The sequence below is a fragment of the Thermococcus paralvinellae genome (assembly GCF_000517445.1).
Taxonomy (GTDB): domain Archaea; phylum Methanobacteriota_B; class Thermococci; order Thermococcales; family Thermococcaceae; genus Thermococcus_B; species Thermococcus_B paralvinellae.
Genome location: NZ_CP006965.1, coordinates 1010639 through 1064850 on the forward strand (window position 1 = coordinate 1010639; position 54212 = coordinate 1064850).

A 54212-nucleotide genomic window follows, 5' to 3' on the forward strand; every position below is an offset into this window, starting at 1 on the left:
TTTTGTCTAAACGCTATTATGGGGTGAACATGATGAAAGTACTGTTTTTGAGTGCGGACGATTTTGAGGACATTGAGCTGATTTATCCTTTCCACCGTATAAAGGAGGAAGGCCATAAAGTGTTTATAGCAAGCAACAAGAAGGATTACATAACTGGAAAGCACGGCTACAAAGTTAAGGTTGATTTAACTTTTGATGAAGTTAGCCCAGACGAATTCGATGCTCTTGTTCTCCCAGGAGGAAAAGCACCAGAGAGAGTCAGGATTAATGAAAAAGCTGTGGCAATAGCAAGAAAGATGTTCAATGATGGAAAGCCAGTGGCGACAATCTGTCATGGGCCCCAAATTTTAATATCAGCTGGTGTTCTAAAAGGAAGAAAGGGAACATGCGTAATAACAATTAAAGACGATTTGATAAACGCAGGTGCAGAGTTTATCGACAAGGAAGTCGTCGTCGATGGAAATTGGGTAAGCTCAAGGCATCCTGGTGACCTATACGCCTGGATGAGAGAGTTTGTTAAGCTGCTGAAGTGATACTCTTTATAACTTTTTTTAATGGTAATTTTTATATACTTTTCTTGAGATTCTGTGACTAAGAATAACCACTGTTTATATAAACTATGATCACTAGACTTGCATGATGGAGGTGTAAAAATGGAAAAGAAAAGGCTTTGTCGTGCAAAGGATGAGAGAGTATTTTTGGGTGTTTTGGGAGGAATAGCAAAGTATCTTGATGTCGATCCTACAGTTGTAAGGATAATCTATATTGTTCTACTGTTTCTAGCCCCTGTAACGGCAATACTGCTCTACTTCGTTCTAGCCATCATAATGCCAGAAGAACCTGAGGAAGAGATATCTCTCGACAAGTTGCCTGAAAAAGCGGAAAAAATTGCAAAAGAAATTGATAAAACACTAACACAAGCATTTAGCTCTAAAAAGCCAGCCCCAACAGTTAAAGATCACAACAATGAAAAGCTCCTTGCAATAATTTTAATTATTCTCGGCGGGGTTTTGATTTTAAGAAAGATAACTCCCTTCATGTGGTATCTCCAAGGAGACGTTCTTTTAGCAACACTGTTGATTCTATTTGGAATATACTTGCTGATGAGGGGGTGAAAACATGGGAAGAACACTCGGACTTTTCCTTTTGTTTCTTGGAGCATTAATACTCCTTAAAAAGCTCTACCCCGAGACACTAACATATTTAGCTCCCTATGCTCATTACATAAAGGCATCATTTTGGGGTGTTGCTCTCGTTTGCTTTGGTTTATACTTGCTCTCAAAGAATAAAGCTTGGAGAACTACAATTAGTGTAATCTTTGTCCTCTATGTTGCCCTTTACCTAGTAATTCCTGACGTCAGCACTACTTCTTGGTACTCGATAGGAGATTGGTTTGCGGAGAAAATTGAGGGAGAAATGCACACCGTTGGAGAATTTCAAGCCTCTGAGCTGATTATCCAGAACATAGTGGCCGAAACTAAAATAGTAAGCACTGATGGGAACTCAATAAAAGTCACCTCAAATCTTCCTATTCAAGCAGAAGTAAATGGGAATGTCCTCATTCTTAAATGTACTAAGATGTGCAGCAGATATAAAAACGGCAAGCTGATTGTGGAAGTAGGCAAAGGACTCTTAAAGAGCCTTGAAATAAGCGACACTGTTGGAGATTATTATATAAATCTCAAAGACAGCCTAAGCCAAATCACGATAAAAAACACCGTTGGAAGATTCAGCATCTCACAGATGAGAAGTGAAAATCTTTATTTGAACGACTTCGTTGGGGATTTCAACATAGAGATTGAGGACTGCTCTCAGATTACAATAGAAGATGGAATCGGTGATGTAACAATTGACATACCCTCAGAATATAAAGTGATTCCAGTCGTAAGAGATTCTGCAACAAAGCTTGAAATCAATTCCAATGAGAGTGGCACAAAGACATTAGAGCTAACAATTGATAGCATAATAGGAAGAGTTAAGGTGAGCTGAGAGAAATGGAGAGGTGGAAAATAATTAAAGCTTTTACACTCGGACCCTTACTTGAGGCCGCAATCCCGAAGCCCGGCAATGTAAATAGGTTTAGAGATTTCGAGGATTTAACCCTTTATCATTTTCTCTTTGGAAATGTGGCCGTTGTTGATATGCTCTATGAAGCAACAGAAGTGGGTAAATTAATTAGGAGAGGATATTATCAGCTAAGTGAAGCTAATATAGGAGAAATGATAAAGAGGGCTGTCCAAAATGCAAAAACTGTGCAAGATGCAAATCCAAATTTTGGCATAATAGCACTGGAGATTCCTCTCGTAATTGCTCTAGTTATTTCAAGACATATCTATGATGCCAGAGAAGTTGTAAAAAGATTGATTGCCCACTCAACAGTCAGGGATACAATGGAGTTCTATAAAGCCATAAGAATTGCTAATCCTAAAGGAATAAAGAGTGGAGTTAAATATGATGTTTACGATGAGAATGTTTTTGATGAACTTTTTAAAGATAGGATTAACCTCAAGCGTTTAGCAGAAATCAGCTGTGAAAGAGAGCTTATCTTCTGTGAATGGCTCAACGGTTATGAGCTGAGCTACAAAACATTCTTGAGACTCAAAGAACTGACCGAAGAACTTAATCTTGAAGAAGCAGTTTTAAGAGCATTTCTTGAACTTCTAGCATCAACACCCGACACCCTTATTATCAGAAAAGCTGGAAAGGCTGAGGCTGAACTCGTAATGAGGATGGCAAAAGAAGTATTGGATGGAAATCTCAGTATTAATGAACTGGATAAATTCCTAAGAGAAAAAGAAGATTTAAGGAATCCTGGGAGCTTGGCAGATATAATGGCAATTGCTTTGAGTTTGCTAATTCTTGACGGCTACAAACTCAATCTTTAATTACCCTTATCCTCTTTGCTCCTCCCAGTCCAACTCCAAGCATTTTGGAGTCTATAACAACGGCATCTTTGCCAAGCTCTTCAAGTAGTTTTACTTTTAAGCCTGAAATCTCTGTGACCTTTTCATCACCACCAAATTCCGCATCAACTTGAGCCTTTAAGAACTCATAGGCCTCTTTTCCAAAGAGAACAATATCTGGCTCAAAACCGTCCATCTTGAGTTCGTTGGCCTTTTCTTCAACTGCACTTAAAACCCTAATCAGCTCTCCCCTCATTCAGATCACCTTGAAATAGCCTATGAAGTTCAAACATTTAAAGTTTTTCATGCTTGTAAAACTTCATTCATTGATGACCTCAAATGTGTATGCAACCTCAGTTCCACTGAGCTTCAAATGGGCTGAGGCCGAGCAATATTTGTTTTGACTGAGTTCTATTGCTCGCTTAGCTTTCTCTGGCCTTACATTTCCATAGATTTTGTAGTGGATGTGAACCTTCTTGTAAATCCTAGGGTGTTCTTCTCTCCTTTCTCCACTTATCTCAACTTCAAGCCCCTCGATCGGCTCTCTCATCTTTTGGAGAATCATGACAACATCAATAGCTGTGCATCCGGCAACAGCCAGGAGGAGAGTCTTCATGGGAGAAATGCCCTTTTCGCCAAAGATTATCTTTCCACCCTCTTCAACACTTGCTTCAAATTTTCCATCTTCAAGCCACTTAACTTTCCCTGTTATCATTTGACCACCCAAAAAAATAATAGGAAAATACTTTTTAAATAGCTTTGTAAACTTTCCTTCATGTATATAAGACCGTTTGACCCTTGGAAATCGAAACTCTGTACATGTCCTTTCAAATACACGCTGAACATTTACACGGGCTGTGACCATGCCTGTGTTTACTGCTATATAACCGCTTATATCCCCAAAGCTTTTAAGGTTAGAATTAAAGAGAACCTCCTTCCTAGTCTCGAGAGGGAGCTCAGAAAATTTGATAGAAGGTTCATAATTTCGCTCTCCTACTCATCTGATCCATACCCAACGATTGAGAGGCAATTTGGCATTACACGAAAAGTTCTCCAGCTCTTCAAAAGATACAATATAAGATGCATAATTTTGACAAAATCAGATATTTTTGAGCGTGATTTGGACATTCTAAGAGAACTCAAATGTGCTGTTGGCATAACAGTGACGACAATAGATGAAGAAAAAGCTAAGGCATTAGAGCCAAATGCGCCATCACCTAAAGACAGAATAAGAGCTCTAAAAAGAGCAAAAGATAGTGGAATTCCAGTTTATGCAAGGATAGATCCAATAATACCCTTTTACACATGGGGAGACTTTGAGGAAACTGTCAATGCATTAAGCTTTGTCTCCCATATAACAGTTTCAACTCTGAAGCTCAGAGCAGATTCATGGAAAAGAATGAAAGCGAAGTTTCCAGCACTCATGAAGAAACTTGAGCCACTATATAAAAGAGGGGAGAGAATTAGTGGATATTATTACCTACCAAGAGATTTCAGATTAGAGATTTTGGAAGGAGCAAGAAGGATCATTGAAGAGAAAGGGATTACCTTTGGCTCATGCAGAGAAGGCTACTATTTTTATCCTACGTGTGACGGCTCTCACTTAGTTCCTCTATAAGTTCCTCAATTATTTTCTCAGCGGCTTCTCCAGTTTCACTCTCTTGCCTCTTAATTTCCTCCCCTATTTCTTCCCTAATTTTGTTTTTCTTGTACTCTAACGCCTTTTCAACCAGAGCATCAAAGAGAGGCTGCATCTCGTCCAAATATTCAGCGAGCCACTGAACACCAATTGCAAATTTTTCTGGAATTTCAATCCCTTCAATTATCCCATCGTCAGCATAGGCAACGGGTTTAATACCCTCACCTAGCTTTCTAATTGCTTGATGATGGAAACTGTTGACTCCGATGAAAACCTCATTTGTTCCTTCAATGTTTAATTTTTCCTTCAAGATTTCAAAAAGCATTGAATTTGTTTTTATCCTAACTTCATGAACTTTGCAACTCGGATGGACTAAGAATCTACCCCCGCTTGTCCAGTCATGCTTTATTGCCTTTGGAATCTCACTAACAACATCTTGATATAGACTACCTCCGAGGGCAACGTTCAGTGCTTGGGCACCTCTTCCAATTCCCAAGATAGGGAGGTTCCGTTCGAGAGCAGCTCTGATTAAAGTAAGCTCAAATTCATCCCTCTGCACATCCAAACTTCTTATTTTTGTCGTTAGCTCTCCCCCATAGTATTTGGGATGGATATCCGGCCCTTCTGGGAAAATCAAACCATCCATTGCTTCAAGAACATCTGTTATTCCAACAAGAGGAGGGATAGCTACGGGTATCCCTCCAGCTTTTTTAATCCTTTTAACATACATATCATTTATTGTCAGAGCACCAGTTTCCCAATCAAACTGAGCAACAATACCTATAATAGGTTTCATAATTATCACCACCAGATAATAATTACTAGGGGAGTATAAAAATGCAACTGCATAAAAATGATGAGAAAAGTGGAAAAGATTACGGAGATCACTCTTTCTTCTTAAGCTTCTCGCACTTCTCGACGAAGTCCTTGAGGATGTCGTAGAGCTTTGGCTGTCCAATTTCCTCGAGCTCATATCTAACACGAACAGCTGGCTTGTTGATGTTGAGGATTCTTCTCAAGTCAATTGGTGTTCCAATGACAACGACATCAGCATCTGCTCTGTTGATAGTTTCTTCAAGCTCCTTGATCTGCTTCTTGCCATATCCCATTGCTGGAAGGATAACATCTAAGTGTGGATACTTCTTGTATGTCTCAACTATTGAGCCAACTGCATATGGTCTTGGGTCAATGATTTCCTTAGCTCCGAACTTCTTGGCAGCAACGTAACCGGCACCGTACTTCATGCCGCCGTGTGTGAGTGTTGGACCGTCTTCAACAACAAGAACCCTCTTGCCTTTAATTAATTCTGGCTTGTCAACAAAGATTGGTGATGCTGCTTCAATAACAATAGCGTTTGGATTGACCTTCTCGATGTTCTCTCTAACCTTCTGCACGTTCTCGGGATAAGCTGTCTCAACCTTGTTGATGATTATAACATCAGCAGCTCTGAAGTTGGTCTCACCTGGGTGATACTTGAGCTCGTGTCCAGGTCTGTGTGGGTCAGCTACAACAATCCAAAGGTCTGGCTCGTAGAATGGGAAGTCGTTGTTTCCTCCATCCCAGAGGATTATGTCAGCCTCTTTCTCTGCCTCTCTGAGAATCTTCTCGTAGTCAACACCGGCATAAACTACATGACCATAGTCAATGTGTGGCTCGTACTCCTCTCTCTCCTCGATTGTACATTCGTACTTGTCGAGATCTTCATAGGTTGCAAATCTCTGGACGATTTGCTTCCTCAAGTCACCATAAGGCATTGGATGTCTTATGACTGCAACCTTGTATCCAAGATCCTTCAAAATCTTGGCAACTTTTCTTGATGTCTGGCTCTTTCCACAGCCTGTTCTAACAGCTGTAACAGCTATAACTGGCTTGCTTGACTTGAGCATTGTGCTCTTAGGTCCAAGAAGCCAAAAGTCAGCACCAGCAGCATGAACTCTTGATGCTAAGTGCATAACGTGTTCATGTGATACGTCAGAGTAAGCGAAGACTGCAATATCGATGTTGTGCTCCTTGATGATTTTTTCCAAATCATCCTCGCTCCAGATTGGGATTCCATTTGGATAAAGTGGACCAGCTAATTCTGGTGGGTAAATTCTACCCTCAATATCTGGGATCTGAGTGGCTGTAAATGCAACGACTTCATAATCAGGGTTGTTTCTAAAGAAGACGTTGAAGTTGTGGAAATCTCTTCCAGCAGCTCCCAGAATAATAACTCTTCTCTTTTTCTTCTCAGCCATTTTCAATCACCTCAAAATATTTCATATCGGCAAAAAGGTATCAATCTTGGCATTTATAACCATTTTCGTTGAATAATGACAGATTATGGCAAAAATTCTTTGGATGTGCATTTTTAAATTGGAATAAGCTTCGAAAATTGAATAGCAATCTTTGATTCACAATTACCAGCAAACTTAATAATTCTAAAAAACTACCTTAATTTCTGGTGTCTCTAATGAATGAGATTGAGGTCAAAACTCACACAGCCTTGCATGTTATTAAAGGCGCAGTTGTTAAAGTGTTAGGGGAGAAAGCAAAGTGGACTGCAAGCGTTTATGTCAACGGAAATCACGGAAGATTAACAGTTAAATTTGGCAGAAAGCCAACTCCGAAGGAGATTGCTGAAATTGAAAGGCTAGCAAATGAGAAAGTTAAGGAAAATGTTCCCATTCATGTGTATGAACTGCCAAGAGAAGAAGCCGAAAGGAGATTTGGTGAAGATATGTACGATTTATTCCCAATTCCCCCAGAGATTAAGACTCTGAAGGTAGTGGTTATTGAAGATTGGAATGTCAATGCATGCAACAAACAGCACACAAAAACAACGGGAGAAGTTGGAGAGATAAAAATCAAGAAAGTGAGGTTTAGAAAGAGCAAAGAACTGCTCGAGATTAGCTTTGATGTGATTTAGCTTTTCAATAGGCATTCTTCCAGCTTTTCCATTTCAAATTCTCTAACTTCAAATCTTCCCAACTGATGCAGTGTTTTGAGTCCAGCTCCCGTTAGTATACTCACAACCCTTTCATCTCCCTTAATTCTGCCTTCTTCTCTGAGCTTTTTTACAGCCGCTATACCTGTTGCAGAAGCTGGCTGGACAAATATACCTTCTTGCGCGAGCATTCTCTGGGCGTTAAGGATTTCTTCATCGCTAACAGCAACACATATGCCGTTGAGTTTTTTCAAAAGCCTCAATACAGCATTCCCGCTCGGCGGATATGGATTTTCAATTGCATGCGCTATTGTGTGCGGATTTTCAAATCTTTCAATTTTTTCTTTCTCTTCAATGAAAGCTTTGTAAATCGGTGAACAGCCTTCAGCTTGAACACAAACAAATGTAGGTAGCCTATCAATAAGCTCACTCTTTTTAAGCTCAAGGAAGCCCTTTATGATACCTCTAATTAGCCCACCAGAGCTTGTTGGAACTATGACATAGTCTGGCATCATCTCTTCCACAATTTCAAAGCTTATACTCTTATATCCCTCTATACGGAATGGATCGTCAGAATTTATGAAGTAAATGCCAAGTTTTTGCCCAAGCTTAAGGCTTTCATAGTAGAGTTTCCCATAATCACCCCTAACTTTTATAACTTCAGCCCCATAAACAGCAATCTGCTTGAGCTTTTCCTCTGCTATATTTGAAGAGACGAGAATGTAAGCCTTCACTCCTGCTCTTGATGCATAAGCCGCAACACTTGCAGCCATATTGCCCGTTGAAACAGTCCCAACTTTGTCAAAGCCTAGCTGTAAAACCCTATGGATTCCTAAAAACGTCCCCCTATCCTTAAAGCTCCAAGTTGGATTAACAGTTTCGTTTTTTAAATAAAGCTGGATTCCAAGCTTTTTTGAGAGTTTTCTTGCTCTTATAAGTGGAGTATCTCCCTCCCCGAGACTTAAATCCAAGTCAAGTTCAAAAGGAAAGAACTGAATAAAGCGCTCCCAAACACTTTTCCCGATTCCAGCAAAGCCTTCAAAAAGCTCAAGCTCTAAAGGCTCTCCACATTCACACCTCTGATATGGCTTTCTCAAAGAATATTCTCTACCACAAGCTGTACATCTAAGCATTCTTCAGCCTCCTAACCGCTGTAAAAATAACATATCTTCCTTCTTGCTTAATTGTAAACGATAACTCAAATTCTGGATGTGCCTTAACGTAGTTATCTCCAATTGTCTTGAGTGCATTATAGAACTTCTCAGCACTGCTCTCATCTTTCCAAGCAGTTTTCCAAGCTAAGATTAAGCTTGTGGAATTTTGAGCCAAAACTAACTTATCCCCTCTCCACCCATCTGCAATCTCCTTTGCTTCTTTTTCCTCATAATTGTGAACAAGTAAGAGCAAATAGATATAAAATTCCCCCATCGTGTCTTCATGGACTACCTCACCATTTTTAACGCTTAAACTCACGTTTTCTGGAAATGTATAGCTCAGATACATTTCTGGATTCATTACTTGTTGGGTTGTGATTGGTAACTTTGAGTAGGCCCTATTAACCAATCCCCAACCACCCTTTTCGTAGAGATACTGAACGAATTTATCACCAAAAACGTAAGGGAAAGCGTTCAAACTCCAAACGGGGTCTTCGAGGTACAGAGATGTTATTTTTTCTATTGGAATGTGGTATCTTTTGCAGTACAAATCAGCGACTAAGTCAGCATCTCCTTCGACCAAGGCCCTTATAGCAAGGGTTGAATCCAAAGTTGGCCCAGAATAAGGAGCGTTAAAATTCTGCTTCTGCAAAACATGAGTTAGCTCATGAGCGACAACTCTATAAGCAGTTTCTCCACTTTCTAAGAAATTTTCCTCAATGATATAGACTTTATTTCCCATGGTTACAGCAATCCATGAAGCTGTTTGCTCTTTTCTCTCTCTTGTTAAATTATAGCTTGGAGGAACAAGAAAAGTCATCTCATAGATTGCTCCCCATATTCTGAGCTCAAATATATCCCCCTTCGAAGGACCCCATTTTTCTAAGGCTTCTTGCCTTGTAATCACAATTATTTTAGGCGATTCTTTGAATGTGAGATTTCTAATCTCCTGAACTTCACTCTCAATCTCTTGAACCTTCTGGAGTACTTGTTTAGCCCTTTCATCTATTGACCCAACTCTGATTTGATAAAATGATGCGATAAGAATGACAATCAATGTCAATGCTATTAACCCAGATTTCTTTTTCACATCACTCACCTTCGAAAGGTTATTTAGTGGAATACGCTTATAATCCATTTGGTGTCGTTACATGGGAAGGATTGTGGAGGTAAATGAAGCCATTGATGAAATTCCAGACAATTCAGTGATAGCTGTTTCAGGCTTTAATCTGCTTGTAGCCCCAGAGTATTTGATCCTCAAACTGTTTGAGCACTATAAAGAAACAGGACATCCAAAGAATATTTTCTTGGAAGTCAATCCAATTCCAACAGCCCCCAATGGTGTTCTCGACAGGGTAATGGAAGAGATCTACAATGATCCAGACCAAGATTTCCTCTCAGGAATCCTTGTTACCTATCCAGGCTGGTCTCCCTATCTGCAAAAGCTGATTCAAGAAAATAGAATTGAGGGATACACATGGTCTATTGGGACGGCTTCGTGGTTTTTCAGAGAAGTTGCGAGAGGCTTTCCAGGAGTTATAACGAAAGTTGGAATAGGGACGTTCCTTGATGGAAGACAAGATGCCGGGTATTTAAATGACCTCGCAAAAGAAAAGAAGAGATGTAAGGTTCAGCCGATCGAAATTAACGGAGATGAATATCTCCTATACACCGCTCCGAAGCCAAATGTTACATTCATAAGAGGAACAACAAGCGATGAAATCGGAAACATAACGACAGAAAGAGAGGGAGCATTTACAGACATTTTGAATATGGCTCAGGCTGCTAAATCCCTACCAAATCCAGGGATTGTGATAGCCCAAGTTGAAAGGATTGCAAGATTTGGCTCTCTTCACCCCCAAGATGTGAAGGTTCCAGCACCCTTAGTGGATTATGTAGTCATTGCCCCAAAGGAATACCACAAGCAGAGCGCAAACATCCAGTATGATCCAAGAATTTCCGGTGAGATTATCCCTCCAGCTAAGCCAAGAATTCCAGAAATCCCATTAAATATCCGAAAAGTCATTGCAAGAAGAATTCTGCTTGAGATGGTTGAGATTATCAAAAAGCTTGGCAGACCAATCTTAGTTAACTTAGGAATTGGCATCCCATCAGAGGTAGCAGCAATTGCAACCGAGGAAGGCGTTCAAGATTATCTCTTTACTACAGTCGAATCAGGGCCTTTTGGAGGTGTCGCATTGGGTGGGCCAGATTTTGGAGCATCAATAGGACCATTTGCAATAATATCTATGGCAGATCAGTTTGCCAATTATGAAGGTGGGGTTATTGATGCTGCGAGCTTAGGATTCATGCAAGTGGACAAGTATGGAAACGTCAATCCTTCAATTCTGCCTGGCAGATTGCCTGGGCCTGGAGGTTTCCCAGTGATATCATTTGGCTCTCCAAGAATAATCTTTGCTGGAGGATTTACTGCAGGAAAGAGGGACATCAGAGTCAAAGATGGGCAATTAAAGATTGTCAAAGATGGTAGCATTATCAAATTCGTAAATCAAGTTTACAAGATAGTCTACAACGGTAAAGTTGGCCTAGAAAGGGGTCAGAGAGTCATATATGTAACAGAAAGGGCAGTATTCAGGCTTACAAAAGAGGGATTAATCCTTGAGGAAGTTGCTCCAGGTGTAGATGTAGAAAAAGACATCTTGACAAAAATGGAATTTAAACCTAAAGTAAGTCCAGTGCTAAAAGAGATGGACAAAAGGTTGTTCCTAGCAGGAAAAATGGGATTGAAAGAGGAAATCAAAGAAGCACTCAGTTAAGTGCTTTTGTTTTTATCTTTATTCTTTGAATTCAACGAACTCCTCTTTCATGCCATCTTTTGTGATCACAACAACTTGTATCTTCCTGTCCCCTGTATAAACGTCTCTCTTACCAGCTGTTCTGACAGCTCTAATAGCCAATTCTCTTGCTTCTTTAATGCTCATATCTTTCTTGTATCCTTCTTCGAGAATAGCTATTGCAAAAGGTGAACCGGAGCCCGTTGCTGTATAGTTGTCAAATATCAAGCCTCCAAGTGGGTCTAGATTTGCTAGAGTTGGTTCCTCAACATATCCGCCGATAATTATCTGCACTAGATATGGGAACCATTTGTTCTCATTTAATATGTTGCTCAAGAGATTAGCCATCGCTTTTGCAGTCATTGGTCTTCCCCATGTGAACTGGTAATAGCGAGCCTCAGCCTCAAGCATTCTCGCAAGCATTTGAACATCTCCAACGCTTCCTGCAGTTGTTATTGCTATTCTATCAGTAATCGGGATAATTTTTCTGATGTTAAGCGTCTCAACCATGTGGTCAAGTGAAGCTTGAGTATCAGCTGCCAAAACAACACCTTCATTTACTTTAATTCCGACTGTTGTGGTTCCAGTTTTCTTTTCCATAATCTCACCCCCTAAAAGTGGATAGACAAAAGAAGTTTTTAAAGTTTGGCTTAAATATGAATAGTCCAAGAAGAAACAAGAAACCCACTAACCTAAAAGAGAATTCAAAAGCAGTGCTTAGAAATTTATTGCTCTATTGAGTCTTTACAGTTTTCACAGACCCACTTCTCTTGTCCACCAATATAAACTTTATATAGTGGACCGTACTGTCCACAAATCTCACAGATTCCATAGACTTCAGTCTCGGTTTCCAATTCTTCTGTCTCTTTTTCCTCGCTGTTATACATCGCCAGCGCTGCAAGTAGGTCAGCAGCAGTTACAAATCCTATAGGCTTGCCCAGTTTTGTAACAAGAATTCTTCTAACTCCCTTGTCCATCATGAGCTCGATAGCATCCTGGATGTCATAGTCGTATTCGATTCTAACTGGATTTTTAGTCATTATTTCCTTGACTTTAACCCCCTTAGGACTCTTTCCTTTAGCAACAACTTTATCCAGAATGTCTCTGTCAGTTAATATGCCCACTATCTCTTCATTCTCAACAACAACTGCACTGCTAACTTTATTTTTGGCCAGTATCTTGGCAACTTTATCAATTGTATCATCTGGCCCAACAACCACTGCCCTTCTCTTAAGCACTTGTTCCACAGTTATTTTTGGCATCATTGCTATTCCCTCCCATTCATGTGGAGATATGAGAAGAAACTTAAAAATGTTTTGGGATCAGAGGTTTCTTTTTGCAAGCCAGTGTGTAAACGCTAAGAAGAGAATTATAAACGTTACAATTACAATATAAGGAAGGTATAATACCGGAGGAGTTGCAGATTTCTGAAGTGCTGGTGTGGTTGTAGATGTAACTGTTAAAGGAGTTGTAACTGTTGATACCCTCTCTATCGTTGCCTGAGTAACTGTCTCAGTTACAGTCTTTGTTAAATTCTGAGTAATATTCTGAACAGCATACTCTTGTGCAAACTTTGAACCAGCTTTCATTGGAGTCAGGAGGACTTTCGAAAACTTGTAAACCCCATAAGCAATTAAACCTGCAATACTCAAACTAATAATTTGAATTTTCTCAAAAGTTCTCAATATTCTATCCTTTACAGATATTTTTCTTGGGAGAAGAAGTATCGGCCTTGGGGATGCACGATAAAGTTTAACTTCTTGCAGTCTTTTTCCATACTTTTTACCTACAATCTCGACTAAGCCTACTTTGATCATTTTATCGATATGATATGAGACCGTTGAAAGGGGAAGATCTAACTCTCGAGCAATCTCAGAAAGAGAAAGCGTTTTCTCTTGAAGAAGTCTCAAAATAGCCAGAGATTTCTCATTCATTAATATTTGAGCGAGCTCCTTAGCTTTTTCATCATCAACACTAATAGTCTCAAATTCCACAAAACCCCACCAATAGAACTAGTGAGCAACGGAATATTAAGATTTCCTTTAACTTCAACGTAATCTGAACTAAAATTCGAAATTTGTAAAGTGATGAAAAGGAAAGAAAAGCTAAACTATTAAATTCATGGCTTCTCCAAAATGATCTCAATTGTTGAGGTGTTTGCTGTTCTTCCGTCTGCAGTTGGAAGTTCCTCTGTACCGATCTTGATCTCCTTAACTCTAACCTCTGGCAAGAATCTGTTCCTGACGATCTCTGCAACGTCAACAGCTCTGCTGATAGCCCTTCCTCTTGCCTTAATTGAGACCTCCTTTGCACCCTCGTTGAACTGGGTTATAACGGCAAGGACGTAGTTCATAACAGGCTTCTTTCCGATGTAAACAACATGTTCCTCTGCCATCTTTGGCACCTCCGAAAGTTTTGTCATAGCCTTTTCGTGATTTTTACGTTAAATACTTTTCGGTTGCTTGGATATTTCAGCAAAAATGTACCATGAAGTGTTCGAACTGCTTAACATGAAAATGTTCATAGCAAATGCTTTTAAGATGTATTATCACATGTATTTGGTGATATCATGGCCGTCCATCCGATCGATTATCGCTATGGTAGTGAAGAGATGAGAAGAATTTGGGAAGAAGAAAATAAGCTGCAAAAGATCCTTGACGTTGAGGCAGCTTTAGCGAGAGCACATGCGAAAGTTGGGAATATTCCGGAAGAGAGTGCAAAAGTAATAAGCGAAAAAGCTAATATAAAATACGTTAAGCTTGAAAGAGTGAAAGAAATTGAAGCTGAAATTCATCATGATATTATGGCTATAGTAAAAGCTTTAAGTGAAGTTTGCGGTGAGCACGGTAGGTACGTTCATCTTGGAGCCACTTCAAATGATATAATTGACACTGCAAATGCTCTTCTTATTAGAGAATCCTTAGAGATAGTTCTTAAAGATTTAAGGGAGATAAGGATAATCCTAAAAGAACTCGCAAAAGAGCACAAATACACCGTTTGTATTGGAAGAACTCACGGACAACACGCTGTTCCTACAACTTATGGGATGAAGTTTGCTATATGGCTTGATGAGATACAGAGACACATTGAAAGAATAGAGCAAGCAAAAGATAGGATTTTAGTTGGACAGATGAGCGGTGCTGTTGGAACCATGGCATCTTTCGGAGAAAAAGGTCTGGAAATCCAACGCTTAGTTATGAAAGATTTAGGACTAAAACCTGCAAGAATAAGTAATCAGATAATCCAAAGAGATATTTATGCTGAGCTCATGATGATTCTAGCTTTGATCGCGTCCACACTTGACAAAATTGCTCTTGAGATTAGAAACCTCCAAAGAACTGAAATTCTTGAAGTTAGCGAGCCTTTTGGAAAGAAGCAAGTTGGCTCATCAACAATGCCTCACAAGAGGAATCCAATAAGGAGCGAAAAAATCTGTGGACTTGCGAGAATCATATACTCTAATGTTATCCCAGCACTTCTGAACAACCCATTATGGCACGAGAGAGACTTAACGAACTCTTCAGTGGAGAGAGTAATCCTTCCAGAGACATTCATGCTGTTGGATGAAATGTTAAAAAATACAAAAAAAGTGCTCTCTGGCCTGGAATTTTTCCCGGAAAATATAAAACGCAACCTCTACTTAACAAACAACCTTATAATGGCAGAACCATTGATGCTAAAGCTAACAGAGAAGGGAATAGGAAGACAAGAGGCTCATGAAATTGTTAGACAAATCGCTATGAAAGCATTCTATGAAAAAAGAGACTTAATCGAGGTTGCTAGAGAAAATGAAGTTGTGAGAGAATACTTAGATGACAAGGATTTTGAGGAGTTAAAACCGGAGAACTACATTGGACTTGCTCCTCAGATAGTAGATGATGTAATTCAATATATAGAAGAAATTGAACAAAAAGAAGCTCAAGAATCTTAGGCATCTGTTTTCTTGCTGTGTCCATTTTTATTAACTTTTTGTTAGTTTATAACTTCATTATTGGGCATCTCTCAATATTTTCAGAGAATTTTTACTTATAATAATTGTGTAATTTATATTTTTTAATATTTTAATTCAAAACTTTCATTTATAGTATTTATAAATTTCAATAAATTACAAAAATCAAACTTCAACAATTTATGATAAAATATTAGACTTAAAATAGTAAAAAATTTGAAAAAATTACGATATTTGATATTAAAATTGACAAAAAGATTTAATAACATGCCCAAGAACTCAAAAATGAGGAGAACAGTATGGAAGAGCTCTTAAATGCCATAATACAACTTATTGAGAAAGAAAAAGAGGGAGAAAAGAAATTATCTATTCCCCCAAAAGGAGTTAGAGCACTAATTGAGGCAGTTAGATTAGCAGAGATTATAAAGCCCAGCCAATATGCAAAGAGGGAGGCGTTTAAAAAACACCAGATTGATGAGTATTATCTAAACAGAATGCTTACAATGCTTTTTTATGACATCATGAAGAAACAAGGGTTAATAGACAGAGCAATTGAAGATATTGTCGGTGTCAACCCTTTAATTCTTGATCCCTGGTTAAGGGCAGCTCTCAGGGTTGTAATAGACGTGTCACTCTTTCATCCTTCTAAACCCAGTACTCTCAAGGCTTTAAAATGGAAAGGATCAGACTTTATATCCTCTAAGACACATCCCTATGTTGGCATGTATTATTGGGACATCTTTGATAAAGTCATTAGCTATAAGCCAAGACCCAAGAGTAGAGATGAATTCCTCGAATGGAAGTATACTGCACCCATTTGGTTTATAAAGAGAATTAAGAGATTATTGGGTGAGGAAACAGAACAGTTCTTCCAAGCTGTGAACTCAAAACACAACTGGACAAGTATTAGGGTGAACACCCTCAAAGCTACCGTAGAAGAGGTAGTAGAAACTCTAAGAAGCGAAGGAAAAGAAGTAAAGGTAAACGAAAGAGTTCCAACTATAGTGAAAATAAAGGGACCATACGATTTTGATAGAAGCAAACTCTTCAGAGAAGGAACGATTTTGGTACAAGAAGAGGCAAGTGCAGTAGCTTCTCTAATTCTTGATCCTAAACCTGGAATGACTGTTGTGGATTTAGCCGCAGCTCCAGGGGGTAAAACAAGTCACATTGCAGAACTTATGAAGAATAAAGGAAAGATTTATGCATTTGACATTGATGAATTCAGGATAAAGCGGATGAGAGAAATCCTGAAAAGAATGGGTATAAACATAGTCAAGATAATCAAAAAAAATGGCAGGAAAGCTCCTAAAATTCTTGGGAAAGAAATTGCAGATAGAGTTCTGCTAGATGCACCATGTACTTCATCTGGAACCATAGGTAAGAATCCAGAATTAAGATGGAGATTAAGGGAAGTGAAGATCCAAGAAATGGCTGAGCTACAGAAAGATTTACTTAAAGCGGCTGCCCAGCTCCTAAAGCCAGGAGGTAGGCTATTGTATGCAACATGCAGTCTTTTCCCTGAGGAGAATGAGGAGAATATAGAGTGGTTTTTAGAGATACACGACAACTTTAGATTAATACCGTTAAATGACCCATATGATGAATCTCCACTGTTGAAAGGCACTATGAGGGCATATCCACATAGACACAATACCATAGGGTTCTTCTATGCTCTTCTAGAAAAAGTTGAATGAATGTAATTATGATGGATAAAGTTAAAAATATAACCATCAATGGAATTAAGGTGCCAAAGATGCTGGAGATATTGGGGTTCATATTCTACGCTGGAGCAGCATTAGTGATACTATTTATAGCAGCGTTTTCTGGAGGAATTTCGAGAATACTAGCATTTCCAGCAGCAATAGGCTATATGCTTCTTGCATTTTGGTCAATAGAGCAGGTGGGGCTGACATAGTTTCAAGAGGTCAAAACAGAGATAAAAGACTGATGCTTGCATTAAACTTAGCTTCCTTTGGTCTAGGGGCAGTTTCGTTCTATATCTACATGGAAAGCATTGCAACACCAGCTTTGCTCCTTGGACCTGCCTTTGTCATTGGGCTTTGGAAGAGCTTTAAGGAACATTAACTCTTGTTTTCTTTTCTTATCATTTTTTATGGCCTTTTGTATTCATCTGTTCAAAAACTTTAGATATAATGAATCTTATATGACAATTATGTATAGTGGTAAAATTAACAAGGTTTAAAAAGACTCGGAAACATTACTTGGTTATGGGGAGAGAGATGTGTGGAGCATATAATTTGGCAAAACATGAAGGCCTATATCTAAACCTTACCCCCTGGAGGGAAGATAATATTCTGAAGCCCTTTCGATGGTACTACTCAAAACAGCTTAGGATTGGGGGTTTAAATCCGAGAACTACTGCCATTTTGCTAACACGAGCAGAAACAGGAGCTGATACATATACCACAGCAATATACCTGAATCATATTCTAAAGACAAAGCTAACAAGTCTTCAGTCTGTAGCATCATGGAAACGCCAGATAACAGCAGAGGATATAGTTAAAACTGTAAGAAAAACACCCAAATCGTTAACACAGGAGAGTATTTTGGATACAATAAAATCTGGAGTGGAAAATGCAGTCAATAAACTCAGTGGGATTTCAATTGATAACACAAAATCAAAAGTACCCCACTGGCTAATAAAAACACACATTTCTAAGACACTTTCTGAGCATACAATAAGCCTGATAGAATGGACATTAGACAACAGTCGATATGATATTTATCTACCGTTGGAAAATGTAGCGATTGAGGTAAAATATGTCTGGGGATATACCATAAATTATCGTGAATATGCTGAGAGAGACAAAGCTATCTATGTCATCGTGGGTAAAATGTCTCATGGGAAAAACTCAAAAGAATAAGCGAGGCTAAAGGTATAAATTACATTCTGTACCGTACAGATTATGGTAGGTTCTTTTCGAATCTTGCGGATCTAGGTGAGTAACATGGTAGAGGATGGCACTGTAAAGTATACCCACCTTGGTCCCCTTGCAATGGAAATAATCATGACAAAGCTCCAACAGGCCGTTCTCTATCGGAATATGACCCAACCATTTTTCAGAGAAAATCAGAAAAATGGATATCTTGAACTGGTGATCCCCGTTAACTGCCTCTCTCCACTAGAAAAATATGTTTTGGAAGCGGCTGGTTATCCGAAAAAGCCTGTACGGCTTGGAGATAGCATCATCAGAGCGTTTATAATAAATGTCTATCACATAGAACAGGACAACCCAGAACTATCGAAGAAGATAATCGATATCTACAATAAACGTCTGGAAGAGAGTTGCGTTGGCCCGTGTTACAAATATGAAAAATAACCACCATGAATCGTAACCAATTTTTGTGTTGTTAAAGCGGGGTTAGAGAATAAAAATATGTAGTTTTGAACAACATGTCAAGGCACAGGTAAATGCTTGTCAGCTTTCCATAATACATCATTAAACGTAAAAATCTTAATTATGATTATTGTAATATTTCAAAAATTTTTACAATTATGTTTAATTTACTATTATAATTACCAAATAAAGAAAAGTTTATGATACCTTAAGGTTTTATTTTTGATGATAGTCATTTAAACTAATAAAATTAAAATTATGCTACATGTCAAAAATTACTTATAATCAACGTTAAAATTCCCACAAAATTCTGAGAGATAATTTCACAATTTTTGCATATGCACAAAATTTTTAAACTTTTAGGTTCCCCTAATTTTGGGGTGAAGATATGCAAATAGCAGTTAGCGGAGGAAAGGGAGGAACTGGAAAATCAACGGTTGTAATTAACTTAGCTATTGCTCTGAGGGATTACTTTGACCTGACTTTGGCAGATTTGGATGTTGAAGCTCCTAATGACCACATACTCTTAGGGATAAAACTCCAAAATGAAGAACCTGTCAAGCTTTTCATGCCACGTTTTGACTATTTCAAATGTATCAGATGCAAAAAATGTGCGGAGGTTTGTGAGGAGCACGCAATAATCACTATGAAAGATGGAACACCCTTTTTAATGCCAACATTGTGTTCTGGTTGTGGTGCCTGTCAGATTGTCTGTCCCGTCGAAGGAGCAATTTTAGAAGGTAAAAAGCTGATGGGTTACACATACTTAACCGAAACTCCATATGGCTTCCCTTTAGTTACCGGTAAGCTGTTAGAGGGAGAAGAGAGGGCAATGCCTATAGTCGTTGCAGCAAAGAAAAGAGCAAAAGCACTCAATAAAGAACTTTTGATCGTTGATACTGCTGCAGGAACGAGCAATACTGTTTCTAAAGCTTTAGAGGATTCCCAGCTTATTATTGCTGTCACTGAACCCACGCCGTTAGGTCTTCATGATTTAGAGTTAATTCTCAAGCTCGCAGATATTATTGGAATTAAAACATGGGTTGTTATCAATAGAAGTGATTTAGGAAATAAGGATGCTGTGAAAGAACTCGCAAGAAAATATAACGCCAGAATTATTGCTGAGATTCCCTATAGTGAAAACATACTAAAGAGCTACGTTGAAGGGAAACCAATTGTTTTAAGTGATTGCGAGGAAGCGGAAATTTTCAGAAAGCTTGCTGAAGAGGTTGCTAACTATTTGAGGTGATTAAAATGCAGATTGTCATTGCAAGCGGTAAAGGAGGAGTTGGAAAGTCAACAGTTGCAGCCTCACTCATATATCTGCTCAAGGACAGGTACAAACTTATAGTGGTTGATGCGGATGCCGATGCTCCAAATCTCCACCTGCTCTTTGGGGTTGAAAAGTGGGAAGAAGAGAAAGAGCTAACAGGAGCTAAAGTTGCAAGGATAAATCAAGATACGTGTATCAGATGCGGTATTTGCTATGAGAGATGTCCCTATGAAAGCATAAAGCTTGTGGATGGAAAATACGTTGTGAATGAGCTCACATGTGAAGGCTGTGGGGTATGTAAACTCGTGTGCCCAGTTAGAGGGACAATAACTCTTGAAGAAGCTCGCTCTGGAGTAATTAAGAAGACAACAACAAGGTATGGGTTCCCATTGATTTCGGCTCAATTGGACGTGGGGAGGCCAAACTCTGGAAAGCTCGTTACAGAGGAAAAAGAGTGGGCAAAAAGAATAATGCAGGAGCAGAGATTAGATCACATGATAGTCGATTCAGCAGCTGGAATTGGATGTCAAGTGATTGCCAGCATTGGTGGAGCAGATGTCGCTATCCTTGTCGCAGAGCCAACTCCAGCATCACTGAGCGATGTTAAGAGGGTTTACAAGGTTGTCCAGCATTTTAGAGAGCCCGCTTACTTAATAATCAACAAAGCAGACATTAATCCTGGCTTCAAGGGACTTTATGAGTTTGCGGAGCAAGAGGGAATACCAATTTTGGGTGAAATACCCTATGATAGGGCAATTCCATACAGTATGACAATGCTTAAGCCATTTGTTGAAGCATTCCCAGAATCAAAAGCTAGCAAAGCGCTTAAGGAAATTGCAAAAGCTGTGGAAGATGAAATTTTAAAGTAGTTTTAATTTTTATTTTCTCTAATCTAAATTATGTAATGATAAACTGTGACAAAAACATGTCTTGATAACATTGAGATGGCCTTTTTGGTCCTGCTCGTCTTTAGGATCTTAATCTGTGTTATATCACTGGTTTAGTTGTTAGACACTACCGATAAGCCTAAAGCTATATGGGTGCAATATTACACGAAATGACAAAGTGCAAGTTGTGTGGTCATGAGTCCGAAGAGATAAGCAAATCAATTGGAGTATGTGTTAACTGCCTTAGAAAAGATAAGCAAGCCGTGAAAACAGCAATGGAAAGCCACTTCAAGTGGCGCGAACTTATGGGGCTTCCCCCAGAGCCGCCAAAAAATGGAGAGCTTCAATGCAAAATCTGTGTTAATGAGTGCAAGATTCCAAGAGATAGTTCAGGTTACTGCGGAATAATATGGAACAAAGGTGGAAGGTTAACCACAATAACTGGGACATTCGATAAAGGTTATTTTCACTGGTATCTCGATCCTCATCCAACAAACTGTGTTGCTGAACCTGTCTGTCCTGAGCGAGAGCATTACGGCTTTTACAACTTGGCTGTCTTCTTTGCTGGATGCAACTTGAACTGCCTCTTCTGCCAGAACATCCACCACAAATACATGATAAAAGAAGGCAGAATTGATATGGGAGAAGGCGTTGTATTAAGTACTAATGAGCTTGCAAATATCGCTATGCAGAGACGGGTTACTTGTGTCTGCTACTTCGGAGGTGATCCAACACCGCACAGCATTTATGCCCTGAAAGTCTCAAGGAAAATTCTAAAGCGAACTGAAGAGAGTAAGAGAATTAAAAGAATTTGCTGGGAAACAAACGGTCTAGAGAATCCAAGGATAATGAAAGAGATGGCAGAACTCAGTCTCAAAAGTGGAGGAATCCTTAAGATTGACTGGAAAGCATATACGCCAAGAGTTTATCAAGCTCTGACAGGCATAAATGGGAAAAAGCTATCGAAAGGATAAAGGAGAACGTTAGGCTTGTCTTGAAGATGGGGGAGGGGAGAGAGCCACCTCTTTTGGTTGTCAGCACTCTTGTAGTTCCTCACTACGTTGATGAACACGAGATATTCAATATTGCAAACTATATAGCTGAAATAAATCCAGAAACGCCTTATGTACTGTTAGCTTTTGCTCCTCAGCACTTAATGCATGATGTCCCAACAACAAGCAGGAGGCAAATGGAAAAGGTTTACAAAGCAGCTCAAGAGGCTGGGCTAAAAAACATCTACATTGGGAATCCGTGGCTGTTGAGATAATTATTCCTCGTTATCTGAGCTTTGAGTCTTTGGCACCTCGTTTCCCTGAGCCAAAATTATTAGCTCTCTTCCCTCAACAAGCATTTGTACAACTTTTTTTCTCGCTGAGCTTAAAGCTCTCCAGACCGTTCCTCTTGAAACGCCCATTCTCTTTCCTGCCTCTTCTTGAGTTAATCCCTCATAATCCACTAATCTCAATGCCTCGAACTCCTCGTATGTCATGAAAATCGGCGGCTGAGGAGGTCCAATAGGCGGGCGCGCTGGATAGAAGTGCTTAATCTCTGGGATGAGACCAATAAAGCGCATCTTTCTCCTTCGTCCTCTGCCTCTACCCCTTCCCATTCCCCAAGGCATTTTAACACCAAACAAGAATTCTCATTAGGATTTATAGAGATTTCCCTTCAAGTTTGTTTGAAACTCTCAAAGACTTTTTAGCGCAATTAACCAAACCAAGGTTAGATGTGATAAAAATGAAAAGGTTATTAACAGCCATTGTTGTGCTGATTATTGTTTGGAGTCATTGTTGCCTACAATACGGAGGAGAAAAAAGTGATCATACTTAAAGCCACATTTAGAATGGGAGGTATAACCTATGAGGGACATGAAGTGCAAGGAGACACTTTAATTTTCAAATTCAAGCGGACTGGAGATTTCTTCACCCAAACAATAGTGGAGAAGGAAGTTAAAGCAGAAGTTGATGAGTTTCCGGCTAAAGTCATTATGGAAGTTGACACCAACGGAAATGTTAAGAGATATGAGGCAGAATTAATTTTTGATGATGGCAATGAGAAAATTTACAAAGCCTCAGAGCTTTGAGTTTGTGTGTCCTTTTTGTGGATATAAGGCAAAGAGCCTTGAAGAGCTTAAACAGCATATCCTAGAGAGACATACCCTCAATAGAGAAGACATCAGAGATCCTAGGTTCATCAATATTTGATGCAAAGTACTTAGAAAGGTTAATAACTTCTCAAAAAGAACTTTCTGTGGTGAGTGAAATGGAATTTAAGGTTGTAGAGAGAAAAATAGGATGGCACAAAGACTTTGATAGTTCGCATTTTTTAGTTCTGCCTTATGATAGCAAATGCTTGAGAATTCATGGGCATACTTACAACGTTGATGTCGAGATTTGGGGAGACTTAGATGAGAGAGGCATGATTTTTGACTTCAATCACTTAAGCAATCTCATTAAGGAAGTTGATCATCGCATTTTAACAAGTATCAAGTGGATTAAAGAGGATGGAGACTACATAATCATAGTTCAAAATGACAAAGAGCTCAAACTTCCAAAAAATGAAGTAGTGCTAATTGATGCTCCCAATGTTACTGCTGAGCTTATAGCGGAGTGGTTTGCAAAGAAGATAGCAGAAAAAGCCGGGAATAATGTAAAGCGAATAAAAGTCAAAGTCTGGGAAGATCCAAGAAGCTATGCCGAAATAATTTTGGAACGTTAACGTTTTAATTTTTAACATTATTTTGATAATTTTGTTCCAAAAAAATTAAATTCTGTTTATCTTATTTCTTTTGAGGTGAAAAAACATGAGACTCTCAAGGGGAAGGAACTTCATGTTTAGGATTCCTGAAGGGGAAGAGTTTTTGACATTCATTAACAAATTTGCAGAAAAGAACAACATACTTATTGGAACAGTAACAGCAATTGGAACGCTTAGAAACCCAAAAATCGGGTATTTTGAAGAAGAAAAAGGCAAATATAAAGTAATTGAATTAAGTGGCACTTATGAACTCCTTTCTGCGCTGGGCAACATCAGTCTAAAGGACGGGAAGCCCTTTGTCCATATCCACGCAGCTTTGGGAGACAAAGAAGGCAGAGTCTGGGGTGGTCATTTAATTGAAGGAGAAGTATTTGTTGCTGAGGTTATCATCCATGAACTACTTGGAGAACCATTGGAAAGAAAGCCTCAAGAAAACGGGCTGATGCTTTGGAATACAGAAGAAATTTAGAAGAGTAAAAACTCTCATGCTTTCTTCCCTTTCTTTAAGATTTTTGCGAGTACCATATAGTGCCATATTACTATTCCAAAGATGCCTATGAACTCTGAAATTGCCACTCCGTTAAAGACTCTCATTGCCCAAAACCCAAAGATCCAGCTGAGAACAAATATTATGACAGTTATAATTCCGAGTTGCTTCTCTCCCTCAAGATATAGCCCAATTCCAGCCACCATTATCCCAAGACTTGCTGTAATGAAGAAACCCCAGCTGACATAATAATGAGGAGAGGTTCCTTCCGGGAAAATCCCAATTCCTGCTAGGAATACCAAGCCAAGGATAAAAATCCCAATTCCCAGCTTTATTGTGGGGTGTTTTGCCTCCTTGAAAAGCCCTAAGGCATAATAGATACCTAAAACCGCTGCAACTACAATTGGAACATTCATCACCCAATTGTAAGGTAGGCCTACTTTTCCGAGGTCACTTATGGCGTTCTCTGTGAGGCTCCACCAAGAGCGATGTATGAATATTGCCGTGAATATCCCACCTAATCCAATAAATGGTGCACAGAGACCAGCCAGTTGTTGGCTTTTTCTCATTGGCATCACTGATTTAATATGCTCCCCTCTACCTATAACCCTAACGCCTATTAGAGCTTCCGATAGGGCTTCAAATCCACAGCATGCACTACTTCTCATAGAACACCCTATAGTGCTGAACGTACTTCTCCTTTTCCAGCAGAAAGTCGTCATCTTCGGGGTAGTACTTTGCGAGTTTAGGATTTTCGCCCGCGAACTTTTTAATTGACTCCATTGAGTCCCAGATGGTTACGAGAAGAAAATGTGCCATATCCTCCTCATCTCTTCGCGTGAAATATAGCTTTAGCAGACCATCAACGGAGCTATAATCCGGTACTGCCCGTTCAATCAAAAATCTCTCGTATTCGTCAGCTTTTTCAATTGGAACCTTTCCGTGCCATAATCTCATAATGGTCAAAATATCACCCACTTCACCTAATGCTCTATTATTATATTATATTATTATATTATATATTAAAAACCACCGCTACAATGCTCGCAGATACTTTTGCTCAAATCCCGTTGTCTCCAGTAAAAGTTTCCAAATTAAAGACAATGGAGAAATACCAAGAGAAAAAAGAAGCATATTTCACCAGTCGTTCACGCCATGTCTTCTACCCATACCACGTCCCATTCCTTTTCCTCGACCCCTCCCTCCACCTTCAGCTCCAAGTATTGGTTGTGTTAATTCTCCTCTGAGATATGCCTGAACAGCTTGTTCGACCGTCATAGTCGGTGGTGCTGAGACAAACTTTATGCCTGCAGCTTGAAGAACTTGTGAGGAATTTGGGCCAAACTGTCCAGCTATAACAATATCTACGCCTTCATTTATGCAGAGCTGTGCTGCCTGAATCCCTGCACCTTTTGGAGCAGTGTAAGCAGGATTTTGAACCACCTGAACATTTATTATGTTCCCGTTCTCGTCAACATCGACGATTGTGAAGGTTGAGGCTCTCCCAAAAGATTGGGTTACGAAATCGTCAAGCCCTCCTTTTCTCGTAGCTATGATAAACCTCATTTTTTCACCTCCGTCTTAAAATTAGGACAGCCTAACTTAAAAAGTTTTGCATATGCAAAAAATTAGAACTACACTCTTGATCTTAAAAACTCCCTCAGCAGAAGCAGAACCACCAAAGTTATTACATACGGTGATGCAACAAGGAACAGTTTAATTAGGACGTACAGTATCGCAATTATAACCAAAAGATCTATGATTCCAAAAAATCCGCCGAATCTTCTAAAGCCCCAGAAGCTTCTCCTACATCCTCTTCCATATCCTCTATTCATCAATCTCGGCATTGTATCACCTCAAAAATGAAAAACAGGAAATCACCACCAGCCATAAAGCCACCTAAGTGTCCTCCTGTTAGGCGTTCCTGTCCATGGGCAGTATCCTAACCGAGCGCCCCAGCCTCTTCCTCCTCTGCCGCCACCTCTTCCCCAACCACGGCCTCTACCCCAGCCGTAACCAAAGCCATAAGCTGGCCCATAGGCTGGTGCTGTAACTTGGGGCTGAGCTGTTTGAGGAGCACCCTTAATCACACTCTCAACGGCTTCTTTTATTTGGGTTCCTGGTTGAAATGTATAAACCCTAATTCCCGCAGCTTGAATTGCCCCCAAAGCGTTTGGCCCAAATTGAGGAACAATTACTGTATCAATCCCTTCATTTATGAGCATTTGCACGGCCATTGCACCTGCCCCACTGGGAGCATTAACTGCCGGATTCTGAATTGTCTTGACATCCTTTATTTCGCCGTTTTCAACTTCAATTATAGTGAAAACTGGTGCTCTGGCGAAAACTGGTGCAATTGTATCATCTAATCCCCCATTGGCTGAGCTTGGAACCGCAATTTTCATTCTTACCATATTCATCACCTCCACTTCCTAACATTTTCTATTTTGTGCATATGCACAAAATCTTAAAAGTTTTTCGGTTGACCTAACATACTGGTTTATAAATACCGGAGATGAGAAGATAATTGAGATAACCATGTATTTACGAAGGGATTTAATTCGGCCTCGTGTCTATCAGGAAGTCATTTATGCTAAGTGCAAGGACAAGAATAGTTTAATTGTTCTTCCAACAGGTTTAGGAAAAACGCTCATTGCAATGATGATTGCTGATTATAGACTGTCAAAATACGGTGGGAAGGTTTTAATGCTTGCCCCTACAAAGCCTCTTGCTCTTCAGCACAAAGAAAGCTTTGTTAGACTTTTTAACCTGCCACCTGAGAAAATAAACGTTTTAACAGGTGAGCTCTCACCAGAGCAACGAGCCAAAATCTGGGAGAGGAGTATAATCATCACAGCAACTCCCCAGACGATTGAAAATGATCTGCTGGTTGGGAGAATAAGCTTAGAAGATGTTGTTCTGCTTGTCTTTGACGAAGCTCATAGAGCAGTTGGCAACTATGCATATGTTTACATTGCCAAAGAATATATGCGACAAGCGAAACACCCACTTATTTTAGGTCTAACAGCTTCACCTGGTAATGATGAGGAAAAAATACGACAGGTTATTAAGAATCTCTATATTGAACATATCGAAATTAGAACTGAAAATTCACCCGATGTAAGACCTTATGTCCAAGGTGTTAGATTTGAATGGATTAAAGTGGAACTGCCAGGAATTTACAAAGAGGTTAGAAAGCTCTTGAGAGAGATGCTTAAGGATGCTCTAAAACCTTTAGCTGAAGCTGGCTTGGTTGATTCTTACTCTCCAGATATACCAAAGAAAGATGTCCTCAAAGCGGGGCAGATAATCAATGCTGAAGTCGCAAAAGGGAATTACGAAATTGGGAAGCTTATGCTTTATCAGGCTAAAGCTATGAAACTCCACCACGCCATTGAGCTTTTGGAAACTCAAGGACTAACAGCTCTAAGGGCTTATTTAAAAAAGCTTTACGAAGAGAGGCAGACAAAATCAAACAAAGAGCTCATGAGTGATCCAAGAATGAAGAGAGCAATATCTCTTTTAATTCAAGCTAGAGATTTAGGGCTAGACCATCCAAAAATGGACAAGCTGAAAGAACTCATAAAAGAGCAGCTTGATAAAAAACCTAACTCAAAAATAATTGTTTTTACAAACTATAGAGACACCGCAAAGAAAATAGTTAAAGAGTTAGTTAATATGGGGATTAAAGTTTCACGTTTTGTCGGACAAGCAAGCAGAGAGAATGACAGGGGAATGAGCCAGAAAAAGCAGAAAGAAATCCTTGACCTTTTCTCTCAAGGAGTGTTTAACGTCCTTGTTGCTACAAGTGTTGGTGAGGAAGGTCTGGATGTTCCAGAAGTAGATTTGGTTGTGTTCTACGAACCAGTTCCTTCAGCGATTAGGAGCATACAGAGAAGGGGAAGGACTGGAAGGCACAAGCCCGGCAGAGTTGTGATTTTAATGGCAAAAGGAACGAGAGACGAAGCATACTACTGGAGTTCACGGCACAAAGAAAAGCAGATGATTGCTGTCCTTAAGAAGGTGAGTGAAATGGTTAAAAAAGAGAAGCAGGCTTCCCTTTTGGGATTTGTTAAGCCCAAAAAGGAGGAAGAAAAAAGAGAAATTATTGTAGAAGAAGAGAAAGAACAGCAGAAAGCTGAAGTTTCAACCGAGGAAGTCTATGAGAAACTTCCGGTTAAACCAATTTTTGTGAAAAAGCCTAAAGGGATTGTCATCTATGTTGATTCTCGTGAGCTGAAGAGTCAAGTGCCCAAGTATCTTAAGGAACTTGGAGCCCACATTGAAGTCAAAACTCTGGATGTCGGTGATTACATAGTCAGTGAAGATGTAGCTGTTGAGAGAAAGTCGGCAAATGATTTCATTCAGTCCATAATTGACGGCCGTCTCTTTGACCAAGTGAAGAGATTAACAGAGGCATATGCAAGACCTGTGATAATCATTGAGGGACAGCTTTATGGGATTAGGAATGTTCATCCCAATGCAATTAGAGGAGCTTTAGCTGCCGTAACCATCGATTGGGGTGTGCCGGTTCTCTTTTCTGCTGATGCTAAAGAGACAGCACAGTTTATCTATTTAATCGCAAAGAGAGAGCAAGAGGAGAGGAAAAAGGAAGTTGCTGTAAGAAGCGAGAAGAAGGCGTTGACTTTAGCAGATAGGCAGAGGCTGATAGTTGAAGGTTTGCCCTATATTTCAGCAACTTTAGCAAAGCGTTTGCTTAGACATTTTGGAAACGTTGAAAGGGTTTTCACAGCAAAAGAAAGTGAGCTCATGGAAGTCGAAGGCATTGGAGAGAAAATAGCGAGGGAAATTAGAAAAGTTATTACTGCTCCCTACGTTGAGGACGAAGAAGAGTAAAGACAGGGAAGCCTGTAATCAGAACCATCACTCATTACAACTAGAATGCAAATATTTCTGTGCAGTGATATTTTGTAATTGTTAGTCTTGAATACAAGAGCAAAATAGTTCTTGGTAGCAAAAGGTGAAAGGTTAATTCTAATGGCATTGCTCCCTTCAATTTCAATTCTTCCACTACTTTCGCTGTAATCAAGTTCCCATTTTTCGGGAAATCTAACTTTTATCCTTTTTATATTGTTTATCCCACCAAAATCAACCAAGCTCACGAAGAAAACTGCCCAGTTTGAGGTTACTAAACCAACCCCATCAATTCTCTGCGTCTGTTCTGGAGTCAGGGGGACATAGGTAAAGTCTATATCACGGGTTTCAGTTCTGTTACGAATATTAAGACAACCATACACCATGTGATTATCTTTAAACTCATATGACATGCCCCAGAACTGGGATGCCGGAACCTTGTAGGTGTAAAGCTCCCTAACTATTTCAAGGGGATAATTCGGAGTGTTATATTCTTTGTAGGATTCCACGAGAATTTTTGCAACTGATGTTCCATTCGACAAGATTTGTGCATGAGCTATATACCCTTCAACTTTCATTGAGTCAACTATGGGACATTACAGAGATAGAAGGATTATAAAAAGACACAGAAAGCATCATTCCGACAATTAGGCCAAGGACAATCCCAGCAACAAAAAGTTTTAGGGCCTTCATTGCTGATCCCATAGTAATTTAACTACAAATGTTTATAAGAGTTACTTTGTTTCATTGTCAAAATGTGCCCCGGGGGAGCGGAGGGAACTCACAGCTCGCCTCCGCGCTCATTCCCCACGGTTGCCCGGGGCATTATAAATTCCACGCATTTAAACTTAAGCTTTTTTCATATTTCATAACCATTAGGAATATTCATGAAGAAGAGTAATAATCACGGCTCATAAAAAAAGTTATATAGAGCTTTTTTCTTAAAATAAAGTGGTGATACGTATGAAAATCGTTGAATTGGACATTAAGTTACCATATGACAAAAGAGGAAAAATTCTAAGCAAATTATGTGATAGGGTTAGGGGTAAGATTAAGGATATACACTTCTTCCCACCCACAGCTTCTGGAATAAGTGAAATAAAGATGAAAGTTGAAACTGAAAATGTTCAAAAACTTCTCCAAGACTTGAAAAGAATTATAAAAGAAGGGAAAATAAGCTTCAAAGTCTTGTCCGAGGCTTAACTTTAACGCTGAACTATTGCTCTAACTCCTGCAGCTGCAAACACTAAAAGCTCAAAGAGTCTGTATGCCTCTTCTACATTCTTTGCTTCAAATTCCACAGTTTTTCCATCAATTCTCTTCACAGTAGGTAAGAGCTCAGCCGTGTCCACCATTTCACTTCCTAAGAAGCGAAGCTTAACCTTTACGGGCTCTTCTGTTTTTAACGGTTTAGCTTCTCCACGTTTAAACTTTTCAACAGCTCTATTTACTGCCTCCATTAGCTCCTTTTCAAGCTTCGCTAAGCTTGGACTTTTGGCTGAGTATCTTGATAAAGCGTTTTTGAACACAACGCCCTCAGCCCAAGGGGTGAAACTTTTCACGTCTTCCTCAATCAGCTTTGCATCTCCACCCACAAGAACAACTGGAATGTTCCAGCTTCCTAAAAGGTAGCTGTTAAGGAGAAATTCGCTCACTTTAACCCCGTTTATCTCGAGATAATCAACAGTTGCACCGCTGTAAGTGTGATCAAAAGTTGCATAAGGAGTTCCAGCTTTCGCGTGATAGCCTAGGAACATTGCAATATCGCTTCCTTTAGCAAAAGCCACCATGCTTAATGGTCTTGGAAATCCTCTCACAAGTTCAACATACTCTGGCAGTTCTTCAACTAAGAGGTTGACCATAGGACCATGACTGTCTGCTATTATAATTTCCTCAAAACCTTTTTCATGAAGTGTTTCTGCAACAATCAGCGTTATTTTGGTTGCTATTTTCCTTGCCTCGCTATATAAGGCTCCCTTAACAAAGAGATGCTCTCTACTGACAACAAAAGGCATGCCTTCTAAATCTATGGAGATGAAGGCTTTCATTTACATCACCAAGATAAATATCGAAACGATAAAAGAAAAGTTTTGTGGTAGAAGAATTCAGCCTTTAACACCTTTGATTAAACTTTCAAGCCTTTTCCTAGCTTCTTCCAAAGAACCAGCTTTTTCAATAGCTGTTCCAGTAACAATAATATCCGCCCCGCTCTGGGCAACCTCTCTGGCATCTTCATAAGTTCTTATTCCACCCCCAACGATAAGTGGAACATCAATAACACTCTTGACAACCCTAATCATCCTATTTGGGACGTGTTCGGGTGCCCCACTTCCAGCCTCAAGATATACTAGTCTCATCCCTAAATATTGACCAGCCAATGCATAAGCTGCAGCTATTTTTGGCTTGTGTCTGGGAATTGGTTTTGCATCTCCAACCCAGCCAACAGTTTCACCAGGTTCTATGATAAGATATGCCATGGGGATTGGTTCAATGCAATATCTTTTTACAGTAAATGCACCTAAAGCTTGAGCACCCGTTATAAAGAATGGATTTCTCGAATTGAGAAGGCTCATGAAGAAAATTGCATCAGCATATTTGCTTATACCTCCATGAGAACCAGGGAAGAGTATTACGGGCAGAGAGGAGCTTTCTTTTATGGCCCTAACGACACTATCCAAAACCTCACCTTCGGCACCTGTTGAGCCTCCAACCATTATTGCATCTACTCCAACTTCTTCGCACATCTTAGCTATTTTTGAAGCCTCTTCTGGTGAAACATCATCAGGATCAAGCAGAACAAAGTGCAACTTTTCTTTTTCAAGCTTTTCGTGAATATATGATTCAACCTTTCCGAGCTTCAGTTTCATTTCTCTCCCTCCAATTTTCTAACTTCATTGGGACTTTTAACACTTTTCCACTTCAATCCCAATTTTTGGAGAATAGTAGTTAACAGGTTGTCAGGTTCATCTTTGAAATAATAGAGATTTGAGCCTATCCTTAAATCACTTGCTCCAAATCCCTTAACCGGCTTTCCAAATTTTGAAACTTCTCTTGAGAGTTCTTCTTCGATCTTTGCATCATTTGGAATTAAGTAGGCTCTCAGAAGCTCGGATTCTTTAAGAAGAAAATCAATGTGCCAATGAAGCTTTTTGTCTTTTTTAAAGTGTCTCTCAACTCTCTTCTCAAGGGAATTCATTGCAGAACCCACATAAACGTAATACCCAGCTTTAAGAGGAAACTCTTTTCTTTTGGTTCGTACAATCATGTCTCCCTCGACTTTAATGACTAGGAAATATGACCCTCTCATAATATCACCTTGTAAAGAAGATTTTATAAACTAACCTCCAACCCATTATTAGGTGGAATTAATGGATGAGAAAAAGAAGAAATCTGTGGATGAATTCGCCTGGCAGGAATATGATAAGGAGGAGTTTAAAGAAAAATTTCCTGCCTTGGCTAAAGAGCTTGAAGAAAGGGAAGGTATTGTTATTGAAGGTTATCGCGTAGATGAATTCCAGGTTCTTGAAGAGGAGGAGCTTGAAGAAGAGAAGATAGACTTTTCAGGATATAATCCCACAGTGATTGATTTCTTAAGAAGATGTGAAACCGATGAAGAGGCTTTAGAGATTATCAACTGGCTTGAGGAAAGAGGGGAAATAACTCACGAAATGGCCAAGGACTTGAGAATTACCCTTGTCAAGAAAGGAGTTAGGGCCTTTGGGCCAAAGAAAGAGTGGGGTTGGTACGAAAGACATGGAAAGCATTAAAAGAAGGAAAGAAGTCAGATATTTCCTATTCGCTGAAGAACCATCCCTTCAATTCTTATTGGCTCTGTTCTCCTTGCATAGATGATAGCTTGGTCGAGTCTTGCCTCGCTCTCAGCGTATATTGTGAACAATGGATCACCTTCCTTGACTTTCTCCCCAACCTTAACATAGAGCTCAAGTCCAGCTCCCTTGTCCTCTGGTGCTCCAGCTGCTCTTGCAATTCCTGTTATAGCCTTATTGTCAATGAAAGTGACATAACCGCTTGTTGGGGCTGTGAAAGTATAGGTTTTGTCCCCAATTGGGATTTCTTCTGGTTTAATATCTGGATTTCCTCCCTGCTCCTCAATGATTTCTCTCATCTTCTGGTAAGCTTTTCCGCTCTCAAGAATTTCTTTCGCCATTTTCTTACCCATTCCAGCTGGTGCAACTCCACCCATCTCTAAGAGAATTCCTGCCAAGCCTGTTGCCTTCTCAACGAGGCTTCCAGGGCCTTTTCCAGTCATGAGTGTCTGCAACGCTTCCTTAGCTTCAAGGGCTGGACCAACTGTGTGTCCGACTGGCTGTCCACCATAAGTTATTGCAACCTCAACATATTGCCCCAATCTCTTTCCAAGCTCAATGAAGTCCCTTGCTAATGATCTTGCCTCTTCCATTGTTTCAACTTTGACTCCCTTACCAGTTGGAATGTCAATTAAAATGTACTGAGATCCCATAGCATATTTCTTTGACATAATGCTTGCAAGCATTAAGCCTCTTGGATCAATGCTTAGGGCCCTCTCTGCCTTAATTGTTATGTCATCAGCTGGGGCTAAATTCAATGCTCCTCCCCACACGAGACAGGCACCAATCTTCTCAACAATTCTCTTAATTTCGTCCAAGCTGAGTGAGACGTTTGTAAGGACTTCAACAACGTCAGCTGTTCCAGCTGCACTTGTGATAGCTCTTGATGATGTTTTTGGAATTGTTAATCCAGCGGCAGCAACAATTGGGACAACAAGAATGTTTGTCTTGTTTCCTGGGACTCCACCAATACTGTGAACATCCATAATTGGCTTTCTGTCTATGTCCAACATATCACCTGTCTCTGCCATTGCAACGGTAAGAGCAGCGATTTCATCCATATCAAGACCATTAATCTCGAGAGCAGTGACAAATGCACTAATTTCAATTTCTCTTAACTTCCTATCAACAATGTCCTTAATTATGCTTTCAATTTCAACTTTCCTTAACTTTTCTCCGTGCATCTTTTTCTTTATGTAGCGTATGCTTTCCGGAGTTCCTGCTGGAGCTATGTTCACAATCTCTCCTTGAGAAAAGCTGTGTACTTGGAGAATATCTTTGCTCAGTCCAATTTCTCCCTCTTCAACCATGTTGCTTATAACAACATCCCCATACACCGTTTTTTTGCCACTCTCAATTTTAACCAAGTCCTCTGGGTGCAATTTAACCTTCTTTGCATCATTTTCATTTATAACCACCGTAAATCTCCCAGTATATACATCAAGAATTCTTATTTTTGCCTTCATTTATCTCCCCCCTAAAAGTCGGTAGTGTCTTATATTGAACAAATCACTACTTAAAGATTTTTAACTAAATTATGAAAAACTTAAAGGAGAATAACTTCAGATAGTCACAAAAATCTGTAAAGAAAAATAAAATTCAATTTAGGCAGTAACTCTCCTTGAAAAATCTGGTATGACAAATTTTAAAGCATTACCTTCATCAGAAATGGAATTAAATACTCTCAGAACATCATGTGCAACTTTCTTTAACTCTTCTGGAAGAACAGCATCTTTTCCATAGGCATAATAAAGGACTTCATCAAGGGGGGCACTTACAAGTTTACCGTTGAACAGATACACTTCTTTTTCTGTTATTTCTACTATGTGGTTTGGATACGCCAATTTCACTTTCATAGCCCTCACCTCCAATATATAATTAATAATAATAGCTTATTTTTAAGATTAACGCTGTAGAAGTTTTAGTTACAATTTGGGATTAATTAAGATTGATATTCGAAAATTAAAGATAAAAACTGGTAAAAAGAAACGAAAAAGACACTACTCAGACTTTTCTTCCTTTTTCTCTTTCTCCATCTCCTTTTCAAGCTTCTTTCTAGCAACTTCTGAGGTGTCAGCTAAGCTTCTAAAGAGCTTGAGCATTTCCATAGGTAGTGTAAGCACTATGACATTGCTCTTGTCACTTGCAACATCGCTAATCGTTTGCAGTGTTCTCAATTGCAGTGCCATTGGATGTTCTGAGATTATCTCAGCAGCTTCTCTAAGCTTCTCTGCTGCCTGTCTCTCAGCCTCAGCAAGTGTTATCCTTGCTCTCCTTTCTCTCTCTGCCTCAGCTTGTCTTGCCATTGCTCTCTGCATTCCACTTGGTAACTCAACATCTTTTAACTCAACAGTTGTTACCTTGATTCCCCATGGATCTGTGGCCTCATCTATAATCCTCTGTAATTCTCTGTTCAGTTTTTCTCTTTCACTCAAAAGCTCATCCAAATGTGCCTGGCCTATTACACTTCTCAAAGTCGTCTGGGCAATTTGAGAAGTTGCCATAATAAAGTTCTTAACTTGTGTAACTGCCTTAATTGGGTCAACAACCCTAAAGTAAACAACTGCATTAACCCTAACTGGAACGTTGTCCCTTGTTATTGTTTCCTGCACTGGAACGTCTAAAACTTGGGTTCTCAAATCCACTATAACTGCTTTTTCAAAAATTGGTATTATGAAGAACAAACCTGGACCTCTAGCTCCAACAACTCTACCTAGCCTAAAAATTACTGCCCTTTCATATTCCTTAACTATTTTCAGTGCTGAACCCAAAAACACTAAAATAAACAACAAAACAACTGCTGTTACGATAAAGTTCCCACCAATAAAGCTTACCATTTTCATTCACCACCTTTACTTTCTTCCTCAAACTTTTTTTCTTTTTCCCTAACAACAATAAGCTTCAACCCCTCTATTCCCACAACTCTAACTTTTTCACCAATGTTTATGCTTTCTCCAGTTTTATTAACTGCCCTCCAAAGCTCGCCCCTTATTTTTATCATGCCTTCAGGCACTAATGGCTCAATAACTTCCCCTGTTAATCCTATCATTTCCTCTTTTCCAGTTTGGGCTTTTCTTCTGTGGGCTCTTATTACTGCTGCCATTCCGAAGGCAAAGAATAACGCCAATAGGATGCCAATTGTTATTATCACGAGTCTAAGCTGTGTGTACACTTCTTTGCTTACTAAATAATCCACGCCACCACCTCCGCTGAATAAGAATATACTGCCTAGAACAAACGAGATAAATCCAGCAACTGTGAACAAACCAAATGTTGGAGTCAATGCTTCAGCTATGAAAAATAGTATTGCCAAGAATATCAACAAAAGCCCAGCACTTCTATAGCCAAAGTATCCAAGGCCTATTATCGCAAGGACAATCATTATCGCTCCTGCAGTTTCTGGGACGTGCCATCCTGGACTTAAAAACCCTAGAATCAGTGCCCAGATTCCAAGAGTTAAGAGGACATATGCGATAACTGGGTCTGTGATGTATGTAATCAACTTGTCCTTAAGGGTGGGTTGCAAATACACAATTTGTGCACCTTTCAAATCCAGAGTTACATACCTTCCATTAACTGGGAGTTTTGTTTTCATTCCATCAGCTTTGTTAAGAAGATCGTTCAAATCATATGCTATGACCTCAATGATGTTGTACTTCAATGCCTCTTCAGGAGTCAAACTTAAATCTTCGGTTATGAATTTTTCAGCAATTGTTGCATTTCTTCCACTTGCCCGGGCCAAGCTCTTAATGTAAGCGATGTAAAAGTTTACAATCTTGTTTGGTGCTTCAATTATGCTTCCGTTTTGGGAGTAACCAAGAATTGGTCTACATGCCCCAATACCAGTTCCTGGAGCCATTGCTATCAGATGAGAGCCTAATGCTATATAAGTCCCAGCGGAGGCTGCCATAGCTCCAGATGGGTAAACATAGACTATTACCGGAACTCTTGCAGTCTGAATTCTCTGTATTATGTTCTGCATTGCATCCCCTCTTCCCCCCGGGGTGTCAAGCTCGATGATTATAGCGTTTGCATTAGCTTTCTCAGCGGCAGTTATGTATCTATCGAATTGATCATAAGTATATGATGTTATTTGACCCCTGATCTGGGCTACATAAACTGTTTTAGCTTGGGCAAATCCAGGTGTGAGAAGGATAAGTAATGCTATAAACAGTAAAACTTTTCGCATTTATCACCACCTTGTATAAAATTTGTTCCTTCAACCTAATTAAAGTTTTCTCTCAGATTTTCTTACTAGCGTTTAAATTTGGATTGAAATGTAGTAAAATCTCGAAAAAACTATAAAGAAGGAACGATATCTTTTATTGATGATGAAAGAGGAAATTAAGAAATTTAAGGTTGTTAAAGGGAATGAAAAAATTAAAATCGCGTGGAAGGTTATACGAAATGCAGCAAAGTATTCAAATAGAGAACCATTTTGGGAATTCCTGAGGGAACAGTTTGGGATAAAAGACAGAGAGATTAAAGAAATCATGTTGTTCTTAGAAGAGGCAGGTGAGTTGGAAATTAAGCGTTCTCAGGATGGAAAACGCCTTTATGTTTCTACCCTAAAGGATATAAAGGAAAATCCAATCAAACTTGATCAATGGTTAAAATGATAGACCTCAAAAAGGTAATCCATGAGATGATAAAGAACAAAACTTGGAAATATGAGAATGGAATATTCTGGCAGGCTTTGGATTATGGCATAGTTGGTTTTGATGGAGAGAACTTTTACCTGCCATATTATCTTTCATCAAAAGAAAAGAAAGACGCAAAAGAAAAAATTGAGTTCATTCTTGGGCTTAATACTGATTTGGAAAAATTTTATGGTGAAATTCAAGATTCAAAGTTTGCATTTCTTATTGATGAGTTCTATGGATTGACAATTCCAGCTGCTCCATATAAGTATCAAGCTCTGGTTGAGACAATAGCCCAACAACAAGTTAGCTTTGAATTTGCCATGAGAACTATTAGGAATTTAGTCGAGCTAGCTGGCAAGAAAATTGGAGATCTATATGTTTTTCCAAAGCCAGAGGACATATCAAAACTAAGCATTGAAGATCTGAAGAAAGCGAAGCTCGGGTATAGAGCAGAATACATTAGAGAGCTTACTGACCTTTATCTAAAAGGGAAGCTCAATTTAAGCCTTGACCATTTAACAGAGCAAGAGGCAATAAAGTATCTTACAAAATTCCGAGGAATTGGGAAATGGAGCGCTGAGTTTTTCCTCCTTTATGGACTCAGACGAAATGTTTACCCAGCTGGGGATTTGGGGCTGAGGAGAGGTATTGCCAAAATTTTTGGAAAGAAAACTAAAGAAGTAAAAGAAAAAGACGTGAGAGAGATTATAGAGCCTTATGGAAAGTGGAAGAGCTTATTAGCGTTCTACATCTTATGCTATGACAGGAAGACTGAAATGGAGAAGAAAGAAAAAGGTGAATCCAATGGAGATAATTCTTCCAAAAGAAAAGTTCAAAGAGCTTAAAAAGCTCAGCAAGATGGAAATCATAAAATTAATCGAGGAAAATCTCAAAAAAGCTGAAAAAACGCTAAAAGCTGAACGAGAAACCTTTCTTAATGAGAAGAAAGCTAAGCTTGAGGAAAAGCTAAAAGAAATCGAAGAACAGCTTGAAGCTCTAGAGAGGTTTTATGAAAAAGCTCTGAAAGATAGAGAGTTTATGCGTGAGATGAGTGAAAAATTAAGAAAAGAAAATGCAGCTTTGAGAAAAGAGCTGGAGGAGAAAAAGCGTGCGCTTGAAAATAAAACCTGAGAGAGGACTTGGAAAAATTGAGGTTGAGATTAATGAAGACCTCTGGAAGAAAATAAGAGATCTCGGCGAAAAATACAAGGCTAGTGAAGACTACATTTTAAGGATAATTCTTACTGGAGAATTTAAAACTCCAAAAGGAGACATTGAGAAGCTGGAGAATGAGGTTAAAGAGCTTGAAAAAAAGGTTTATGAGCTTGAAAAGAAGTGGGCACCTCTTAGATACAAAGCCTATGGAGTTAGTGAAGATAATAAAATTTTGGCTATAGAGCTGAGCGGGCTTTTAGCTGAAAACACACAGCTTAAAAGGTTTTTAAGAAAAAAGATCAAGCCAAATTTTGAGCTTAGAAAACTTATTGAATACTACATCCGATAAAATTATAGCGGATGATGAGTAAATTTAAGCGGAGTGATGAAGAACCCTATGAGCGCTGACGCTTTATTTTCTTCTACTTTTAAAATTTAGGAGTGTGATAGCTATGATGGGCTTAGCCGAGATTGAGAGAAAAGCTTTTGATTTAATGGCTACTTCTATTAGGAAATACAAACTCCTAAATACATGGGAATCAGAGGGAAAAACCATAAAGCTACCATTCCAGAGAGAAGCTGAGCCAAATACATTGGTAGTCTTTTCAAGAGAGATTGAAGTTCCTAACGATGGTCTTAAATGGTTTTTGAAAGTCTCTATGGAAGGAAATGCTTTAGTAAAACTTGACGGAATGGCATATGGAACAATAGATGATATTCACACTTACATCCCAATCCGTTCTGGAAAGCATAAACTTGAGCTCATAGTATCTCCTCTAACAATGTTTGGATACCACAAATGGCGTATTAAAATTGATTATGCAATGCTCGTTGGGATTATGTGGGAACCTTATGTCCTAGCTCAAAGACTGCTTGATTTAGTGAGCTTCATTGAGATAATCCAGGAAGAAGATTTGAAAGAAGCTTTAATGAAAGAACTCTCAGATATCCTTATTCGGGTTAAGAGCGTTCCAAGTATTAAGCAAATTACTCTTCTTAGAATGCTCCTTTATGATGGAGGTTTAGGAATTAAAGAGCTCAAAATTGGACGCTTTGATGTAAGAGAGGTCAGACCTGATTATATGTTTCTCTCTGCAGTGTATGGAATTGGTGCTATGAAAGGAAAAATTGAAGATATCCCCAAGCCGAAGAGAGAACACTACCTAAAAGAAATTGATAGGATTCATAAAGAGCTTGAAGATGCACTTACCAGACTGAGAAGGGTATTCCCAAAAATTGGCAAAGCTTACGCTTTCGCACATTCTCACATAGACGCTGCTTGGCTATGGACATATGCCGAAACAAAACAGAAGATTCTGAGAACTTTTTCGACAATTGAGAGGCTCATGAGGAGGTATGGAATAACATACATCCAAAGCTCAGCCCAGTACTATGAATGGCTTGAGGAGCTTGACAAAGAACTTTTTGAGAAAGTTAAAAAGTATGTCAGAGAAGGAAAATGGATATTGGCTGGAGGAATGTGGGTCGAAAGTGATGTTCAGCTTATAGACGGTGAATCCCTCGTGAGGCAGTTCTTGTACGGCCAAAGATACTTCCTTGAAAAATTCGGGAGAATAGCAAAGATAGGGTGGCTTCCTGATACCTTTGGCTTCTCTGCTTCTCTGCCACAGATAATGAAGAAGAGCGGAATTGAAGTCTTTGCTACATATAAGCTCTTATGGAATGAAAGGAACGAGTTTCCATATCATGCCTTCATATGGAAGGGAATTGATGGAACAGAAATCCCTGTTCACATTATGATGAGCTACAAGTCTTCAATGACTGCCAAAAGCCTCTACAAGCAGTGGAAGCGCTATAAGAACAAATATGAAGTTCCCTTTTTGCTCTATGTCTACGGATATGGTGATGGTGGCGGAGGAATTACATGGGAAATGGTTGAGATGATGAAGCACATGAACAAAGTCCCTCACATCCCAAAGATAGTCAAAGGGTACGAGGATGAGTATATCTCAGAATTTAAATCATGCATTGATAAGATGCCTACATGGGAAGGTGAGCTTTATGTTGAGGTACACAGAGGGACGTATACAACAAACCTTAAGATGAAGAAGTACATGGCAGACGCTGAATCAGTTTTGAGGAGTGCTGAAATCTGGAGCACAATAGCTGAGATGCTTGGACTGGTTGAATATCCAAAAGAGAAGCTTGAAAAACTCTGGAAGAGGGTTCTGCTGCATCAGTTCCATGATGTTCTGCCCGGCTCCTCAATAAAAGAAGTTTATGATGAGGCTATTGAGGACTTAAAGAAAGTAATCAGAGAAGCAGAGGAAATAATTCACAGTGTATTGGAGAGAATTGCTGAGAAGGAAAGCAGTGCCCTAGTCTTCAATGACCTGCCTTGGGAGAGGAGAGAGGTAGTTGAGGTTAATGGAGAATATTACCTCCTTGAGGCTCCACCTCTGGGTTGGAAAGCCTTTGAGCCTATTGAAGTCAAAGAAGGTATTAAAGTCAAGGCTGAAGGAGATAAAATAGTACTTGAGAACGAGTATCTAAGGGCAGTTATAAATAAGGATGGAGAGTTGATTTCCCTTTATGACAAAGAGAATAAGAGAGAGGCATTAAGAAGCACCAGCAATGTCTTGATGGCTCATATAGATACGCCGGGCATGTGGGATGCTTGGGATATAAACGAGGACTTTCTGATTCAAGGTGAAAAGCTCAAAACACTTGAAGAAGCCAAAGTGATTTACCAGAGTCCATTAATTGCGGTCATCAAAGTAGTCAAAGGCTATGGCAGTTCAAGGGTGACCCAGTTCATAAAGCTCCGCAAGGAATCAAAATTATTGGAGTTTGAGACTAAAGTCGACTGGAAGGACAAGGAAATTCTGCTTAAGGCATGGTTCAACTTCAACACACACAACTGGAGTTCCTTTTATGATATTCCTTATGGTGTAATAGAAAGAGCAGCAGTAAGAAACACTCCTTGGGAACAGGCCAAATTTGAGGTTCCAGCTTTGAGATGGGCAGATGTCTGCGATGGTGATTACGGAGTTGCTATAATTTGTACGTCAAGGCACGGTTACACAAACTGGGATTCAAAGATTGGACTTAGTTTGCTCAAGTCGCCAATTTATCCAAACCCATGGAGCGACTTAGGAGAGGGTGAATTCACATACTACATCTATCCCCACAAGGGAGATTGGTTTGAGGGAGAAGTTTACAAGAGAGCACTGGAAGTTTGGTCAAAGCTTAGGGTTGTCAAGGCTAGATGGGTTGAAGGAAAAGCTAAGGGGTTTAGTTTTATGAGAACAGATGCAGTAGTTGGAGCGTTGAAGAAGGCAGAAGATGGAAATGGATATATCCTAAGGCTGTACAATCCATCAAAAGAAGAGCTTGAAGTTGAACTGCCAAAAGAAGGCATCAAAATGGACATGATTGAACTCAAGGAACTTGGAAAGGTTGGTAGAAAAGTCAAGCTAAAGCCCTTTGAGATCAAAACGATTAAGATTTCTTAGTCTTTTTCCTTCTACTCTTCTTTCTTGGGAGTAACCTAACAGGACTCCCGCAATCAGGGCAGATGCTCCCTGGTGGCTCACGCTTAAATTTCTTGTTGCATCCAATGCATACATATCTCCAGCGGATTACTTTCTTTATGCCTCTTTTGAGCGTTTTAAACCTTATTCCAAGGGTTTTGGCAATATTCTGGAGATTGTAATCATCAGTGAAAAGGACAGCTTTGAGTTCATAAGCAAGGGCAAGAACTTCAATATCTGCTTCGCTCAGCTCATCTAATTCCCCTGTCTCAAGGGCTTTCGTCTTAATAACCTCAATGCTCTCCTCTAAAGGCATCAAAACTTTTACTTTGCCAGCACTGATTAAACTCTCCAGAAAGAGTCTCGACTCAGGGTCTTTCACTTCTTCCACTACTTTTGGTGTGGTATAACCTTCAACATCAATTCCCTGAATAAATATTGCGGCATCAATAACGAGCATGATAAAAGTTCAACGTTAGGGTTAAAGCTTTATCCCCCAAATTGATTCTAATGTTAGGGGTGATTGTATGAATGAAAGATTCCGCTATCCAATAAATACTGATGAACTTAACTTCTGGAGAAAGGTCTTTGGTGGAATTTTAGACGACTTGGATCTCAAAATATACTTTCTGCTTAGAGAAAATGGACGAATGAGCGATACTGAAATTGCCAAAAGACTTGGCGTCTCTGCAACGACAGTTAGGAGAAGGCGCTTGTTCTTACAAGAGAAAGGGTATCTTCAAATTATTGGAATCTTGATTTTACAAGAGCTTAATCTGGCATATGCTGATGTCTTGGTTAAATTTGAAAAAACTGCATCAGAGAAGGACATAGAGCAGTTCATTAATGATGCCAAGCAAAACTACAGAATCTTTGAAATTGCAGAGTATGCTGGAAAATATGATGTTCTACTTAGATTCTTTGAGCGAAATTTACACATATTAACAAGAAGTGTACATAAGTTTCTATCTAAGTATCCGTATATAGCCGAATATGAAATCCTACCAGTAACTCAAAGCCCCAAAGCCTTTGATAAAAGATTAAAATAAAGCATAACATAACATTACTGTCATTATTTATTTAGCTTTGAACATTGTAATACATTGGTGTGCTTTTTATTTTGAAAATTGTCATCATTTTAGAGCATTCGATTATAAATGCTCAACAATAGCGTTGAAATTTTACATTGCATTTAAGGGGCTTTAACTTTGTAAAAGAGATTATCCTTCGACGACATTGGTAAAATCAATTCTAATTTTGGACTGTGTCGAAAGTTCTTTTTTTAAAATAAGCTTTATATACCCTTAAAATAATAATTCAACTTGCAACTATTTCCAAGGAGGGATTTGGATGAATGCAAAACCTTCTTGGATAAATGACCGAAATTTAGCGATTTTGACAATAGTGCTGTGGATATTCCCTTTCGCAGTGTATCTCTTCAATACACCAGAACCCTCAATACTCAGCATGAGCAAACCATTCGCCTACTCAGTGATCTGGTGGATTATTGCCTTAGGTATGTTTGTTCTCTGGGGATATTATGATCTGAGAGGTGGTGAGTAATATGGAAACATGGCAAATTGCCACAACAATTATAGTAATTTACAGTATCCTCGTGATAGGCATTGGTATTTTCGCTGGTAGAGTTCTTAAAAGATCCATGGAAGATTTCTATGTCCTTGGTAGAAAGGGAAGCACTCTGGTTACATTCTTAGCAACAGCGGCTACATACCACAGTGCATTCGCCTTTTTAACAAGTGTAGCAGTATTTGCAACGGCGGGAATTACCTTCTGGATCGTAGCTTCTGCTTGGACAGTTTTGGCTGGAGTGTTCATGTATCTCGTTGGCCCTAGAATCTACAGGATTGGAAAAGCCAGAGGTCATATAACACCTGCAGATATGCTCAGTGACTTCTATGACAGTAAAACTCTTGGTCTCATAACTGCAATTGTCATGGCACTCTTCATCATTGCATACATAGTTGTTCAAGCAGTAGGACTAGGAATAATTTTAGATGTTGCAAGCCAGGGGCATATTCCATACCAGTGGGCATCCCTTGTTTTAATCTTAGTTGCAGCAATTTACCTCTTCCTCGGAGGTCTTAGAGCAGCTTATTGGACAGATGTTCTGCAGGGTATTTGGATGTATCTGGGAATCTTCCTTGCAGCTGCTCTAATTGTTGGAAAACTTGTTCCAGGAGGATTCACAGCTCTAATGGATTCAGTCAGGGCGGTCAATCCAAAACTCTTGACAATGAACTGGACACCTCAAAAGACATTGGGAGCAATTTTGATCTATGGTCCCGGTTTGATGCTCTTGCAACACTTATGGATTAAATACTACATTGCCAAAGATGAAAGGTCTCTTAAAGCTTCTGCTATTGGAACTGCAATTTATCTCAGCACATACTACATTGCAGCAGCATTAATAGGTCTCTCAGCTGCAGTTGCCAATGTTAAGGGAGTCCCAGGAGTACTACAACCAGGGTTTATTTCAGCACTTAAGGCCCAATATGGAAGTGCAGATGCTGTTGCTGCAGTGATGATATACAAGCTCCTTAATCCGGTTTTGGCAGGTTTCCTCCTTGCAGGTGCAACAGCTGCTGCAATGTCAACTCTCGACTCATTCTTAGGATCAACTTCAATGATCTTAGTTAGGGATATCTACCAGAAATACATCAAGCCTGATGCTGATGAGGGACACTATATATTCGTAAGTAGGATTTTCATGATAATCTGGGCCCTTATAGGATGGTATTTCGCCCTACTTAAGCCAGGTTTAATTTTCAACATAGCTGCAATAGCATGTGCTGGTGGACTACAGTTCTTGCCTTTAGTATTACAAGCTGTCATTCCAACAACAAAGAAGTATATAAACAAGAATGGAGCAATCTGGGGACTAATAGTAGGAAGCATCTTGGCAGCATTCCTATCACCACAGATAGGAGGAAAGTTGCACCTTCCAGTTCTTGAACATCCAGCAGTTGCAGGGCTTGTTGGAGTTATCGCAAATGTTGTAATTGCCCTTATAATCAGTGCTCTAACAAAGCCAAGTGAAAAAGAAATTGAGATTATGGAAGCATATAAGAAAGTTCTTCAGGCATGATATCTTTTTAATCTTTCAATTTTTACATTCTTTTGGTGGAGGTGATAATTATGAAAGTTGACCTCAATTCTGATCTTGGTGAAAGCTTTGGAAGATACAAACTCGGCATGGACGAGGAAGTTATGAAATACATCACATCAGCCAACGTTGCATGCGGCTGGCACGCTGGAGATCCATCAGTAATGAGAAAAACCGTTACGCTTGCAAAAGAAAACGGCGTTGAAGTAGGTGCTCACCCAGGCTACCCAGACCTTATGGGCTTTGGTAGGAGATACATGAAGATAACAAGAGAGGAAGCGAGGAACTATATTCTCTACCAAATTGGAGCTTTATATGCATTCGTTAAAGCAGAGGGCTTAACCCTACAGCATGTTAAACCCCATGGAGCTCTCTATAATGCTTTAGTCAAAGATGAAGAGCTTGCAAGGGGAGTTCTTGAGGGAATAGCAGATTTTGACAAAAAGCTGATTTTTGTAGGATTATCACTCTCAAAACCCTTAGAGATTGCTGAAGAGATGGGGCTTAAAGTTGCTCACGAGGTCTTTGCTGATAGGGCTTACAACCCAGATGGAACCTTAGTTCCAAGGAGCAAGGAAGGTGCAGTAATTCACGATAAGGAGCTTATAGCGGAAAGAGTAATTTCAATGGTCAAGGATGGTGGCGTTAAAGCAATCAACGGTGAGTGGATTGAGCTTAAAGCTGATACAATTTGCGTCCACGGTGACAATCCAAAAGCTCTTGAGATTACAGCGTACATCAGAAAGCGCTTAGAGGAAGAAGGAATCAAGATTGTGCCAATGAAGGAAGTTATAAGGTGATTCCATGTTCCCTCAGTTCAAACCAGCTGGAGACTCCGTTCTAGTTATAATTTTTGGGGACAGAATAGACGAGGGGATTAACAAAAAAGTCCATGCAGTTGCCAATGCCATAGAAAAAGCTTCTCCAGATTGGCTTATTGAAGTTGTTCCCACCTATACAAGCATCTATGTGTATTATGACCCACTCAAGCTCAGCTATCAAGAAGCCCTCGATGCCATTAAGCCTTTCCTCTCAGCGGAACCAAAAGAGGAAAAGCCAAGGATTGTAAAAATCCCGACGGTTTATGGTGGAGAATTTGGACCAGACATTGAGTTTGTAGCTCAGCATAATGGTTTGACTATTGATGATGTCATTGAAATTCACTCAAAGCCACTCTACAGAGTTTACATGCTTGGATTTACGCCAGGATTTGCCTATCTTGGAGGAATGGATGAAAGAATTGCAACTCCTCGTTTAGAAAAGCCACGGTTGAAAGTGCCAGCAGGGAGTGTTGGCATAGCTGGAAAGCAGACAGGTATTTATCCCATAAAAAGCCCCGGCGGATGGAGACTGATTGGGAGAACACCGCTGAGACTTTTCACTCCAGAGAAAGATCCACCAACTTTGTTACAGCCGGGTGATTATGTCAAGTTCGTACCGATAAGTGAGGAGGAGTTTTGGAAAATTTATAAGAGAGAATGGGGCGAGCAGAAATGATTGAGCTCGTTAATGTTCCATCTCTCACCACAATCCAAGACCTTGGAAGATACGGCTACCAGAAGTTCGGAATCCCCGTTAGCGGAGTCATGGACGAAGTGAGTGCGCGCTTAGCTAACTACCTCGTTGGGAATCATGATAACGCTCCCTTAATCGAATTTGTCTTAAAAGGTCCCACTATAAGATTTCACTCCTCAGCAGTTTTTGCAGTTGCTGGAGATGTTGAAGTCAAGCTCAATGGTGTTCCTATTGAGCCTTGGCAGAGCCATTGGGCTAAGCGGGGAGATGTTCTTGAGATAGGAACTCTAAAGAGTGGTGTTTATGGATATATAGCATTCGCTGGTGGAATTTTATGTGATAAAATCCTTGGAAGCTGCTCAACTTATTTGAGGGCAAAGCTTGGGAGAGCTTTGAAGCAGGGAGATAAGCTCAAGCTTGGATATGCAATTCTGACAGGGAAAGAAGGGAAAGTTCTGCCAGAACCATTAATCCCACGCTACTCAAACGAAAGTGAAATTAGAGTGATTCTAGGCCCTCAGCTCGATCATTTCACAGAAAAAGGTATTGAAACTTTTCTAAGCTCAACTTATGAAGTCACGCCAAATTCAGACAGAATGGGCTACCGTCTGGAGGGTCCAGAGATAGAGCACTCCGAAAAAGGAGCAGACATAATCACCGATGCAATTCCTTTGGGAGCTATTCAGGTTCCAGCCAACGGGAAGCCAATAATCATGCTAGCTGATAGGCAGACAACGGGAGGTTATGCAAAAATTGGAGTAGTTGCAAGAGTTGATGTGCCAAAGGTTGCCCAGACGAGAGCAGGAGGAAAGCTGAGATTCAAAGCAATAAATGTGGAAGAAGCCCAAGAGCTGCTTAGAAAGAGGGGATTTTTATTCAGGAACATCAAGCGCCTCCTTGATGGAGAAGTGAGAGGTTACAAGATAAAAGCGCTTGGAAAAGAGTTTATGGTTTTTGTGGAAAAAGAGAAATAGAGAAGAAATTACTCCTTTTCCCTCATAACTTTGACTACTTTGTATTTTTTACCGTTGCACTCGATTTCACCGACAATTTCAAGAATTTTAACAGTATCGCCCTCAAAAAGCCCCTCTGGCCTGATTACGTCCTTCTTTTCTGGGTCATCGCATTCAACGAAGTTAATTTTAATTTTTGAACCGACTATTGCAAGCCTGGACTCTATTGCCACCTCTATAGAAGGCTCAACAACCTCAACAACTCTGACTTTTCCTTCATGGAGGGGACAAGAGTGTTCTATGTTCCTTACTCGTACCACTTTGTACCTCCTTCCGGGTTCTAAGTTCCCAACGCAGACCCTAGCTAATCTGCAGGTTTTGCATGGGTCAGCTGGGCCGTAATAAATGAATTCAACACCAGGTTTAGCTAACTTTTCACCAACTAATGTGATTACCATTCTGACACCTCCTATGTGAATGGTGATAATCAAATAACTCCAGTGATTTTAGCAGCTTTTTCAGCCGCTTCTCGCGTTAAACCATCCTTTCCCAAGATAGTGTATCTCTCAGGTCTGATTGTATGCGCAATGGTTAGAGCTTCAATAATATACTCCGGATCAATACCTAGTTCATATGCATTTGTTGGAGCGTTGACCTTCTTTAAGGTTTCCCTAATTTTCTGCCACTTCAGTCCGTGAAGATAAGCCATAATTATCGTTCCAACACCACACTGCTCACCGTGCAGAGCTGGCTTAGGGGCAATTAAATCCAGGGCATGGCTGAAGAGATGCTCAGCTCCGCTTGCTGGTCTCGAAGAACCGGCTATGCTCATAGCAACACCGCTTGAAATTAAGCCTTTTATCACTTTTCTAACGCTTTCTTCATTACCCAGTCTTATAATGTCAGCGTTCTTTATCACCATTTTGGCACTCATTAAAGAAAGAGAAGCTGCATATTCACTGTAATATTCTCCTTTGAGCTTGTGAGCCAGTTGCCAGTCTTTTACCGCCGTTAGGTTGGAGATCATGTCCCCAACTCCAGCGGCTAAGTAGCGGTATGGGGCAGTTTTGATGACTTTTACATCGGCGATAACAGCTATCGGTGGTTTTGCTTTTATCGAAGTCTTGGTATTAAGGTCTTTAATTGAAGCATTTGCGCTTGCTATACCATCATGAGAAGCAGTTGTGGGGAAGCTGATGAAAGGAATATTGCTCTTGAATGAGGCAAGTTTAGCAACGTCAATTATGCTCCCACCGCCGACAGCAACAACCCATTGAATATTCTCATTTTTTATCTTCTCAACTGTTTTCTCAACTTCTTTCATTGAAGCTTTTTTAATTGTTAAACTGTGAACATCAAAGCTCTCTTTTAAGTGATGCTTAACTTCTCTTCCAGCAATCTCTTTAGTTTTAGGTCCGTAAAGAATCAGGACTCTTTCGCCTAATTTTAGCCTTTTAGCAACTTCCCCGACCTTATCTTTCAAATTTTCTCCAAGAAGAACCTCGCGAGGTAATTCCATTAAGTGCATGACCATCACCTTTGCTTATATTTCTCTCTCGAAGCTTAAAAATTAATTGGAAAGAAAAGCTTTAATTGGAAAGGGCAAACTCTTAGTGGTGATTAAATGGGAGTAAGTGAGATATTCCAAGAGTACTTTGTGAATCCAATAAAATACAACACTGGCTATAATGTCGTTAACACATTAACATACGCAATCATTTTGGGAATAGCGGCACTGGCAGTTTATAAAATTCTAAAACGACTTGGAATAAAATATGACAATGCGTTTTTTAGAGCGTTAATCCCCTACATGATATTTGGAGCATTTACGAGGGCATTAACTGATGCAACTATCTATCCAAGGACGTATTTGACAGTGACTCCTGGAATATATGTGCTTACTTTTGCAATAACCTTCACCGCACTGCTCATTACACATAAGCTCTTTGAAGACTGGAGAAAGGTGTTTCTCTACTTTGGCTGGGCACTGGTAGGCTTTGATTTTGTCATGTTGCTGACACATTTAGATAAAGTTCACTTCACTTGGATTGTGCTGAAGTACTTTATCCCAGCTGTGATAATAGCAGAAGGAATCATCTATCTGATGACAAAGAAAATTGAACTCGTTAGAGAAAACAGCTACCTCTTCTATGCCCACTTTTATGATGCAACGACAACTTTTGTTGGCATCCAGTTCATGGGCTATTGGGAACAGCACGTCCTTCCAAGATTTTTAATTAATTTAACTGGAACAGCGGCGGTTATGTATCTCTTAAAGTTTGTAACCCTAATGATAGTGCTCTATCTCATGAAAGAACTGCAGGAAACTGAAAGTGACAAAGAGCTTATGGATTTCATCAAAACAGTAGTCTTTATTCTCGGATTTGCTCCGGGGACGAGGAATTTATTAAGAATGCTTATGGGGGTTTGAAAATGTATGAATGGAATGAAATTGCTCTAAGTATTGCAAAGGAAGTTGAGAAGGAAATACTCCCTCTTTTTGGGAAGCCAGAAGGTGGAAAAGTCATTGGAGTTAGTCCCAGCGGAGATAAGACAAAGCTCGTTGACAAGATTGCCGAGGATATTGTTCTTAACGCACTAAAACCTCTTGGCGTGAATATTGTTAGTGAAGAAATCGGAAATATTGATGCTGGAAGTGATTACACAATTGTAGTTGACCCTGTTGATGGTTCGTTCAACTTTATTCACGGCATTCCAATTTTCGGCTTCAGCTTTGCTGTGTTCAAAGGTAGCAAGCCAGAGTATGCAATGCTCTACGAATTCATGACAAAGAGCATTTATGAGGGAATTTCTGGGGAAGGAGCTTATCTCAATGGTAGACCGATCCATGTCAGAGAACTCAACGAGAAAGCAATAGCGATAAGCTTTTACACGAGAGGTAGAGGAGTAGAGCTTATAAACAAAGTTAAGAGAGTCAGAGTGCTTGGAGCTATTGCAATAGAACTTGCCTACTTAGCAAAAGGTTCTCTCGATGGAGTTTTAGACATTAGGAATTACGTGAGGCCGACAGACATAGCAGCGAGTGCTTTAATAGCTAAAGAAGCAGGGACGATAATAACTGATGACACTGGGAAGGAGCTAAAATTTGACTTAAGCGCCTCCGAAAAGCTGAACATCATAGCAGTTAACGACAAAAGATTGCTCAAGCTGATACTGGAAACCATTTAGCACAACGAAAGATTTAAAAATGCATCACAAGGAGGTATATGCGGGCATGCCGGGGTAGCTTAGCCTGGTCAAAGCGCCCGGCTCATAGGGCGACTCCCCTTCGGGGGAGCCTGAGAAACCGGGAGATCCGGGGTTCGAAGCCCCGCCCCGGCACCATAACAAACTTTTCTCGCGAAAGTTTGACTAAAACTCCAGACACGTCACATTTTTAAACTCCCCCTCCAACCTCAATCCATGCTTCTAACGAATCACGCAAAGCAGAGAATTGTCAAAAGGTTGTCAAAGAGGAGAAAGCTTGAGCGAGTTTATTCTGCACTTTTGGATTTCCTCAAAAATGCAGAAAGGATTGAGATTAATGAAAAAATCGTCATTTTTACAGATAAGCGAAAATCCCTCGTATGTACAAAGCTTGATGCCGAGCTTTTGAACTTTAATAAAATTATGGAAAGAATGGAGGATATCAACGAGACTTATGAATGCGTTTTCTGGGGAAAAGAGAAGTTTATAAAAGTTACAACACCTCAAAAGTTCCTTGAGCAAGTTTCCAAAGGCAAATATTACTTCTACATCAACAAGGAAAAGAAAGTCCTCTACATTGGAGATGAACCTCCACTGTTGGCAATAACCCTCAGGCCAGCAAAGAGAAAAGAGAGAATTTTGGAAGAAGAAACCAATCCTCAAGCTTCCACTGGAACGACATATATGTCCCCAAACGGTTCCTCCTGAATAAGCTCAACCTTCCCCATGTTTGCTAAAAACAGCAGATAAAGGAAAGTTCTTGCAACTATCTTTGGACTTGGGTCAAACACAAGCTCCCAGAAGCTTATTTTCTCCTTAGTCTCCTCATAGAGCTTCCTAACAATTGCATACAGCCTGTTCACGTGCTTTTCAATGTCAACTCTGAAGTCATCAACAACAAAGATTTCCTCCTCAATCTCAACCTTTTTCTTTGCCTTTGGTTTCCTTTTCTCCACATCTTCAAGAGCATCCATGAGAGCTTCAATCAAATCATCTAAAGTATAGTAGCGCTCGACTCTTCTGAGAGGGGGAACATAGGGTTCAACTTCTACCCTTATGCGTTCTTCTCCCTTTTCTTTTTCCTCTTCCTTTTCATCTGCATAAAGCAAAGCCTCAGTCTTCATTCTCAAAAGAATTGAAGCTGCAAGGATAGCTCTTGCTGAAAGCCTCAAATCAAGTTCCTTCATTTCTCTCAGACGTTCGATGTATTTCTCTGTTAAATCCACTATATCAATGTTCCAGGGGTCTACTTTGCCCATTGTGACGAGCTGTAAGAGAATATCAATGGGGGTTATTTCCTCTTCATACTTGCGTTCCATTTTGGTCACCTATTAAAGTCCTAGAGCACTCCTTTGCTTTGCCTTCTCAAGGTACTCCATTGCCTTCTCCAAGCTTAGGCTGACAACCCTTGAAATTCCATCTCTCATTGAAACACCGATTATCTTTTCAGCGTTTGCCATCATGACATCTCTGAGTGTTATAACTATAAACTGGCTGTGCTGGGATGCCTCTTTTATTAGGTCAGCGACTCTCTTGACGTTTGCATCATCAAGGTGTGCATCAATCTCGTCGAAGAGGTAGAACGGAGCTGGTTTATACCTCTGGATTGCAAAGACAAATGCCAAAGCTGTCAAAGCTTTCTCTCCACCGCTCATTGCTTCTATTCTCTTCACTTCCTTTCCAGCAGGCTTTGCCTCAATCTCGAGACCACCACTGAATGGGTCATCTGGATTCTCAAGGATTAACCTTGCACTCCCACCAGGAGAAAGCTTGGCAAACAATTCTGAGAAGTTCTTGGCTATTGCATTAAGCGTTGTCATGAAAACGTTCTTCTTTTGAGCTTCAATCTCATCTATGAACTCTAATATGCTCTCCTTCTCTGCCTCAAGCCTTTCCCTCTTTGATTTAAGCTCCATGTACCTCCTTTCGACAATTTCAAAGTCCTCGATAGCTTTCATATTAACTGGTTCAAGCTCCTTGATTTCCTCTTCCATCTGCTCAATCTCTTCCCTCAGCTTTTCAAGGTCAAGTGGAATTTCCTTCACTAGTTTTGTATCGTGGTGCTTGAGCTCTCTGTTCTTCTCTTGGAGCTGGGCAGTATACTGGGCAATCTTAATCTTAAGCGTGTTTGCCTCAATCCTAAGCTCCTGCAGTCTGTTATTAAGTTTGTCTTTCTCCTCCCTTAGCTGGATTATCTCTTTCTTCAACTCTTCCCTTTTATCTCTTAAGGCCTTAAGCTCCTCTTTGACTTCACTCTCTTGTTCTTCTAACTTCCTCAGCTCTTCTTGGAGCTTTGATATGTCTTCTTCATTCTTTGCTATGCTCTGCTTGAATGCATTAATCCTATTTACAAGCCCTTCAATTTCCTCCTCAAGGTCAGCCTTTCTTGGAAGTAATTCCTCATTAATTCTCACATCAAGGTTCTCAAGCTTTGATTCAACTTTGCTTAACTCTTCCCTAAGTTTGCTTATTTCATGCTCAACTTCTCTAATCTTCTGATTGAGTTCTCTAGCCTCTGGATTATCTAAAGCTTTCTTTAACTTGTCTTTTTTCTTCTCCAAGCGCTCAATCTTTCCTTTGAGCTTTGCAAGCTCGCCTTTTGTATCATAGATTCTCTTTTCAAGAGCTTTAATTAGCTCTTCGCTCTCTTTAATCTCTTCACTCAGGAGTTTGTCTTCCTTCAGTAATCTGTCCATGTCCTTTTGAAGAACATCCAAGTCTTTACTGACATCACTCTTTTTCATCCTAAGCTCAAACAGCTCTCTCTCAAGACCTCTATACTCAACCTTTAATGCATTAATCTCAGCCTCAAGTCTTTCTTTTTCCCTTTCAAGATTTTCTACTCTCTTTTTCATCTCTTCAGTGTTCACGGCCAATCTTGCTTTGGGTTTATAATAACCACCAACTATGGCACCGCTCCTCTCAAGGAGCTCTCCGCCAAGTGTCACCATCCTGACTTTGCCTATTCCAACGGCTCTTGCTTCGTCCATGTCATTAACTATCAGTGTATCTCCAAGTGCATAAGCAACTGCATTCTGGAACTTAGGGTCATAATCTACAACATCCATCGCTGGAATCCCAAGGGAAGGCTCCTTTAGAGAGCGAGGTTTTATTTTGTTCAGAGGCAAGAAAGTTAATCTTCCAAGTCTATTTTCCTTTAGAAACTTGATTGCTTTCTCAGCAACTTTATCATCTTCAACAACAACATTATCAGCATGAGAACCTAAAGCAACATCAATGGCAACAAGATAGTTATCATCCTTAATCCTGATTAATTCAGCTAAAGA

66 protein-coding genes and 1 tRNA gene (1 of these 67 cut by a window edge) are annotated in these 54212 nt (G+C 39.8%); 38 read left to right on the forward strand and 29 right to left on the reverse strand.

Features of this window, described 5'->3' with window-relative positions; translation table 11 throughout:
• The first annotated feature begins 32 nt into the window (after positions 1 to 32).
• From pfpI to TES1_RS05585, 4 genes are all read left to right on the forward strand, one after another.
• Positions 33 to 533, forward strand: coding sequence for a deglycase PfpI (gene pfpI, locus TES1_RS05570; RefSeq protein ID WP_042680957.1), 501 nt, complete (start codon positions 33 to 35; stop codon positions 531 to 533).
• A gap of 120 nt (positions 534 to 653) precedes the next feature.
• Complete coding sequence (locus tag TES1_RS05575) at positions 654 to 1115, forward strand: PspC domain-containing protein (protein WP_042680960.1); 462 nt, start codon at positions 654 to 656, stop codon at positions 1113 to 1115.
• Positions 1116 to 1119: 4 nt separating this feature from the next.
• Positions 1120 to 1989 carry a DUF4097 family beta strand repeat-containing protein gene (locus TES1_RS11050; protein WP_042680962.1) on the forward strand — a complete coding sequence of 290 codons (870 nt, stop codon included), beginning with the start codon at positions 1120 to 1122 and terminating at the stop codon, positions 1987 to 1989.
• A 5-nt stretch (positions 1990 to 1994) separates the two neighbouring features.
• A complete protein-coding gene (locus TES1_RS05585) occupies positions 1995 to 2885 on the forward strand; it encodes a triphosphoribosyl-dephospho-CoA synthase (protein ID WP_042680964.1) in 891 nt (296 codons plus the stop codon).
• Here TES1_RS05585 and TES1_RS05590 read toward each other — a convergent pair.
• The gene (locus TES1_RS05590) at positions 2875 to 3159 is read right to left on the reverse strand and encodes a family 4A encapsulin nanocompartment shell protein (RefSeq protein ID WP_042680966.1); all 285 of its coding nucleotides are present in this window, start codon (positions 3157 to 3159) and stop codon (positions 2875 to 2877) included. The genes TES1_RS05585 and TES1_RS05590 overlap by 11 nt on opposite strands.
• Before the next feature lie 63 nt (positions 3160 to 3222).
• Complete coding sequence (locus tag TES1_RS05595; protein WP_042680968.1) at positions 3223 to 3618, reverse strand: OsmC family protein; 396 nt, start codon at positions 3616 to 3618, stop codon at positions 3223 to 3225.
• Positions 3619 to 3678: 60 nt separating this feature from the next.
• Between TES1_RS05595 and TES1_RS05600 the strand changes: the two genes are divergently transcribed.
• On the forward strand, positions 3679 to 4521 hold the full coding sequence (locus tag TES1_RS05600; protein WP_042680970.1) for an SPL family radical SAM protein: 843 nt from the start codon (positions 3679 to 3681) through the stop codon (positions 4519 to 4521).
• Here the strand turns inward: TES1_RS05600 and TES1_RS05605 are convergent.
• Positions 4487 to 5338, reverse strand: a complete 852-nt coding sequence (locus TES1_RS05605; RefSeq protein ID WP_042680972.1) for a gamma-glutamyl-gamma-aminobutyrate hydrolase family protein — start codon at positions 5336 to 5338, stop codon at positions 4487 to 4489. The two genes, TES1_RS05600 and TES1_RS05605, sit on opposite strands and share 35 nt — an antisense overlap.
• Before the next feature lie 88 nt (positions 5339 to 5426).
• A complete protein-coding gene (locus TES1_RS05610) occupies positions 5427 to 6779 on the reverse strand; it encodes a cyclic 2,3-diphosphoglycerate synthase (protein WP_042680973.1) in 1353 nt (450 codons plus the stop codon).
• 215 nt (positions 6780 to 6994) lie between these two features.
• On the opposite strand from TES1_RS05610, the gene TES1_RS05615 reads away from it, so the two are divergent.
• Positions 6995 to 7450 (forward strand): alanyl-tRNA editing protein, encoded by a 456-nt coding sequence (locus tag TES1_RS05615; RefSeq protein WP_042680974.1) that lies wholly within the window; start codon positions 6995 to 6997, stop codon positions 7448 to 7450.
• On the opposite strand, the gene thrC is transcribed toward TES1_RS05615, so the two are convergent.
• On the reverse strand, positions 7447 to 8601 hold the full coding sequence (gene thrC, locus TES1_RS05620) for a threonine synthase (RefSeq protein ID WP_042680975.1): 1155 nt from the start codon (positions 8599 to 8601) through the stop codon (positions 7447 to 7449). The two genes, TES1_RS05615 and thrC, sit on opposite strands and share 4 nt — an antisense overlap.
• On the reverse strand, positions 8594 to 9712 hold the full coding sequence (locus TES1_RS05625) for an eCIS core domain-containing protein (protein WP_051408179.1): 1119 nt from the start codon (positions 9710 to 9712) through the stop codon (positions 8594 to 8596). The genes thrC and TES1_RS05625 overlap by 8 nt, the downstream gene beginning before the upstream one ends.
• A gap of 61 nt (positions 9713 to 9773) precedes the next feature.
• On the opposite strand from TES1_RS05625, the gene TES1_RS05630 reads away from it, so the two are divergent.
• Positions 9774 to 11399 carry an acyl CoA:acetate/3-ketoacid CoA transferase gene (locus tag TES1_RS05630; protein WP_042680976.1) on the forward strand — a complete coding sequence of 542 codons (1626 nt, stop codon included), beginning with the start codon at positions 9774 to 9776 and terminating at the stop codon, positions 11397 to 11399.
• An 18-nt stretch (positions 11400 to 11417) separates the two neighbouring features.
• Here TES1_RS05630 and psmB read toward each other — a convergent pair whose 3' ends face one another.
• From psmB to albA, 4 genes are all read right to left on the reverse strand, one after another.
• Positions 11418 to 12017: an archaeal proteasome endopeptidase complex subunit beta gene (psmB, locus tag TES1_RS05635; RefSeq protein WP_042680978.1), complete on the reverse strand. Its 600-nt coding sequence runs from the start codon at positions 12015 to 12017 to the stop codon at positions 11418 to 11420.
• 125 nt (positions 12018 to 12142) lie between these two features.
• On the reverse strand, positions 12143 to 12682 hold the full coding sequence (locus tag TES1_RS05640; RefSeq protein WP_042680980.1) for a CBS domain-containing protein: 540 nt from the start codon (positions 12680 to 12682) through the stop codon (positions 12143 to 12145).
• A 57-nt stretch (positions 12683 to 12739) separates the two neighbouring features.
• A complete protein-coding gene (locus tag TES1_RS05645; protein WP_042680982.1) occupies positions 12740 to 13411 on the reverse strand; it encodes an ArsR/SmtB family transcription factor in 672 nt (223 codons plus the stop codon).
• 125 nt (positions 13412 to 13536) lie between these two features.
• Positions 13537 to 13812: a DNA-binding protein Alba gene (gene albA, locus TES1_RS05650; protein WP_013467275.1), complete on the reverse strand. Its 276-nt coding sequence runs from the start codon at positions 13810 to 13812 to the stop codon at positions 13537 to 13539.
• Between the two features lie 174 nt (positions 13813 to 13986).
• Here albA and purB point away from each other — a divergent pair, with 174 nt between their 5' ends.
• From purB to TES1_RS11100, 10 genes are all read left to right on the forward strand, one after another.
• Positions 13987 to 15348, forward strand: coding sequence for an adenylosuccinate lyase (purB, locus tag TES1_RS05655; protein WP_042680985.1), 1362 nt, complete (start codon positions 13987 to 13989; stop codon positions 15346 to 15348).
• 317 nt (positions 15349 to 15665) lie between these two features.
• Complete coding sequence (locus tag TES1_RS05660) at positions 15666 to 17063, forward strand: RsmB/NOP family class I SAM-dependent RNA methyltransferase (protein WP_051408180.1); 1398 nt, start codon at positions 15666 to 15668, stop codon at positions 17061 to 17063.
• Between the two features lie 50 nt (positions 17064 to 17113).
• Positions 17114 to 17284, forward strand: coding sequence for a hypothetical protein (locus TES1_RS11090; protein ID WP_227738457.1), 171 nt, complete (start codon positions 17114 to 17116; stop codon positions 17282 to 17284).
• A 32-nt stretch (positions 17285 to 17316) separates the two neighbouring features.
• A complete protein-coding gene (locus TES1_RS11095) occupies positions 17317 to 17454 on the forward strand; it encodes a hypothetical protein (protein ID WP_227738458.1) in 138 nt (45 codons plus the stop codon).
• Between the two features lie 143 nt (positions 17455 to 17597).
• Positions 17598 to 18254, forward strand: coding sequence for a hypothetical protein (locus tag TES1_RS05670; protein WP_144080599.1), 657 nt, complete (start codon positions 17598 to 17600; stop codon positions 18252 to 18254).
• Positions 18255 to 18338: 84 nt separating this feature from the next.
• Positions 18339 to 18710, forward strand: coding sequence for a hypothetical protein (locus TES1_RS05675; protein WP_042680989.1), 372 nt, complete (start codon positions 18339 to 18341; stop codon positions 18708 to 18710).
• 406 nt (positions 18711 to 19116) lie between these two features.
• Positions 19117 to 19977, forward strand: a complete 861-nt coding sequence (locus tag TES1_RS05680; RefSeq protein ID WP_042680991.1) for a nucleotide-binding protein — start codon at positions 19117 to 19119, stop codon at positions 19975 to 19977.
• Between the two features lie 5 nt (positions 19978 to 19982).
• A complete protein-coding gene (locus tag TES1_RS05685) occupies positions 19983 to 20870 on the forward strand; it encodes a nucleotide-binding protein (RefSeq protein WP_042680993.1) in 888 nt (295 codons plus the stop codon).
• Positions 20871 to 21058: 188 nt separating this feature from the next.
• Positions 21059 to 21862 (forward strand): radical SAM protein, encoded by an 804-nt coding sequence (locus TES1_RS05690; protein WP_227738459.1) that lies wholly within the window; start codon positions 21059 to 21061, stop codon positions 21860 to 21862.
• Positions 21863 to 21888: 26 nt separating this feature from the next.
• The gene (locus TES1_RS11100) at positions 21889 to 22155 is read left to right on the forward strand and encodes a hypothetical protein (protein ID WP_227738460.1); all 267 of its coding nucleotides are present in this window, start codon (positions 21889 to 21891) and stop codon (positions 22153 to 22155) included.
• Here the strand turns inward: TES1_RS11100 and TES1_RS05695 are convergent, their stop codons facing one another.
• Positions 22156 to 22509, reverse strand: a complete 354-nt coding sequence (locus TES1_RS05695; protein WP_042680995.1) for a DUF134 domain-containing protein — start codon at positions 22507 to 22509, stop codon at positions 22156 to 22158. It lies immediately after the preceding gene.
• A 153-nt stretch (positions 22510 to 22662) separates the two neighbouring features.
• Here TES1_RS05695 and TES1_RS05700 point away from each other — a divergent pair, with 153 nt between their 5' ends.
• The 3 genes from TES1_RS05700 (at position 22663) to TES1_RS05710 (ending at position 24114) form a co-directional block, all read left to right on the forward strand.
• Positions 22663 to 22971, forward strand: a complete 309-nt coding sequence (locus TES1_RS05700; protein ID WP_227738461.1) for a hypothetical protein — start codon at positions 22663 to 22665, stop codon at positions 22969 to 22971.
• A 179-nt stretch (positions 22972 to 23150) separates the two neighbouring features.
• Positions 23151 to 23606, forward strand: a complete 456-nt coding sequence (locus TES1_RS05705) for a 6-pyruvoyl trahydropterin synthase family protein (protein ID WP_042680997.1) — start codon at positions 23151 to 23153, stop codon at positions 23604 to 23606.
• An 85-nt stretch (positions 23607 to 23691) separates the two neighbouring features.
• A complete protein-coding gene (locus tag TES1_RS05710; protein WP_042680999.1) occupies positions 23692 to 24114 on the forward strand; it encodes a PPC domain-containing DNA-binding protein in 423 nt (140 codons plus the stop codon).
• 14 nt (positions 24115 to 24128) lie between these two features.
• Here TES1_RS05710 and TES1_RS05715 read toward each other — a convergent pair whose 3' ends face one another.
• The 5 genes from TES1_RS05715 to TES1_RS05735 all read right to left on the reverse strand — a co-directional run bounded on the left by TES1_RS05715 (position 24129) and on the right by TES1_RS05735 (position 26537).
• Positions 24129 to 24800, reverse strand: a complete 672-nt coding sequence (locus tag TES1_RS05715; RefSeq protein ID WP_320406861.1) for a DUF998 domain-containing protein — start codon at positions 24798 to 24800, stop codon at positions 24129 to 24131.
• A complete protein-coding gene (locus TES1_RS05720) occupies positions 24790 to 25089 on the reverse strand; it encodes an antibiotic biosynthesis monooxygenase (RefSeq protein ID WP_227738520.1) in 300 nt (99 codons plus the stop codon). The genes TES1_RS05715 and TES1_RS05720 overlap by 11 nt, the downstream gene beginning before the upstream one ends.
• Before the next feature lie 180 nt (positions 25090 to 25269).
• Positions 25270 to 25698, reverse strand: coding sequence for a NifB/NifX family molybdenum-iron cluster-binding protein (locus TES1_RS05725; RefSeq protein ID WP_042681003.1), 429 nt, complete (start codon positions 25696 to 25698; stop codon positions 25270 to 25272).
• A gap of 68 nt (positions 25699 to 25766) precedes the next feature.
• Positions 25767 to 25979 carry a hypothetical protein gene (locus TES1_RS05730; protein WP_042681005.1) on the reverse strand — a complete coding sequence of 71 codons (213 nt, stop codon included), beginning with the start codon at positions 25977 to 25979 and terminating at the stop codon, positions 25767 to 25769.
• A gap of 30 nt (positions 25980 to 26009) precedes the next feature.
• Entirely contained in the window at positions 26010 to 26537 is a 528-nt protein-coding gene (locus TES1_RS05735; RefSeq protein WP_042682751.1) for a NifB/NifX family molybdenum-iron cluster-binding protein, read from the reverse strand.
• A gap of 133 nt (positions 26538 to 26670) precedes the next feature.
• Here TES1_RS05735 and TES1_RS05740 point away from each other — a divergent pair, with 133 nt between their 5' ends.
• A complete protein-coding gene (locus tag TES1_RS05740; protein ID WP_042681007.1) occupies positions 26671 to 28989 on the forward strand; it encodes a DEAD/DEAH box helicase in 2319 nt (772 codons plus the stop codon).
• On the opposite strand, the gene TES1_RS05745 is transcribed toward TES1_RS05740, so the two are convergent.
• Positions 28965 to 29585 carry a hypothetical protein gene (locus tag TES1_RS05745; protein WP_042681009.1) on the reverse strand — a complete coding sequence of 207 codons (621 nt, stop codon included), beginning with the start codon at positions 29583 to 29585 and terminating at the stop codon, positions 28965 to 28967. The two genes, TES1_RS05740 and TES1_RS05745, sit on opposite strands and share 25 nt — an antisense overlap.
• A 385-nt stretch (positions 29586 to 29970) precedes the next feature.
• Here TES1_RS05745 and TES1_RS05750 point away from each other — a divergent pair, with 385 nt between their 5' ends.
• Entirely contained in the window at positions 29971 to 30210 is a 240-nt protein-coding gene (locus TES1_RS05750) for a hypothetical protein (RefSeq protein WP_042681011.1), read from the forward strand.
• 2 nt (positions 30211 to 30212) lie between these two features.
• Here the strand turns inward: TES1_RS05750 and TES1_RS05755 are convergent, their stop codons facing one another.
• The 3 genes from TES1_RS05755 to TES1_RS05765 are packed head-to-tail and all read right to left on the reverse strand — an operon-like array spanning position 30213 to position 32314.
• On the reverse strand, positions 30213 to 31055 hold the full coding sequence (locus tag TES1_RS05755; RefSeq protein WP_042681013.1) for a M55 family metallopeptidase: 843 nt from the start codon (positions 31053 to 31055) through the stop codon (positions 30213 to 30215).
• Positions 31056 to 31112: 57 nt separating this feature from the next.
• A complete protein-coding gene (locus TES1_RS05760) occupies positions 31113 to 31874 on the reverse strand; it encodes a geranylgeranylglyceryl/heptaprenylglyceryl phosphate synthase (RefSeq protein ID WP_042681017.1) in 762 nt (253 codons plus the stop codon).
• Complete coding sequence (locus TES1_RS05765) at positions 31871 to 32314, reverse strand: GIY-YIG nuclease family protein (protein ID WP_042681020.1); 444 nt, start codon at positions 32312 to 32314, stop codon at positions 31871 to 31873. The genes TES1_RS05760 and TES1_RS05765 overlap by 4 nt, the downstream gene beginning before the upstream one ends.
• A 61-nt stretch (positions 32315 to 32375) precedes the next feature.
• Between TES1_RS05765 and TES1_RS05770 the strand changes: the two genes are divergently transcribed.
• Positions 32376 to 32774: a DUF2095 family protein gene (locus TES1_RS05770; protein WP_042681021.1), complete on the forward strand. Its 399-nt coding sequence runs from the start codon at positions 32376 to 32378 to the stop codon at positions 32772 to 32774.
• 14 nt (positions 32775 to 32788) lie between these two features.
• On the opposite strand, the gene TES1_RS05775 is transcribed toward TES1_RS05770, so the two are convergent.
• The 4 genes from TES1_RS05775 to TES1_RS05790 all read right to left on the reverse strand — a co-directional run bounded on the left by TES1_RS05775 (position 32789) and on the right by TES1_RS05790 (position 37023).
• Positions 32789 to 34300, reverse strand: a complete 1512-nt coding sequence (locus TES1_RS05775; protein WP_042681022.1) for an AMP phosphorylase — start codon at positions 34298 to 34300, stop codon at positions 32789 to 32791.
• A 138-nt stretch (positions 34301 to 34438) separates the two neighbouring features.
• Positions 34439 to 34690 carry a hypothetical protein gene (locus TES1_RS05780; protein WP_042681023.1) on the reverse strand — a complete coding sequence of 84 codons (252 nt, stop codon included), beginning with the start codon at positions 34688 to 34690 and terminating at the stop codon, positions 34439 to 34441.
• Between the two features lie 144 nt (positions 34691 to 34834).
• Positions 34835 to 35671: a slipin family protein gene (locus tag TES1_RS05785; RefSeq protein WP_042682752.1), complete on the reverse strand. Its 837-nt coding sequence runs from the start codon at positions 35669 to 35671 to the stop codon at positions 34835 to 34837.
• Between the two features lie 2 nt (positions 35672 to 35673).
• Positions 35674 to 37023: an NfeD family protein gene (locus TES1_RS05790; RefSeq protein WP_042681025.1), complete on the reverse strand. Its 1350-nt coding sequence runs from the start codon at positions 37021 to 37023 to the stop codon at positions 35674 to 35676.
• Positions 37024 to 37165: 142 nt separating this feature from the next.
• Between TES1_RS05790 and TES1_RS05795 the strand changes: the two genes are divergently transcribed.
• The 5 genes from TES1_RS05795 (at position 37166) to TES1_RS05815 (ending at position 42108) form a co-directional block, all read left to right on the forward strand.
• Positions 37166 to 37453, forward strand: coding sequence for a hypothetical protein (locus tag TES1_RS05795; RefSeq protein WP_042682753.1), 288 nt, complete (start codon positions 37166 to 37168; stop codon positions 37451 to 37453).
• Complete coding sequence (locus tag TES1_RS05800) at positions 37450 to 38322, forward strand: DNA-3-methyladenine glycosylase family protein (protein WP_051408181.1); 873 nt, start codon at positions 37450 to 37452, stop codon at positions 38320 to 38322. The genes TES1_RS05795 and TES1_RS05800 overlap by 4 nt, the downstream gene beginning before the upstream one ends.
• Positions 38282 to 38608 (forward strand): hypothetical protein, encoded by a 327-nt coding sequence (locus TES1_RS05805; protein ID WP_042681026.1) that lies wholly within the window; start codon positions 38282 to 38284, stop codon positions 38606 to 38608. The genes TES1_RS05800 and TES1_RS05805 overlap by 41 nt, the downstream gene beginning before the upstream one ends.
• The gene (locus tag TES1_RS05810) at positions 38586 to 38981 is read left to right on the forward strand and encodes a hypothetical protein (RefSeq protein WP_042681028.1); all 396 of its coding nucleotides are present in this window, start codon (positions 38586 to 38588) and stop codon (positions 38979 to 38981) included. Before TES1_RS05805 ends, TES1_RS05810 begins: the two co-directional genes overlap by 23 nt.
• Positions 38982 to 39084: 103 nt before the next feature.
• Entirely contained in the window at positions 39085 to 42108 is a 3024-nt protein-coding gene (locus tag TES1_RS05815) for an alpha-mannosidase (RefSeq protein WP_042681029.1), read from the forward strand.
• Here the strand turns inward: TES1_RS05815 and TES1_RS05820 are convergent.
• The gene (locus TES1_RS05820) at positions 42095 to 42586 is read right to left on the reverse strand and encodes a type II toxin-antitoxin system VapC family toxin (protein WP_042681031.1); all 492 of its coding nucleotides are present in this window, start codon (positions 42584 to 42586) and stop codon (positions 42095 to 42097) included. The genes TES1_RS05815 and TES1_RS05820 overlap by 14 nt on opposite strands.
• 67 nt (positions 42587 to 42653) lie before the next feature.
• On the opposite strand from TES1_RS05820, the gene TES1_RS05825 reads away from it, so the two are divergent.
• The 6 genes from TES1_RS05825 (at position 42654) to TES1_RS05850 (ending at position 47739) form a co-directional block, all read left to right on the forward strand.
• A complete protein-coding gene (locus TES1_RS05825) occupies positions 42654 to 43175 on the forward strand; it encodes an Lrp/AsnC family transcriptional regulator (RefSeq protein ID WP_051408182.1) in 522 nt (173 codons plus the stop codon).
• A 301-nt stretch (positions 43176 to 43476) separates the two neighbouring features.
• Positions 43477 to 43689 carry a hypothetical protein gene (locus TES1_RS05830; protein ID WP_042681033.1) on the forward strand — a complete coding sequence of 71 codons (213 nt, stop codon included), beginning with the start codon at positions 43477 to 43479 and terminating at the stop codon, positions 43687 to 43689.
• Between the two features lies 1 nt (position 43690).
• Positions 43691 to 45232, forward strand: coding sequence for a sodium:solute symporter family protein (locus TES1_RS05835; protein ID WP_042681035.1), 1542 nt, complete (start codon positions 43691 to 43693; stop codon positions 45230 to 45232).
• Positions 45233 to 45282: 50 nt separating this feature from the next.
• Positions 45283 to 46050, forward strand: coding sequence for a LamB/YcsF family protein (locus TES1_RS05840; protein WP_042681037.1), 768 nt, complete (start codon positions 45283 to 45285; stop codon positions 46048 to 46050).
• Positions 46051 to 46054: 4 nt separating this feature from the next.
• Positions 46055 to 46747, forward strand: a complete 693-nt coding sequence (pxpB, locus tag TES1_RS05845) for a 5-oxoprolinase subunit PxpB (protein ID WP_042681039.1) — start codon at positions 46055 to 46057, stop codon at positions 46745 to 46747.
• Positions 46744 to 47739 (forward strand): 5-oxoprolinase subunit C family protein, encoded by a 996-nt coding sequence (locus tag TES1_RS05850; protein WP_042681041.1) that lies wholly within the window; start codon positions 46744 to 46746, stop codon positions 47737 to 47739. Before pxpB ends, TES1_RS05850 begins: the two co-directional genes overlap by 4 nt.
• An 8-nt stretch (positions 47740 to 47747) precedes the next feature.
• On the opposite strand, the gene TES1_RS05855 is transcribed toward TES1_RS05850, so the two are convergent.
• Entirely contained in the window at positions 47748 to 48176 is a 429-nt protein-coding gene (locus TES1_RS05855; RefSeq protein WP_042681043.1) for a UPF0179 family protein, read from the reverse strand.
• Between the two features lie 29 nt (positions 48177 to 48205).
• Complete coding sequence (locus tag TES1_RS05860) at positions 48206 to 49246, reverse strand: NAD(P)-dependent glycerol-1-phosphate dehydrogenase (RefSeq protein ID WP_042681045.1); 1041 nt, start codon at positions 49244 to 49246, stop codon at positions 48206 to 48208.
• Between the two features lie 96 nt (positions 49247 to 49342).
• Between TES1_RS05860 and TES1_RS05865 the strand changes: the two genes are divergently transcribed.
• The 4 genes from TES1_RS05865 to TES1_RS05880 all read left to right on the forward strand — a co-directional run bounded on the left by TES1_RS05865 (position 49343) and on the right by TES1_RS05880 (position 51633).
• Positions 49343 to 50149, forward strand: coding sequence for a DUF63 family protein (locus tag TES1_RS05865; RefSeq protein ID WP_042681046.1), 807 nt, complete (start codon positions 49343 to 49345; stop codon positions 50147 to 50149).
• A gap of 2 nt (positions 50150 to 50151) precedes the next feature.
• Positions 50152 to 50907 (forward strand): bifunctional fructose-bisphosphatase/inositol-phosphate phosphatase, encoded by a 756-nt coding sequence (locus tag TES1_RS05870; RefSeq protein WP_042681048.1) that lies wholly within the window; start codon positions 50152 to 50154, stop codon positions 50905 to 50907.
• A gap of 48 nt (positions 50908 to 50955) precedes the next feature.
• A tRNA-Met gene (locus TES1_RS05875) sits at positions 50956 to 51063 on the forward strand.
• Positions 51064 to 51141: 78 nt separating this feature from the next.
• Complete coding sequence (locus TES1_RS05880) at positions 51142 to 51633, forward strand: hypothetical protein (RefSeq protein ID WP_042681050.1); 492 nt, start codon at positions 51142 to 51144, stop codon at positions 51631 to 51633.
• Here the strand turns inward: TES1_RS05880 and TES1_RS05885 are convergent.
• Both TES1_RS05885 and smc read right to left on the reverse strand, forming a co-directional pair.
• Positions 51585 to 52244, reverse strand: coding sequence for a segregation and condensation protein A (locus tag TES1_RS05885; RefSeq protein WP_042681051.1), 660 nt, complete (start codon positions 52242 to 52244; stop codon positions 51585 to 51587). The two genes, TES1_RS05880 and TES1_RS05885, sit on opposite strands and share 49 nt — an antisense overlap.
• Positions 52245 to 52256: 12 nt before the next feature.
• A protein-coding gene (smc, locus tag TES1_RS05890; protein WP_042681053.1) for a chromosome segregation protein SMC crosses the window boundary here: on the reverse strand, positions 52257 to 54212 show its 3' portion. Its footprint extends 1572 nt past the window's final position; the window shows 1956 of its 3528 coding nt (coding positions 1573-3528); its start codon lies beyond the right edge, outside the window; it ends in the stop codon at positions 52257 to 52259.

What these genes read in the sequence shown, in the direction of transcription:
- pfpI (WP_042680957.1), top strand. Translation starts at nt 33, where the DNA reads ATGAAAGTACTGTTTTTGAGTGCGGACGATTTTGAGGACATTGAGCTG.
- TES1_RS05575 (WP_042680960.1), top strand. Translation starts at nt 654, where the DNA reads ATGGAAAAGAAAAGGCTTTGTCGTGCAAAGGATGAGAGAGTATTTTTG.
- TES1_RS11050 (WP_042680962.1), top strand. Translation starts at nt 1,120, where the DNA reads ATGGGAAGAACACTCGGACTTTTCCTTTTGTTTCTTGGAGCATTAATA.
- TES1_RS05585 (WP_042680964.1), top strand. Translation starts at nt 1,995, where the DNA reads ATGGAGAGGTGGAAAATAATTAAAGCTTTTACACTCGGACCCTTACTT.
- TES1_RS05590 (WP_042680966.1), bottom strand. Translation starts at nt 3,159, where the DNA reads ATGAGGGGAGAGCTGATTAGGGTTTTAAGTGCAGTTGAAGAAAAGGCC.
- TES1_RS05595 (WP_042680968.1), bottom strand. Translation starts at nt 3,618, where the DNA reads ATGATAACAGGGAAAGTTAAGTGGCTTGAAGATGGAAAATTTGAAGCA.
- TES1_RS05600 (WP_042680970.1), top strand. Translation starts at nt 3,679, where the DNA reads ATGTATATAAGACCGTTTGACCCTTGGAAATCGAAACTCTGTACATGT.
- TES1_RS05605 (WP_042680972.1), bottom strand. Translation starts at nt 5,338, where the DNA reads ATGAAACCTATTATAGGTATTGTTGCTCAGTTTGATTGGGAAACTGGT.
- TES1_RS05610 (WP_042680973.1), bottom strand. Translation starts at nt 6,779, where the DNA reads ATGGCTGAGAAGAAAAAGAGAAGAGTTATTATTCTGGGAGCTGCTGGA.
- TES1_RS05615 (WP_042680974.1), top strand. Translation starts at nt 6,995, where the DNA reads ATGAATGAGATTGAGGTCAAAACTCACACAGCCTTGCATGTTATTAAA.
- thrC (WP_042680975.1), bottom strand. Translation starts at nt 8,601, where the DNA reads ATGCTTAGATGTACAGCTTGTGGTAGAGAATATTCTTTGAGAAAGCCA.
- TES1_RS05630 (WP_042680976.1), top strand. Translation starts at nt 9,774, where the DNA reads ATGGGAAGGATTGTGGAGGTAAATGAAGCCATTGATGAAATTCCAGAC.
- psmB (WP_042680978.1), bottom strand. Translation starts at nt 12,017, where the DNA reads ATGGAAAAGAAAACTGGAACCACAACAGTCGGAATTAAAGTAAATGAA.
- TES1_RS05640 (WP_042680980.1), bottom strand. Translation starts at nt 12,682, where the DNA reads ATGATGCCAAAAATAACTGTGGAACAAGTGCTTAAGAGAAGGGCAGTG.
- albA (WP_013467275.1), bottom strand. Translation starts at nt 13,812, where the DNA reads ATGGCAGAGGAACATGTTGTTTACATCGGAAAGAAGCCTGTTATGAAC.
- purB (WP_042680985.1), top strand. Translation starts at nt 13,987, where the DNA reads ATGGCCGTCCATCCGATCGATTATCGCTATGGTAGTGAAGAGATGAGA.
- TES1_RS05660 (WP_051408180.1), top strand. Translation starts at nt 15,666, where the DNA reads ATGGAAGAGCTCTTAAATGCCATAATACAACTTATTGAGAAAGAAAAA.
- TES1_RS11095 (WP_227738458.1), top strand. Translation starts at nt 17,317, where the DNA reads ATGCTTGCATTAAACTTAGCTTCCTTTGGTCTAGGGGCAGTTTCGTTC.
- TES1_RS05670 (WP_144080599.1), top strand. Translation starts at nt 17,598, where the DNA reads ATGGGGAGAGAGATGTGTGGAGCATATAATTTGGCAAAACATGAAGGC.
- TES1_RS05675 (WP_042680989.1), top strand. Translation starts at nt 18,339, where the DNA reads ATGGTAGAGGATGGCACTGTAAAGTATACCCACCTTGGTCCCCTTGCA.
- TES1_RS05680 (WP_042680991.1), top strand. Translation starts at nt 19,117, where the DNA reads ATGCAAATAGCAGTTAGCGGAGGAAAGGGAGGAACTGGAAAATCAACG.
- TES1_RS05685 (WP_042680993.1), top strand. Translation starts at nt 19,983, where the DNA reads ATGCAGATTGTCATTGCAAGCGGTAAAGGAGGAGTTGGAAAGTCAACA.
- TES1_RS05690 (WP_227738459.1), top strand. Translation starts at nt 21,059, where the DNA reads ATGACAAAGTGCAAGTTGTGTGGTCATGAGTCCGAAGAGATAAGCAAA.
- TES1_RS11100 (WP_227738460.1), top strand. Translation starts at nt 21,889, where the DNA reads ATGGGGGAGGGGAGAGAGCCACCTCTTTTGGTTGTCAGCACTCTTGTA.
- TES1_RS05695 (WP_042680995.1), bottom strand. Translation starts at nt 22,509, where the DNA reads ATGCCTTGGGGAATGGGAAGGGGTAGAGGCAGAGGACGAAGGAGAAAG.
- TES1_RS05705 (WP_042680997.1), top strand. Translation starts at nt 23,151, where the DNA reads ATGGAATTTAAGGTTGTAGAGAGAAAAATAGGATGGCACAAAGACTTT.
- TES1_RS05710 (WP_042680999.1), top strand. Translation starts at nt 23,692, where the DNA reads ATGAGACTCTCAAGGGGAAGGAACTTCATGTTTAGGATTCCTGAAGGG.
- TES1_RS05715 (WP_320406861.1), bottom strand. Translation starts at nt 24,800, where the DNA reads ATGAGAAGTAGTGCATGCTGTGGATTTGAAGCCCTATCGGAAGCTCTA.
- TES1_RS05720 (WP_227738520.1), bottom strand. Translation starts at nt 25,089, where the DNA reads ATGAGATTATGGCACGGAAAGGTTCCAATTGAAAAAGCTGACGAATAC.
- TES1_RS05725 (WP_042681003.1), bottom strand. Translation starts at nt 25,698, where the DNA reads ATGAGGTTTATCATAGCTACGAGAAAAGGAGGGCTTGACGATTTCGTA.
- TES1_RS05730 (WP_042681005.1), bottom strand. Translation starts at nt 25,979, where the DNA reads ATGCCGAGATTGATGAATAGAGGATATGGAAGAGGATGTAGGAGAAGC.
- TES1_RS05735 (WP_042682751.1), bottom strand. Translation starts at nt 26,537, where the DNA reads ATGAAAATTGCGGTTCCAAGCTCAGCCAATGGGGGATTAGATGATACA.
- TES1_RS05740 (WP_042681007.1), top strand. Translation starts at nt 26,671, where the DNA reads ATGTATTTACGAAGGGATTTAATTCGGCCTCGTGTCTATCAGGAAGTC.
- TES1_RS05745 (WP_042681009.1), bottom strand. Translation starts at nt 29,585, where the DNA reads ATGAAAGTTGAAGGGTATATAGCTCATGCACAAATCTTGTCGAATGGA.
- TES1_RS05750 (WP_042681011.1), top strand. Translation starts at nt 29,971, where the DNA reads ATGAAAATCGTTGAATTGGACATTAAGTTACCATATGACAAAAGAGGA.
- TES1_RS05755 (WP_042681013.1), bottom strand. Translation starts at nt 31,055, where the DNA reads ATGAAAGCCTTCATCTCCATAGATTTAGAAGGCATGCCTTTTGTTGTC.
- TES1_RS05760 (WP_042681017.1), bottom strand. Translation starts at nt 31,874, where the DNA reads ATGAAACTGAAGCTCGGAAAGGTTGAATCATATATTCACGAAAAGCTT.
- TES1_RS05765 (WP_042681020.1), bottom strand. Translation starts at nt 32,314, where the DNA reads ATGAGAGGGTCATATTTCCTAGTCATTAAAGTCGAGGGAGACATGATT.
- TES1_RS05770 (WP_042681021.1), top strand. Translation starts at nt 32,376, where the DNA reads ATGGATGAGAAAAAGAAGAAATCTGTGGATGAATTCGCCTGGCAGGAA.
- TES1_RS05775 (WP_042681022.1), bottom strand. Translation starts at nt 34,300, where the DNA reads ATGAAGGCAAAAATAAGAATTCTTGATGTATATACTGGGAGATTTACG.
- TES1_RS05780 (WP_042681023.1), bottom strand. Translation starts at nt 34,690, where the DNA reads ATGAAAGTGAAATTGGCGTATCCAAACCACATAGTAGAAATAACAGAA.
- TES1_RS05785 (WP_042682752.1), bottom strand. Translation starts at nt 35,671, where the DNA reads ATGGTAAGCTTTATTGGTGGGAACTTTATCGTAACAGCAGTTGTTTTG.
- TES1_RS05790 (WP_042681025.1), bottom strand. Translation starts at nt 37,023, where the DNA reads ATGCGAAAAGTTTTACTGTTTATAGCATTACTTATCCTTCTCACACCT.
- TES1_RS05795 (WP_042682753.1), top strand. Translation starts at nt 37,166, where the DNA reads ATGAAAGAGGAAATTAAGAAATTTAAGGTTGTTAAAGGGAATGAAAAA.
- TES1_RS05800 (WP_051408181.1), top strand. Translation starts at nt 37,450, where the DNA reads ATGATAGACCTCAAAAAGGTAATCCATGAGATGATAAAGAACAAAACT.
- TES1_RS05805 (WP_042681026.1), top strand. Translation starts at nt 38,282, where the DNA reads ATGGAGATAATTCTTCCAAAAGAAAAGTTCAAAGAGCTTAAAAAGCTC.
- TES1_RS05815 (WP_042681029.1), top strand. Translation starts at nt 39,085, where the DNA reads ATGATGGGCTTAGCCGAGATTGAGAGAAAAGCTTTTGATTTAATGGCT.
- TES1_RS05820 (WP_042681031.1), bottom strand. Translation starts at nt 42,586, where the DNA reads ATGCTCGTTATTGATGCCGCAATATTTATTCAGGGAATTGATGTTGAA.
- TES1_RS05825 (WP_051408182.1), top strand. Translation starts at nt 42,654, where the DNA reads ATGAATGAAAGATTCCGCTATCCAATAAATACTGATGAACTTAACTTC.
- TES1_RS05830 (WP_042681033.1), top strand. Translation starts at nt 43,477, where the DNA reads ATGAATGCAAAACCTTCTTGGATAAATGACCGAAATTTAGCGATTTTG.
- TES1_RS05835 (WP_042681035.1), top strand. Translation starts at nt 43,691, where the DNA reads ATGGAAACATGGCAAATTGCCACAACAATTATAGTAATTTACAGTATC.
- TES1_RS05840 (WP_042681037.1), top strand. Translation starts at nt 45,283, where the DNA reads ATGAAAGTTGACCTCAATTCTGATCTTGGTGAAAGCTTTGGAAGATAC.
- pxpB (WP_042681039.1), top strand. Translation starts at nt 46,055, where the DNA reads ATGTTCCCTCAGTTCAAACCAGCTGGAGACTCCGTTCTAGTTATAATT.
- TES1_RS05850 (WP_042681041.1), top strand. Translation starts at nt 46,744, where the DNA reads ATGATTGAGCTCGTTAATGTTCCATCTCTCACCACAATCCAAGACCTT.
- TES1_RS05855 (WP_042681043.1), bottom strand. Translation starts at nt 48,176, where the DNA reads ATGGTAATCACATTAGTTGGTGAAAAGTTAGCTAAACCTGGTGTTGAA.
- TES1_RS05860 (WP_042681045.1), bottom strand. Translation starts at nt 49,246, where the DNA reads ATGCACTTAATGGAATTACCTCGCGAGGTTCTTCTTGGAGAAAATTTG.
- TES1_RS05865 (WP_042681046.1), top strand. Translation starts at nt 49,343, where the DNA reads ATGGGAGTAAGTGAGATATTCCAAGAGTACTTTGTGAATCCAATAAAA.
- TES1_RS05870 (WP_042681048.1), top strand. Translation starts at nt 50,152, where the DNA reads ATGTATGAATGGAATGAAATTGCTCTAAGTATTGCAAAGGAAGTTGAG.
- TES1_RS05880 (WP_042681050.1), top strand. Translation starts at nt 51,142, where the DNA reads ATGCTTCTAACGAATCACGCAAAGCAGAGAATTGTCAAAAGGTTGTCA.
- TES1_RS05885 (WP_042681051.1), bottom strand. Translation starts at nt 52,244, where the DNA reads ATGGAACGCAAGTATGAAGAGGAAATAACCCCCATTGATATTCTCTTA.